At 64.1% G+C, this 41,245-nt stretch carries 39 protein-coding genes and 2 pseudogenes (1 of these 41 cut by a window edge); 33 read left to right on the plus strand and 8 right to left on the minus strand.

Annotated features, from left to right (window positions below; all coding sequences use genetic code 11):
• The 21 genes from AXW67_RS37535 to AXW67_RS37635 form a co-directional block, all read left to right on the plus strand.
• On the plus strand, positions 1-790 hold the 3' portion of the coding sequence (locus tag AXW67_RS37535) for a flagellin N-terminal helical domain-containing protein (protein ID WP_063681943.1). 146 nt of this gene lie to the left of the window's left edge; only the last 790 of its 936 coding nucleotides appear in the window; its start codon lies off the left edge, out of view; it ends in the stop codon at positions 788-790.
• 292 nt (positions 791-1,082) lie between these two features.
• Positions 1,083-2,021: a flagellin N-terminal helical domain-containing protein gene (locus AXW67_RS37540; protein WP_063681944.1), complete on the plus strand. Its 939-nt coding sequence runs from the start codon at positions 1,083-1,085 to the stop codon at positions 2,019-2,021.
• A gap of 317 nt (positions 2,022-2,338) precedes the next feature.
• Entirely contained in the window at positions 2,339-3,967 is a 1,629-nt protein-coding gene (gene fliF, locus AXW67_RS37545; RefSeq protein ID WP_063681945.1) for a flagellar basal-body MS-ring/collar protein FliF, read from the plus strand.
• On the plus strand, positions 3,964-4,635 hold the full coding sequence (locus AXW67_RS37550) for a hypothetical protein (protein WP_063681946.1): 672 nt from the start codon (positions 3,964-3,966) through the stop codon (positions 4,633-4,635). Before fliF ends, AXW67_RS37550 begins: the two co-directional genes overlap by 4 nt.
• 5 nt (positions 4,636-4,640) lie before the next feature.
• Positions 4,641-5,981 carry a MotB family protein gene (locus AXW67_RS37555; RefSeq protein ID WP_063681947.1) on the plus strand — a complete coding sequence of 447 codons (1,341 nt, stop codon included), beginning with the start codon at positions 4,641-4,643 and terminating at the stop codon, positions 5,979-5,981.
• Positions 5,978-7,165, plus strand: a complete 1,188-nt coding sequence (locus tag AXW67_RS37560) for a chemotaxis protein (RefSeq protein WP_063681948.1) — start codon at positions 5,978-5,980, stop codon at positions 7,163-7,165. Before AXW67_RS37555 ends, AXW67_RS37560 begins: the two co-directional genes overlap by 4 nt.
• The gene (gene fliK / locus AXW67_RS37565) at positions 7,162-8,505 is read left to right on the plus strand and encodes a flagellar hook-length control protein FliK (RefSeq protein WP_063681949.1); all 1,344 of its coding nucleotides are present in this window, start codon (positions 7,162-7,164) and stop codon (positions 8,503-8,505) included. Before AXW67_RS37560 ends, fliK begins: the two co-directional genes overlap by 4 nt.
• Positions 8,456-9,037, plus strand: a complete 582-nt coding sequence (locus tag AXW67_RS37570) for a lytic transglycosylase domain-containing protein (protein WP_027556649.1) — start codon at positions 8,456-8,458, stop codon at positions 9,035-9,037. The genes fliK and AXW67_RS37570 overlap by 50 nt, the downstream gene beginning before the upstream one ends.
• A 108-nt stretch (positions 9,038-9,145) precedes the next feature.
• The gene (locus AXW67_RS37575) at positions 9,146-10,387 is read left to right on the plus strand and encodes a flagellar hook protein FlgE (protein WP_027556650.1); all 1,242 of its coding nucleotides are present in this window, start codon (positions 9,146-9,148) and stop codon (positions 10,385-10,387) included.
• Positions 10,388-10,433: 46 nt separating this feature from the next.
• The gene (gene flgK, locus AXW67_RS37580; RefSeq protein WP_063681950.1) at positions 10,434-11,921 is read left to right on the plus strand and encodes a flagellar hook-associated protein FlgK; all 1,488 of its coding nucleotides are present in this window, start codon (positions 10,434-10,436) and stop codon (positions 11,919-11,921) included.
• Positions 11,921-12,976, plus strand: coding sequence for a flagellar hook-associated family protein (locus AXW67_RS37585; protein WP_063681951.1), 1,056 nt, complete (start codon positions 11,921-11,923; stop codon positions 12,974-12,976). The genes flgK and AXW67_RS37585 overlap by 1 nt, the downstream gene beginning before the upstream one ends.
• Positions 12,977-13,032: 56 nt before the next feature.
• Positions 13,033-13,377, plus strand: coding sequence for a flagellar biosynthesis regulator FlaF (flaF, locus tag AXW67_RS37590; protein ID WP_063681952.1), 345 nt, complete (start codon positions 13,033-13,035; stop codon positions 13,375-13,377).
• Positions 13,377-13,787, plus strand: coding sequence for a flagellar biosynthesis repressor FlbT (flbT, locus tag AXW67_RS37595; RefSeq protein ID WP_063681953.1), 411 nt, complete (start codon positions 13,377-13,379; stop codon positions 13,785-13,787). Before flaF ends, flbT begins: the two co-directional genes overlap by 1 nt.
• A 14-nt stretch (positions 13,788-13,801) precedes the next feature.
• Positions 13,802-14,218 carry a flagellar hook assembly protein FlgD gene (gene flgD / locus AXW67_RS37600; RefSeq protein WP_063681954.1) on the plus strand — a complete coding sequence of 139 codons (417 nt, stop codon included), beginning with the start codon at positions 13,802-13,804 and terminating at the stop codon, positions 14,216-14,218.
• Positions 14,219-14,220: 2 nt separating this feature from the next.
• A complete protein-coding gene (fliQ, locus tag AXW67_RS37605) occupies positions 14,221-14,487 on the plus strand; it encodes a flagellar biosynthesis protein FliQ (RefSeq protein ID WP_027556656.1) in 267 nt (88 codons plus the stop codon).
• A 78-nt stretch (positions 14,488-14,565) separates the two neighbouring features.
• Positions 14,566-16,647: a flagellar biosynthesis protein FlhA gene (gene flhA, locus AXW67_RS37610; RefSeq protein WP_063681955.1), complete on the plus strand. Its 2,082-nt coding sequence runs from the start codon at positions 14,566-14,568 to the stop codon at positions 16,645-16,647.
• Positions 16,644-17,396, plus strand: coding sequence for a flagellar biosynthesis protein FliR (gene fliR / locus AXW67_RS37615; protein ID WP_063681956.1), 753 nt, complete (start codon positions 16,644-16,646; stop codon positions 17,394-17,396). The genes flhA and fliR overlap by 4 nt, the downstream gene beginning before the upstream one ends.
• A gap of 6 nt (positions 17,397-17,402) precedes the next feature.
• Positions 17,403-17,822, plus strand: coding sequence for a hypothetical protein (locus tag AXW67_RS37620; protein WP_027556659.1), 420 nt, complete (start codon positions 17,403-17,405; stop codon positions 17,820-17,822).
• On the plus strand, positions 17,819-18,283 hold the full coding sequence (locus AXW67_RS37625; RefSeq protein ID WP_063681957.1) for a rod-binding protein: 465 nt from the start codon (positions 17,819-17,821) through the stop codon (positions 18,281-18,283). The genes AXW67_RS37620 and AXW67_RS37625 overlap by 4 nt, the downstream gene beginning before the upstream one ends.
• Positions 18,284-18,324: 41 nt before the next feature.
• Entirely contained in the window at positions 18,325-18,834 is a 510-nt protein-coding gene (locus AXW67_RS37630; protein ID WP_063681958.1) for a hypothetical protein, read from the plus strand.
• The gene (locus AXW67_RS37635) at positions 18,831-19,289 is read left to right on the plus strand and encodes a hypothetical protein (protein WP_027556662.1); all 459 of its coding nucleotides are present in this window, start codon (positions 18,831-18,833) and stop codon (positions 19,287-19,289) included. Before AXW67_RS37630 ends, AXW67_RS37635 begins: the two co-directional genes overlap by 4 nt.
• Positions 19,290-19,409: 120 nt before the next feature.
• Here AXW67_RS37635 and AXW67_RS37640 read toward each other — a convergent pair whose 3' ends face one another.
• Positions 19,410-20,180 carry a response regulator transcription factor gene (locus AXW67_RS37640; protein ID WP_027556663.1) on the minus strand — a complete coding sequence of 257 codons (771 nt, stop codon included), beginning with the start codon at positions 20,178-20,180 and terminating at the stop codon, positions 19,410-19,412.
• 818 nt (positions 20,181-20,998) lie between these two features.
• Here AXW67_RS37640 and AXW67_RS37645 point away from each other — a divergent pair.
• Positions 20,999-21,952, plus strand: coding sequence for a hypothetical protein (locus AXW67_RS37645; RefSeq protein WP_063681959.1), 954 nt, complete (start codon positions 20,999-21,001; stop codon positions 21,950-21,952).
• A 13-nt stretch (positions 21,953-21,965) separates the two neighbouring features.
• Here the strand turns inward: AXW67_RS37645 and AXW67_RS37650 are convergent, their stop codons facing one another.
• Positions 21,966-22,544 (minus strand): MarR family winged helix-turn-helix transcriptional regulator, encoded by a 579-nt coding sequence (locus AXW67_RS37650; RefSeq protein WP_063681960.1) that lies wholly within the window; start codon positions 22,542-22,544, stop codon positions 21,966-21,968.
• Positions 22,545-23,042: 498 nt separating this feature from the next.
• Between AXW67_RS37650 and AXW67_RS37655 the strand changes: the two genes are divergently transcribed.
• Positions 23,043-24,317 carry an MFS transporter gene (locus AXW67_RS37655; RefSeq protein ID WP_145928140.1) on the plus strand — a complete coding sequence of 425 codons (1,275 nt, stop codon included), beginning with the start codon at positions 23,043-23,045 and terminating at the stop codon, positions 24,315-24,317.
• Between the two features lie 142 nt (positions 24,318-24,459).
• On the opposite strand, the gene AXW67_RS37660 is transcribed toward AXW67_RS37655, so the two are convergent.
• The 3 genes and pseudogenes from AXW67_RS37660 to AXW67_RS44600 form a co-directional block, all read right to left on the minus strand.
• Positions 24,460-25,548, minus strand: coding sequence for a serine hydrolase domain-containing protein (locus AXW67_RS37660; RefSeq protein WP_063681962.1), 1,089 nt, complete (start codon positions 25,546-25,548; stop codon positions 24,460-24,462).
• A 125-nt stretch (positions 25,549-25,673) separates the two neighbouring features.
• A pseudogene (locus AXW67_RS44595) lies at positions 25,674-26,026 on the minus strand (NAD(P)-dependent oxidoreductase); the annotation flags it as partial.
• 1 nt (position 26,027) lies between these two features.
• Positions 26,028-26,504 (minus strand): annotated as a pseudogene (locus tag AXW67_RS44600) (Rossmann-fold NAD(P)-binding domain-containing protein); the annotation flags it as partial.
• Positions 26,505-26,687: 183 nt separating this feature from the next.
• On the opposite strand from AXW67_RS44600, the gene AXW67_RS37670 reads away from it, so the two are divergent.
• Positions 26,688-27,395, plus strand: coding sequence for an HAD family hydrolase (locus AXW67_RS37670; RefSeq protein WP_063681983.1), 708 nt, complete (start codon positions 26,688-26,690; stop codon positions 27,393-27,395).
• A gap of 19 nt (positions 27,396-27,414) precedes the next feature.
• Here the strand turns inward: AXW67_RS37670 and AXW67_RS37675 are convergent, their stop codons facing one another.
• Positions 27,415-27,828 (minus strand): nuclear transport factor 2 family protein, encoded by a 414-nt coding sequence (locus AXW67_RS37675; RefSeq protein ID WP_063681964.1) that lies wholly within the window; start codon positions 27,826-27,828, stop codon positions 27,415-27,417.
• Positions 27,829-27,925: 97 nt separating this feature from the next.
• The gene (locus AXW67_RS37680; protein ID WP_063681984.1) at positions 27,926-29,395 is read right to left on the minus strand and encodes a mannitol dehydrogenase family protein; all 1,470 of its coding nucleotides are present in this window, start codon (positions 29,393-29,395) and stop codon (positions 27,926-27,928) included.
• A gap of 168 nt (positions 29,396-29,563) precedes the next feature.
• Between AXW67_RS37680 and AXW67_RS37685 the strand changes: the two genes are divergently transcribed.
• The 8 genes from AXW67_RS37685 to AXW67_RS37720 all read left to right on the plus strand — a co-directional run bounded on the left by AXW67_RS37685 (position 29,564) and on the right by AXW67_RS37720 (position 39,346).
• Positions 29,564-30,418, plus strand: a complete 855-nt coding sequence (locus AXW67_RS37685; RefSeq protein ID WP_063681965.1) for a FadR/GntR family transcriptional regulator — start codon at positions 29,564-29,566, stop codon at positions 30,416-30,418.
• A gap of 30 nt (positions 30,419-30,448) precedes the next feature.
• Positions 30,449-31,414, plus strand: a complete 966-nt coding sequence (locus tag AXW67_RS37690) for a sialic acid TRAP transporter substrate-binding protein SiaP (RefSeq protein WP_371260922.1) — start codon at positions 30,449-30,451, stop codon at positions 31,412-31,414.
• A 104-nt stretch (positions 31,415-31,518) separates the two neighbouring features.
• Positions 31,519-32,097 (plus strand): TRAP transporter small permease, encoded by a 579-nt coding sequence (locus tag AXW67_RS37695; RefSeq protein WP_063681966.1) that lies wholly within the window; start codon positions 31,519-31,521, stop codon positions 32,095-32,097.
• 4 nt (positions 32,098-32,101) lie between these two features.
• Positions 32,102-33,508 carry a TRAP transporter large permease gene (locus AXW67_RS37700; RefSeq protein ID WP_027556674.1) on the plus strand — a complete coding sequence of 469 codons (1,407 nt, stop codon included), beginning with the start codon at positions 32,102-32,104 and terminating at the stop codon, positions 33,506-33,508.
• Entirely contained in the window at positions 33,505-34,554 is a 1,050-nt protein-coding gene (locus AXW67_RS37705; RefSeq protein ID WP_027556675.1) for an L-idonate 5-dehydrogenase, read from the plus strand. The genes AXW67_RS37700 and AXW67_RS37705 overlap by 4 nt, the downstream gene beginning before the upstream one ends.
• A 16-nt stretch (positions 34,555-34,570) precedes the next feature.
• Positions 34,571-35,761, plus strand: coding sequence for a mannonate dehydratase (uxuA, locus tag AXW67_RS37710; RefSeq protein WP_082908180.1), 1,191 nt, complete (start codon positions 34,571-34,573; stop codon positions 35,759-35,761).
• A 161-nt stretch (positions 35,762-35,922) separates the two neighbouring features.
• Positions 35,923-36,831 (plus strand): lipase family protein, encoded by a 909-nt coding sequence (locus tag AXW67_RS37715; protein WP_063681986.1) that lies wholly within the window; start codon positions 35,923-35,925, stop codon positions 36,829-36,831.
• Positions 36,832-37,150: 319 nt separating this feature from the next.
• Positions 37,151-39,346 (plus strand): TonB-dependent receptor, encoded by a 2,196-nt coding sequence (locus AXW67_RS37720; RefSeq protein ID WP_201723761.1) that lies wholly within the window; start codon positions 37,151-37,153, stop codon positions 39,344-39,346.
• A gap of 81 nt (positions 39,347-39,427) precedes the next feature.
• Here AXW67_RS37720 and AXW67_RS37725 read toward each other — a convergent pair whose 3' ends face one another.
• Complete coding sequence (locus AXW67_RS37725) at positions 39,428-39,727, minus strand: hypothetical protein (RefSeq protein WP_063681968.1); 300 nt, start codon at positions 39,725-39,727, stop codon at positions 39,428-39,430.
• Between the two features lie 218 nt (positions 39,728-39,945).
• On the opposite strand from AXW67_RS37725, the gene AXW67_RS37730 reads away from it, so the two are divergent.
• Positions 39,946-41,214: an IS256 family transposase gene (locus tag AXW67_RS37730; protein WP_063678926.1), complete on the plus strand. Its 1,269-nt coding sequence runs from the start codon at positions 39,946-39,948 to the stop codon at positions 41,212-41,214.
• The last annotated feature ends 31 nt before the right edge of the window (positions 41,215-41,245 follow it).

The raw sequence follows: 41,245 nt of genomic DNA on the forward strand, positions 1-41,245 counted from the left end.
GATCGCGACGTCGATGCGCTCCGACAACGCCGCGCTCTCCGCCGTCTCCGACTCGCTCGGTCTATCGGCCGCGACCGTCGACACCGAATATACCGCTCTGACCTCGGTGATCGGCGACAAGAACTCCGGCCTGACCAAGCTCCAGGCGCTGCTGGTCGAAGCCAAGACCGCCGGTATCGACCGCACCAAGATCCAGGCGGACATCACCCAGATCCAGCAGGATATGAACCTGAAGGCCAACTCGGCGACCTTCAACGGAATCAACTGGCTGAGCATCAACACCTCGGCCACGACCCTGGCCACACCGGCGACCTTCAACCTCGTGTCGTCGTACTCTCGTGTCGGTGGCACGCCCACTATCGGTTCCATCACCGTGACGACCGCCAACTTCGCGCTCTACACCACCGGCGGCGCATCTAACACCGGCATTCTGGACACGCAGGCCGCCGGTGTGTCGGTCGCCAACATGACCATCGGCACGCTGACCGACGCGGCGACTGACCAGACCACGCTCGATGGCTACATCGCGCAAGTCACCACCGCGATCAACTCGGTGGCGTCGGCCGCTGCCAATCTCGGTGCCGTCAAGAACCGCATCGCGACCAACACGGAATTCGTCAAGACCCTGATGGACTCCGTGGACCGCGGTGTCGGCCAGCTCGTCGACGCCGATATGAACGCGGAATCGACCCGCCTCCAAGCCCTCCAGACCCAGCAGCAGCTCGGCGTTCAGGCGCTCTCGATCGCCAACCAGAACAGCCAGAGCATCCTGTCGCTGTTCCGCGGCTAAGCCTCAAAAACCATCTGAGGAGGGCCGCGCTTCTCACGAAGCGCGGCCCTTTTCATTTTGGCGTGCGCTGGTCGTGCGCCATGGTCTTGGCACGTCGGCCATGTCGATTTGGCTTACCTTGCCGCGGTCCGGTCACGGAACCACAAGCCTCGCACAAACTTCGCGTGCTATCGCCGCCGTTACGTCAGGTTGAGCGCGCTTTCCGCAGCTCAAAGGCATGATGCCGCCCTGACGTACCGGTGCAAGCCCGGTATGTCCCAAAAATCAATTCGTTTCAAAAGGGGCGTCGAGAATGAGTTCTAGTCTGCTTACCAACTCCGCTGCAATGACCGCGCTCCAGACTCTCCGGTCTGTCAGCGACAGCCTGAAGACGACCGAAAACCGGATCTCGACCGGCCAGCGCGTCTCGACCGCCTCCGACAACGCCGCCTACTGGTCGATCGCGACGTCGATGCGCTCCGACAACGCCGCGCTCTCCGCCATCTCCGACTCGCTCGGTCTGTCGGCCGCGACCGTCGACACCGAATATACCGCTCTGGGCTCGGTGATCGGTGACAAGAACTCCGGCCTGACCAAGCTCCAGGCGTTGCTGGTCGAAGCCAAGACCGCGGGTATCGACCGCACCAAGATCCAGGCGGACATCACCCAGATCCAGCAGGATATGAACCTGAAGGCCAACTCGGCGACCTTCAACGGAATCAACTGGCTGAGCATCAACACCTCGGCCACGACCCTGGCCACACCGGCGACCTTCAACCTGGTGTCGTCGTACTCTCGTGTCGGTGGCACGCCCACCATCGGCTCCATCACCGTGACGACCGCCAACTTCGCGCTCTACACCACCGGCGGCGCATCCACCACCGGCATTCTGGACACGCAGACCGCCGGTGTGTCGGTCGCCAACATGACCATCGGCACGCTGACCGACTCGGCGACCGACCAGACCACGCTCGATGGCTATATCGCGCAGGTCACCGCCGCGATCAACTCGGTGGCCTCGGCTGCTGCGAACCTCGGTGCCGTCAAGAACCGCATCGCAACCAACACCGAATTCGTCAAGACCCTGATGGACTCCGTGGACCGCGGTGTCGGCCAGCTCGTCGACGCGGACATGAATGCGGAATCGACCCGCCTCCAGGCCCTCCAGACCCAGCAGCAGCTCGGCGTTCAGGCGCTCTCGATCGCCAACCAGAACAGCCAGAGCATCCTGTCGCTGTTCCGCAACGGTTAAGCGGCGCTTTCGAAAACGACCGTGCCCCTTTCGGGGGCACGGTCCTCGTCGTAAGCGACGACTGAGGCGACCTTTCATATGTCGCCGGATTCATTTCGAACGTTTCCGTGTCGAGCCCCGGCGCGTCGTGACGAGCCGACATTTGCCGATCGTGCATCGCTTGGGCGATTGCGCCGCGTCCGGTCCGTTCCTCAGCCTGCGATCTCCTTGCAAAATTGCCACGCCGTGCGCGCGACATGACGCGTTCACGTCCTCGCGCAACCTTCAGACAAGGTTCGCAGCGGAGTGTCCTTGCATTCGCATTGGTACGAGGTCATATGCTGTTCAGTCGCGCGCAGGTACAGCAACTGCTCAACAATCTGCTGGAGCTTGGGCCGCGACGCCTGATGGCCTTGGGGCTGATCGGCTTTGCCGTTCTCGTCACCGTCGTCGGCGGCACCTACTATCTGAGCCGGCCCGAATTCGAGACCCTTTATACCGGCCTCAGCCGTGAAGACGTGACGCGCATCGGCGCTGCGCTGCGCGAGCAGAACATCGCGTTTGACGTCAACGCGGCCGGCGATGCCATCTCGGTGCGCCCGAGCCAGACCATGCAGGCGCGCATGCTGCTCGCCGAGAAGGGGTTGCCGACCAGTGCAAACTCCGGCTACGAGCTGTTCGACAAGATCGGCTCGCTCGGTCTGACTTCGTTCATGCAGGAGGTCACGAAGCTTCGCGCTCTCGAAGGCGAGATTGCGCGCACCGTTCAGCTGATGAAAGGCGTCAAGGCCGCGCGGGTTCACATCGTGCTGCCGGTGCGCGGCTCGTTCCGTGCGACCCAGCAGCCGCCGTCGGCCTCGGTCGTGCTGCGTACCGACGGAGCGCTCGAGGCGCGCACGGCCCAGTCGATCCGTCATCTCGTGGCGGCGGCCGTTCCGGGCATGAGCCGCGACAAGGTGACGGTGCTCGACGCCGACGGCTCCATGCTGCTTGCCGAGGAGGATGACGCCACCGCCGCGCCGACCAAGATGGCCAGCCTGCAGAAGATGGTTGGCGGGATGGTGCAGGAGAACATCCGTAAGGCGCTGACGCCGTATCTTGGTCTCGACAATTTCGAGGTCAGCGTCGCGCCTCAGCTCTCCACCGACAAGCGCCAGATCAACGAAACCGTCTACGATCCGGAAACGCGGGCCGAGCGCTCGGTCCGAAACGTCCGGGAGAAGGAATCCTCGCAGAACGCGGACCGCTCGACGCCGACGACGGTGCAGCAGAACCTGCCGGACCAGCAGGTGAACGCCGGCGGCGGCAAGAACTCCAACGAGGAGAAGAACCGCCGTGAAGACGTCACCAATTACGAGGTTTCGTCCAAGACGACGACCACGGTGAGCGACGGCTACGCGATCAAGAAACTCTTCATCGCCGTCCTGATCAACCGCGCGCGCCTCGTCGCCGATCTCGGCGATAAGACAAACCAGGCCATCATCGACAGCAAGATCGCCGAAATCAGCCAGCTCGCGGCCACCGCCGGCGGATTGGACAAGCAGCGCGGCGACCAGATTCAGGTGTCGGCGGTGGACTTCATCGAGGGCTCGCGCGAGATGGCGCCGGTGCCGCCGATCGGCTTCGTCGAGATGCTGAACCGGCAGATGGGAAGCTTCATCAACGCGGCGACGATTCTGGCCGTCGCCACGATGCTGGTCTGGTTCGGGCTCAGGCCCGCGGTCAACGGCATTCTCACCCATCGCGCGCAGCAGGAGCAGACCGAAGCCGCAGAGATTGCCCAGCTTGAGGCTGCCGCCGCGCTGGCGCTCCCCGAGAGTGAGGAGGCCGAGCTCAACCTCGTCGAAGATCTCGAGGGCAAGATGCAGCGCACGCCGCAGAAGCGGCTCGAACAGATCGTGCGTCTTGATCAGGCGCAGGCAGCAGCAATCCTGAAAGACTGGATGCGGCGGGAGGAGGCGGCATGAACGCGGCAATCGGAAAACTCCTCACGCAGTTCGACGCGAACGGCCGGGCCAGGCCGCCCGAGATGCCGCGCGTTCAGGAGCCGTTGGCGAGGCCAAAGGAGGTCCGGCGCGAGCCGCAGCCCCAGGCCCAACCGCAGCTTCAGTCTCCTGCTGCGCCGAAGGCCGAGACCCCGCCAACCAATCTCCTCGATGACGCCTATCGGCGTGGCTATGCCGCTGGCCTCGCAGAAGGCGATGCCAAGCTCGCCGAAGAGCGCGTCCGCAGCGCGATCAGGCTCGGAGAGGAGCGGGCGAAATGGTCCGACCAGCAGACGCTCGCGATCGTGAACGGCTTTGCTTCAGCGTGCCGGGAGATCGAAACCAACATCGCCAGCTCTGTTGCGCGCATTCTGCTGCCGTTTCTGGCCGATGCGGTTCGCGACAAGGCGATCGCCGCACTGGTCGAGCAGATCTCGGCGCTGACCTCCAACTCGTCCGTGCCGGTGTTCAAGATCACGGGGCCGGCCGAGCTGCTCGATCTGGTCAGGGCGCAGCTCGAAGCGGCGCGCCGAACCGGCATCGAATATCAGTCCGCGGACACCGTCGAAATCCGCGTCGTCGCTGACCAGACCGTGATCGAGACGCAGATCTCGACCTGGGCCGAGCGTCTGAAGGAAGCCCGCCGGTAACTCAGATGGAAGAGGTCAAACAAGAGCTCGTGATCATCCGGCGGCGCAGCGCCTTCGACGGCGAGGCGCATCACGGCGGCGTATGGAAGATCGCTTATGCGGACTTCATGACCGCGATGATGGCGTTCTTCCTGGTCATGTGGCTGCTCAACGCGCTCAACCAGGATCAGAAGCAGGTCGTGGCGAGCTACTTCAACCCGATCAAGCTTGCCGAGAACGCGCCTGCGCCCAAGGGCCTCAAGGATCTCTCCAAGAAGGAGCCGACGACATTCGACGGCCAGGATGGCAAGCGCCAGCCGGCCGGACCGAACGAAGAACGCCGGGGCGACTCGCCGACGGCCGAGAAGCCGCCGTACTACGAAGAGAAGGTTCTGTTTCGCGATCCCTACGCCACGCTGGCGGAGATCGCGGCCAGTGCGAACCAGGCCTCGGGCCAGCGGCGTGCAGGCGCCTTGAACTCGGCTGAAGAGGACGGCCTCAAGGGCGGCGATGCCTATCGCGATCCGTTCGATCCCGGCTATTGGAAGCTCGCCCCGCAAGCGTCCAAGGATGCGGACCGGATCATCGAGAGCGAGCCCAAGCCGAACGAGTCCGCGCGCGACAATCCATCCGGCACAAATCAGCGTGAGCCGCAGCCTCCCCGGCGCGCCAAATCCGATGAGGCCGGCGGAAGCATCGCGTCCAATGCGCAAGCGTCGTCCGCCAGCATGTCGCCGCTGCTGCCACCGGGACCGGCGCCGACGTCGCCCGCGCGCGAAGGCAGTGCACAAGCAAGCTCGCAGCCAAACTCTCAGCCCGCTGCTCAGGCGAATGCCCCGGCGCAGTCGCGTCCGGCCGATACGGCAAAGGACGTCGACCCGCGCAATCCCGCCCAGACCCAGCAGCCGACCGCCAAGCAGCTCCAGGCCGCGATCGCGGACGCGCTCTCGGACATCAAGGCCGGCGCCGGACCCGTCGCGGAGGTGCGCCAGGTCGAGGAAGGTCTCCTCGTGAGCCTGACGGACGATGCGAGCTTCGGCATGTTCGCGGTCGGCTCGGCCGAGCCGCGTCCCGAGCTCATCCGCGTGATCGACAAGATCGGACCGCTGCTGACCAAGCGCCCAGGCACGATTATCGTCCGCGGACACACCGACAACCGTCCCTACAAGTCGGACACCTACGATAATTGGCGGCTGTCGACGGCGCGGGCGCAGATGGCCTATTACATGCTGGTGCGCTCCGGCGTCGATGCGCAGCGGATAGAGCATGTCGAAGGCTATGCGGACCGGCGACCAAAGCTCCCGAACGATCCGGCGGCCGCGCAGAACCGACGGATCGAGATCCTGATCCGGGAGAAGCGCTCTTGATCAGGTCGCGATTCCTGGCCGCGCTCGTCTTGCTGCAAACGTTCGTCGCAGTGGGCGCACTCGCCGATCCGGCGCCGCTGCCGGCGAGCGAGCCGTACGAGCTCGTCCGATCGTTGCAGGCTGTGCAGGACGGCATCGCCAATGGTGATACTGCCGCGCATGGCAAGCACCTCGCGCTAATCCGGGAGATCGGCGAAAAATTCCTCGCCGCCGATCCAAGCGTGTGGAGCAACCCGCAGAACGGCCAGGCGATCGTCATCTATCTGCTCAGCGGCGGCGCGCCGCAGATCGTCCGCAAGCTGCCGCGCGACAAGCTCAACGTCGATGAGCGCCTGTTCAACGGCGCGCTCGCCTATGTCGAAGGACGGCAGGACGAGGCGCGCGAGCTGCTCAAGGATTTCAAGCCGCGCACGATTCCATCAAGCATGGCCGGGCAGATTGCGCTGGTGCAGGGCGCGCTGCTCGCGCATTCCGATGCGTCGGTGGCGATCGAGCGTCTCGACGACGCGCGGCTGCTGCTGCCTGGCACTCTGGTGGAGGAGGCGGCGCTGCGGCGCGAGATTCTCCTGGTCGGACAGGCGGAGGATTTCGACAAGTTCGAGTTCTTGACGCTTGCCTATATCCGCCACTATCGCAACTCGATCTATGCCGGCGATTTCTGGCAACGCTTTTCCTCGGGCCTGACGCAGTCGAGCCTCGCGCTGGACGAGCGCCGCTTTGCGCGGATCGTCGCCCTGCTGGAGCAGATCGATCGCGCAAGCCGCCTCAAGCTCTATCTGGTGATCGCGCGCGCCGGACTGGTTCGGGGCCGGCTCGCCGTGACCCGGCTTGCCGGCGAGCGTGCGCTGGCGCTCAGTGCGGATTTCGGTGCGGATCGCGAGCGTGCCCATTTCTTCCGCGGCGCGGCGCGTGTGCTCACCGACGAATATGACGGCGGTCTCGCCGAGCTGAAGGCGCTCGACAGAACGAAGCTGCCGGAGCGCGATGGCTTGCTCCTGAACGCGACGCTTCAGCTCGCACTCGATGTTCGCAAGCCGACAGTGGGGCCGTCCGCCGCTGCCTCAGCCGACAAGCCTCCGCCCACGCCGGCGCGCCTGGACCTCGCATCGTCGACCGCCACCCTCGCGCGCGCCAAAAATCAGCTCGGCGAACTGGAGCTCCTCACCAAGGATCGCCGCCCATGACCAAGCTCAACGGAACCTCCGGGCAGCTGTTTGCAGGCCTTGCCGAAAGCCTCAACTCGCGTGGGATGTCTCGCTCGGCAAAGACTTCGGGAGCGAAATCGGCCGAGGATTCCTCTTTTCACGATCTGCTCCACACCGTCTCGAACCTGGCGAAGCGGGCACTGAACGACCAGGGTAGCGACGCGACCGTGAAGGCGGGCACGCTGCGGACCAGCCTGGCGAAGCTGACTGAACGCGATGGGCCAAGCGACGAGACCGTTCACGAACACAGTAGGACGGCCAGGGAGCCGAAATCACAGGACAAGCAAACGCGGCTCGACGATGCCGCGAAGGCGGACCTGCCGACGAGGGTGAGCCTCCCCACGATCGTCGGACAGGAACTTGCGGCGGCGCCGGCCGCGATGCCGCAGGTGCAGCCGGACAACGACAAAAGAGATACGCCCGCGCGCGACGAGCGATCCTCAGCGAAACGCGAGGTTCAAGGCACGAGCGCGGCGAAGGCTGCAGCGTCGGATGCCGGTCCGTCCGAGCCGCGCGCGCAGGCTTCTGCCCCGCGTATTGCGGACGTTGCTTCATCCGAGCCGCGCACACATGCTTCGGCTCTGCAAGCGACGCAGGCCTCGCCGGCGACGGCTCCGCAAAGCGGCTCGGCTGCCCCGAACGCCGCATCCGGCTTCGAAGCCGTCACCGCCAACGTCGAGCGTGCCGCGAAGGCGTCAGCGCGCGAGGCGCTGCCGGAAGTGACCAAGGTCACCGTCGTTCAGCAGGAGACCCATCTGCCGCCGGTCCCGCAGTTCAGCGCAACCCAGCAAGTTGCGAACGCGGTCGTGTCGGAGCTGAAGGGCTCACCGGCGCCGGCTGCATCCGCCGCGCCGGATCTGGCGTCGCCTCAGGGCAATCCAGATCAACCGCTCAAGATCCTGACCATCAATCTCGAGCCGCCGGCGCTCGGCAATGTCACCGTACGGCTTCGTCTCGTCGGCACGGAGGTCTCCGTCCACCTTGCCGCCGAACGCAAGGATACGAGCCAGATGCTGGATCAGCAGCGCGACTCGATCCGCGAGCTCATGCAGTCGGCGGGTTACGTCGCCGACGTCGCGCCGGTCCAGCACGGCTCGCTCGATGGATTCCAGGCAGGCTCCGGCCAGTCGCAGAGCTCGCTCTCAGGGCAACAACAGCAGTCATCGCAATCGCAGGGCGCCTTCAACGGCTCCAGCACGTCGTCGGGCCAGTCCGAGGGCGGCGCGAGGCAGGACCGGCAGGACCGCCAGCCCAATCAGGAGACGCGTCATGACCAGGACGTGGCGCCGCATATTCGTCGCGGCCCTGTTTATCTCTAGCGCGGGCGCAGCCGAGGCAGCGACCGATAACGCGCGCCCGTGCGAGCGCGAGATGGCGCGCGCCGCCCAGCAGCACGGGATTCCGCTCGGCATTCTCTATGCCGTCGGCCTGACCGAGACTGGGCGCCGCGGCGCCCTCTACCCTTACGCGCTCGGCGCCGAGGGACAGACGGTGTTCGCCAAGGACATGGACGACGCGATCGCGAATTTCGAGGCGATGCGGCACAAGGGCATCAAGCTGATCGATCTCGGCTGCATGCAGATCAACCACTATTATCACGGCGACAAGTTCGCCTCGGTTCAGGCGATGTTCGATCCCGCCAAGAACGTCGATTACGCCGCGCGCTTTCTGAAAGAGTTGAAGCAGCGCGAGGGAAGCTGGACCATGGCGGTCGCACGCTACAATGCGGGGCCCAACAATCAGCCGGCGCAGAAGCGCTATGTCTGCCACATCGTCGCGCATCTCGTCTCAAGCGGCTTCGGCGCGTGGACCGACAAGGCGCGCGACTTCTGTCAGCTCAAGACGACGTGAAGCAATGGCATGAAGTGACAACAGGAAGTTGTGGATCGCCGCTGACCATCAGCCCCGCGCAAGCAAGAACCCTCATTGTAGTTCCAACCTACCAAAGGAGCCCAATCCATGAGCCTCTACGGCATTATGCGCACCGGCGTTTCCGGAATGTCTGCGCAATCCAACAAGCTGTCGACGGTCTCGGACAACATCGCCAACGTCAACACCACCGGCTACAAGCGGGCTTCAACCGAATTCTCCTCGCTGATCCTGAAAAGCGGTTCGGGCAACTACGACTCCGGTGCGGTCGAGACGACGGTCCGCTACGCCATCAGCGACGCCGGACATACGCAGTTCACGACATCGACGACGGACCTCGCCGTCCAGGGCAACGGCTTCTTCGTGGTGTCGGATGCCAACAACACGCAGCAATACCTGACGCGAGCCGGCTCGTTCGTGCCGGACAGCCAGGGCAATCTGGTCAACGCGGCCGGCTTCTATCTTCTGGGCAAGCAGGGTCTTGTAACCAATTTCTCGCAGAACAATCTGACGGGACTTCAGATCGTGAACATCTCTCAGGTATCGCAGGTGCCTGTGGCATCGACGCTGGCGACTGTGACCGGCAATCTGGATCCAAGCGCGGCCATCGTCCCGCCGGCAGCTCTGCCTCCCAGTCCGACGTCATATTCGTCGAAGAGTTCGATCGTGGCCTACGACAACATCGGCAACGCCAAGAAGCTCGACGTCTATATGGCTAAGACCGGATCGGTTGCCGGTACGGACACTTGGCAGATCCAGGTCTACGATTCGGCGGCGGGTACCCCGCTTGCGGGTGGTCTTGGTACGTTTACCTTCGACACGACAGCGGCCGGAAAGGGCGCGCTGGCCGCTGCATCCCCAACGTCGCTCACCGTGACTGTTCCCGGTGGCTCACTCTTCACGATCAACATGTCGGCTGTGACGCAGGTTGCCTCCAGCTTCGACTTCAAGGCGACGGTTAACGGCAGCGTTCCATCTGCCATCGAGAAGGTCGACGTTAACTCCCAGGGCGTGCTGACCGCCATCCTCAAGAATGGGCAGCAAACGCCGCTCTACACGATCATGCTCGCCGACGTTCCGAGCCCCGACAAACTCACCCCCGAGGCGGGCAACGTCTATTCCATCAGCATGGATTCGGGAAACGCACAGGTCGGGAATGCCGCCGCTGGCGGGCGCGGCACGGTTCAATCGGGTGCGCTGGAGGATTCCAACGTCGATCTCGCGAACGAGCTGACCGCGATGATCGAAGCGCAGCGCGGCTTCACCGCCAACTCGAAGTCGTTCCAGACCGGTGCGGACCTGCTCGACGTCGTCGTCAACCTGAAGCGCTGAATCCTTCAGCGCGGAAACTGGCCAAGAGAACGTTCAAGAGAACGCCATGTCCCTTACTGCCGCTCTCGACTCCGCCCGCGCCTCGCTCATGGCCTCGGGCATCCAGTCCTCGGTCGTCTCGCGCAACATCGCCGGCGCCAGCACCGCCGGCTATTCGCGCAAGATCACCGTGCTGGACAATCTGCCCGGCGCGGGCGTCTATGTCGCGGCGATCCAGCGCGCCGCGAGCGGCGGCCTGTTCACAAACGTGCTGACCGCGACCTCGGCATCCGCCAAGCAGAGCGCGATCTATGATGGCCTCCAGAAGATCGCGGCCGCCACGGTGGACGATCCCGAACTCGATCAGTCGCCGACGGCCCAGCTCAACAAGCTGAAGCAGGCGTTGCAGCAATACGCCAACGCTCCCGACAACACCACGCTGGCGCAGGCGGCCGTCTCGTCCGCCAAGGACATGGCGACCTCGCTCAACCAGGCGACCCAGACCGTTCAGTCGGTCCGCGAAGGCGCCGACGCCGACATGGCGACCTCGGTCGCCAACATCAACAAGCTCCTCACCCAGTTTGATACCGTCAACACCGCGATCGTAAAGGGCACGATCGCCGGCGACGACGTCACCGACTATCTCGACCAGCGCGACAGCATCGTCTCGAAGCTGTCGCAGGAGGTCGGTGTCACCATGTCGATCCGCGCCAACGGCGATGCGGCGCTCTACACCGACAGCGGCGTCGTCCTGTTCGACAAGACGGCGCGGACGGTGAGCTTTGCGGCGACCAATGCCTATACGCCCGGCACGACGGGCAACGCGGTCTATATCGACGGCGTGCCGGTGACCGGCGCAAATTCCGTGATGCCGCTCAAGACCGGCAAGCTCGCCGGTCTCGCCCAACTGCGCGACAATGCCACGGTCACATATCAGAGCCAGCTCGACGAAATCGCGCGCGGCCTGATCACCGCCTTCAAGGAGAGTGATCAGTCGCCGGTTCCGACACTGGCTGACAGGCCCGGGCTGTTCACGTATCCCGGCGCGCCGACCGTGCCTGCGAGCGCGACCGTGTTGGTCGGACTTGCCGGCACGATCACGGTCGCAGCTTCCGTCGATCCGTCCGCCACCCCTGCAGGAAATCCCAATCTGCTGCGCGACGGCGCGATCAGTGGCCTTCCGGCCTACAACTACAACACCACCGGCATGGCCGGCTTCTCGACCCGGCTTCATCAGCTCGTCAGCAACATGGATGCGGCGCAGCCATTCGACACGACGACACAGGGCAAGCCGAACGGAAGCGTGATCGATTTTGCTTCGTCATCGACGAGCTGGATCGAGAACCAGCGCAAGACCGCCAACGACAACGTCCAGTACCAGAACACGCTGCTCGACCGCAGCAACTCGGCGCTATCCAACGTCAATGGCGTCAACATGGACGACGAGATGTCGTTGATGCTCCAGGTCGAGCGCACCTATTCGGCGTCGTCGAAGCTGATCTCGACCGTCGACGACATGTTGAAGAGCCTGCTGGCCGCCGTGGGAACATCCTAATGATGAGCGCAAACTACATCTCGACCTTGATGCTGTCCTCGTCGTTGAGGTACTCGATCACGAACAACCAGAGCGCGCTGAGCAAGGCGAGCAAGGAGGCGACCACCGGACGCTTCGCCGATGTCGGCCTCGAGCTCGGCACTTTGACGGGGAGCGACGCCGGCCTGCGCGCCGACATGAACTTCGCCGACCAGCTCGTCGACACCAACGAGCTCGTTGCTGGCCGTCTCGACGTGACCCAGAACCGGATCACCCAGCTTACCACCACCGCGCAGGACTTTCTCAAGAGCCTGATCGCGTCGCGTAACGTCAACAACGGCGCGCGGATCATTCTGCCGAGCGCGTCCGCCAACCTCCAGGACCTGATCGGAGCACTCAACCAGTCCTACAACGGCTCATACCTGTTCGGCGGTCTCAATACGCAAAACGCGCCGATCACGAACTACGTGTCCGGTTCTGCCAACAAGAACCAGGTCGACGCTGACTTCTTGGCAGCACCGCCGGCGGGCTTCGGCTTCTCGCAATCCTCGCCAAGTGTGAGCAGCATCACGCCGGCCCAGATGCAGACCTTCCTCAACACCACCTTCGATGCGGAGTTCACCGGCACGAACTGGACGAACTGGTCGTCGGCGACCAATCAACCGCTGCAGAGCCGCATCTCCACCACCGAGATCGTCGACAGCTCCGTGAGCGCCAACCAGCCCGGCTTTCAAAAGCTCGCCGAGGCCTACACCATGATGAGCGATCTCGGGAACACGAACCTGAGCCAGGCCACGTTCCAAGTGGTCGTCGACAAGGCCATCAGCCTCGTCGGCGGCGCTATCGACGATCTCGCCGTGCTCGGCGGCACCGTCGGCTCGGTCCAGCAGCGGATCACCGCCGCGACAGACAAGCTGAAGATCCAGCACGACATTCTCAACAATCAGATCGTCAAGCTGGAGCAGGTCGATCCGACCGAGGCCTCGGTCCGCGTCAACGCCTTGCAGACCCAGATCCAGACGGCGCTCGCGCTCACCTCGCAGCTCCAGAAGATCAGCCTCATCAATTATCTCTGAGCCGGGGCTTTGCAAGCCTTGTCTCGTTGTCCGGTCTCCTGCGCAGAGTGGTTCTGATGACTTTTGAAGCCTATGAAGCGGTCGTCGAAGACAGCGGCCATGAAGCGCGGGGACGCGAGCGCCGGGCTCTCAGTCTCGGCATTGACCAGCTCGAGCGGCTCCAGGGCGGGCGCTTCAGCGTCGAGGATCTGGTCCAGAGCCTGCTCTATGTCCGGCGGCTGTGGACGATCTTCATCGAGGATCTCGCTCATCCTGAGAACGGTCTCCCCGAGCAGCTGCGCGCCGACATCATCTCGATCGGCGTGTGGGTCGTCAAGGAATCCGACCGGCTTCGCGAAGAGAAGTCGAACGACGTGATGCAGCTCATCGAAATCAACCGCCTGATCCGAGACGCGCTTTAATGAAGGTATCCTTGCGGGCGGGCGAGCGGATCTACGTCAACGGCGCGGTGCTGCGCGTGGACCGCAAGGTCTCCGTCGAGCTCGTCAACGACGTGATGTTCCTGCTCGAAGGGCAGGTCATGCAGGCCTCCGATGCCACCACGGCGATGCGTCAGCTCTATTTCATCGTGCAGCTCATGCTGATGAATCCGACGGATGTTCGGGACGCTACCGCGCTCTATGGGCAGCATCACGCGGCCTTGTGTGCCGTGTGCGAGAGCAAGGAGATGCTGGAGGGGCTCGCCGCGATCGACGAACTGGTCGGAGCGACGCGCTACTTCGAGGCGCTCAAGCGGATCCGGGGGCTGTTCCCGGTGGAACAGGCGATCCTGGCCGGCACGACGACCGAATTCCCATTCCAAGCTGCCTGACAGCGGAGAGGCACATGAACGTCACCAGCGCGACCGATACCACCAGCAAGACGTCGAGCCCGACCGGCTCGACCGCGGCCACATCGAGCAACGGCGTCGATTACAACACGTTTCTTCAGCTTCTCGTCGCGGAGATGAAGAACCAGGATCCGACCAATCCGATGGACACCTCGCAGTATATGAGCCAGTTCGCCCAGCTCTCGACGGTCGAGCAGGCCATGCAGACCAATACGAAGCTGGATGCGCTGCTGTCCTCGCAGTCGCTGTCGCAGGCCGACGGGCTGATCGGAAAGACCGTCAGCTTCAAGGACTCGACGGGTGCGACCTTCAGCGGAAAGGTCGCTTCGATCTCCATCAACAGCGACGGCTCGATCGCGACCCTCGAGAACGGCACGAAGGTCGCCGTCGGCCCCGGTCTCACGATCAGCTAGCCATGAACGAACGGGACGCCCTCGACATCGTCCAGGCGGCGATCTGGACGATCATCGTCGCCTCCGGCCCTGCCGTCGGCGCGGCGATGCTGGTCGGCACCATCATCGCGCTGATCCAGGCGCTCACCCAGATCCAGGAGGTGACGCTGACCTTCGTTCCGAAGATCATCGTTATCCTCCTGGTCGTCGCCGTCTCCGGCTCCTTCATCGGCGCGCATCTCTCCACCTTCACCGAGATGGTCTATTCGCGGATCGAACACGGCTTCTGATCCGCAAAGCGTCCGGCCACCACCCTCGCGTAAGCTTTGCGCGGCAGATTGCAGACCGGAATCTGCTGCCGGTGACCCATGGCCGATACGTTAGCTGCTAGTCTGCCCAGCCCGCGACGCCTTGGGGCAGACGCCTTCTTCGCGGGCGGTATCGTGACCATGCTCACGATCCTGTTCCTGCCGATTCCGCCGATCCTGATCGACCTCGGCCTTGCCTTTTCGATCGCACTGTCGGCGTTGATCCTGATGGTCGCGCTGTGGATCCAGCGGCCGCTCGACTTCTCCGCCTTCCCGACCGTGCTGCTGATCGCGACGATCCTGCGGCTCGCGCTCAACATCGCCACCACCCGCCTGATCCTGTCGCGCGGCGGAGAGGGCGAGCAGGCCGCCGGCTACGTCGTCGCCGGCTTCTCCAAATTCGTCATGGGCGGCGACTTCGTCATCGGCCTGATTATCTTCGCGATCCTGGTCACGGTGAATTTCGTCGTGATCACCAAGGGCGCGACGCGCATCGCGGAAGTCGGCGCCCGCTTCACCCTAGATGCCATCCCCGGCAAGCAGATGGCGATCGATGCCGACCTGTCCGCCGGTCTGATCGACGACAAGGAGGCCCAGCGCCGGCGCCGCGAGCTCGAAGAGGAGAGCGCATTCTTCGGCGCGATGGACGGTGCCTCGAAATTCGTGCGCGGTGACGCCATCGCCGGTCTGATCATCACCGCGATCAATATTTTCGGCGGCATCGTCATCGGCATCACCCACCACGGGCTGACGCTGGCGCGCGCCGCCGACGTCTACACAAAGCTCTCGGTCGGCGACGGCCTGGTCTCGCAGATGCCGGCGCTGATCGTCTCGCTTTCGGCGGGGCTGCTGGTCTCCAAGGGCGGCACCAGGGGCTCGGCGGAGCAGGCCGTGCTACGGCAGCTCGGCGGTTATCCGCGCGCCGTGTCGGCGGCGGCGCTGATGATGTTCGTGCTCGCCATGATGCCTGGTTTGCCGATGGCGCCGTTCGTGCTGCTCGGTGGTGTCATGGCCTTTGTCGGCTATACGCTGCCGAAGCGGCAGGCGGCCGCGAAGCAGAAGGAGGACGCGCGCAAGGCCGGCGAGCGGGCGCAGGCCGAGGCCAAGGAGTCCGTCAAGGAATCGCTCAGGACTGCGGAGATCGAGCTGCAGCTCGGCAGCCATCTCTCCGTCCACCTCCTGGGTTCGCGCAACGAGCTCGCCCATCGCGTCAGCAAAATCCGCAAGAAGTTCGCCAAGCAGTACGGCTTCGTGATCCCCGAGATCAAGCTGTCCGACAACCTCTCGATCGATCCTAAGGGCTACCAGATCCGGATCCACGACACCCGCGTTGCCCATGGCGAGCTCAGGCTCGGCGAGGTTATGGTGCTGGTGGACAAGGACGGCAAGCCCGACGTTCCAGGCGACGAAGTGATCGAGCCGGCGTTCGGCATGAAGGCGCTGTGGGTGACCGAAGCCTTCACCGAGGAGGTCAAACGTCAGGGTTGCAAGCCGGTCGACAATCTCTCGGTGCTGCTCACGCATCTCAGCGAGGTACTCCGGGCAAACCTCGCCCAGCTCTTGTCCTACAAGGACATGCGCGCGCTGCTCGACCGCCTCGATCCGGAATACAAGCGCCTGGTCGACGATCTCTGTCCGTCGCAGATTTCCTATTCCGGCCTGCTCGCGATCCTGAAGATCCTGCTCGCCGAGCGGGTGTCGATCCGCAATCTTCATCTGATCCTCGAGGCGATCGCCGAGATCGCGCCCCATGTGCGGCGCTCGGAGCAGGTCGCCGAGCACGTACGGATGCGTATTGCCCAGCAGATCTGCGGCGACCTCTCCGACAACGGAGTGCTCAACGTCGTCCGTCTCGGCAACCGCTGGGACCTCGCCTTCCACCAGAGCCTGAAGCGCGATGCCAAGGGCGATGTCGTCGAGTTCGACGCCGATCCGCGTCTGATCGAGCAGTTCGCGACCGAGGCCAGCGCCGCGATCCGGAAGTTCACCGAGAATGGCACCAGCGTCGTGCTCGCGGTGACTCCCGAGGCGCGGCCCTATGTCCGCATGATCCTGGAAAGAGTGTTTCCGACCCTGCCGATCCTGTCGCATGTCGAAGTCGCGCGCAGCGCCGAGATCAGAGCGCTTGGAGCGGTGTCGTGATCAGCGGCCTCGCCGACAGCGTGCTCGTGACCTTCATCGTGTTCTGCCGCATCGGAGCCTGCCTGATGCTGGTGCCGGGCTATTCCAGCGTCAACGTTCCGGCACAGGTTCGTCTGTTCATCGCGCTCGTCACCACGTTCGCGCTGACGCCGATTCTGATCGCGGTGCTGAAGCCGCTACTCGAAAACGCGCCGCCGCTGACGCTTGCGCTCCTGATCTGGTCCGAGCTCCTGATCGGCAGTGTCATCGGGCTCGGCGGGCGCGTGTTCTTCCTCGCCCTCCAGACAATGGCGACCGTGATGGCGAGCGCGATCGGGCTCAGCAACATCCCGGGAACGCCGGTCGCCGACACCGATCCGGCGCCGGCCCTGGTGCCGCTGATCATGGCGGCCGTCACCACGCTGTTCTTCCTGACCGACCAGCACTGGCAGGTGCTGCGCGGGCTGATGAACTCCTACGACGTCTGGCATCCCGGCGACCGGCTCAGCGGGAGCATGGCGCTGGATCAGCTCGCCAGCCGCCTGTCCGAAGCGTTCGTGCTGACACTCAGGATCACAAGCCCCTTCATCGTCTATTCGGTCATCGTCAACTTTGCCGTCGGCTTGATCAACAAGCTCACGCCGGCGATTCCCGTCTATTTCGTCTCGGTACCCTTCGTGCTGTTCGGCGGCTTTCTGCTGCTCTACCTCACCAGCGACGAGCTGCTGACGCAGTTCATGCTCGGCGTGCACGCCTGGCTGGCGGAGTGATCGGCCATGACGTCGCGCGCGGAAAAGCTCGGTCGCATGGTCTCGCTGGTGAAGCTTCAGCTCCGGCTTGCCGAATGGCAGCTGGCGCAGCTGCGGCAGCAGGAGAGAAGCTTGCAGGACGAGCAAGCCTGGCTGGTCGGGGCGCTGAACGGAGGAGAGCTGCCTGTGGGATCGTCGAGCGAATCGATCGCGCGGCGCCTGACGACGACGAGCGTTGGCGCACAAGCCGTCCAGGCGCAGGCCTCGCGCCAGCTCGACCAGGTTCGCTCCGAGAGCCGCCGCGTCAAGCAGCTCGAGCAGGTCGCGAAGGCGGCGCTGGCGGAAAAGCGTCGCGACGCCGAGAAGCGATCGCTCGAAGACATCGGGGGCACGCGCTCCGCAGCGCCTGATTGGACGTTGATGACAGCCAGCCGGATTCGAACATGATCGTGACAGCGACACCCGACCTCGTTCTCGACGTTCTTGAGGCCGTCGATCCTGTGACGCAGCGCGTGGCGACGGCGAAGCTGGACGCACTGAAATCTTCGGATGCCGATTTTGCCGCCACGATGCAGGCCGAGGTCGGCAAGGCCGCGGCTGGCGAGCAGGCTGCGAAGACGGCGGAGGCGCAGGCGCCGAACGCCGCGCCGGTGCAGGTGATCAAGGCGCCGGCTTCGGGCGACGTCTATCGCAAGTTCGAGGCTTTCATCCTCCAGACCTTCGTCGAGACGATGTTGCCGAAGGAGTCGGAGCAGGTGTTCGGCAAGGGAACCGCCGGCAGCGTCTGGAAGTCGATGTTGGCGGAGCAGCTCGGCAACCAACTTGCGAAAGGCAACGGCATCGGCATTGCCAAGCAGCTCGCCGGTGCGCACCCGGCGCTTCGTGACGATGTGGGCAAGGCCGGATGATGGATTTGGAACGGGTGACGACAGTTGAGGGTGGACCTCTCATGCAGGCAGACGACAGCGCGATGAATCTGGTGATGGAATCGCGGGAAGCGCAGACCGAGCAGGTGGCGGAAGCCGTGCCGGGCAACGCCTTGCTGCCCGTGCACGTGCCGGATGCCGGCGGTGAGCTGACGGTCAGAACGGCCGATGCGGTGAGGTCGGACGGGGTCAGCGGCCTCCTGGCGGCGATCCGGCGGCTCGAGGGCATCGTGGAGGAGGAGACGGTCGCGCTCGCCACCGGCAAGAAGATCGACTTCGACGACTTCAGCGCGCGCAAGAGCCGGAGCATGCTGGAGTTCGTCCGCCTGATGCGGGCGCGGATTCATCTCGGCGGCGAGGCCGAGATCACCTGGGAAATCCAGCGGCTGCGCGACAAGCTCGAGCGGAACCGCGCGATGCTCGAGATGCATTACGACGCGGTACGGGAAGTCGCGGCCGTCATCATCAAAGCGATCAAGGATGCCGAGTCGGACGGTACCTATAGCGGCCGCGCAGCGCAGGACCGCAAATGATCAGACTGGTGCTGGCCGGACTCTGGGTATGCATCCTCACCGCGGGCACGAGCTATGCGGTGGCCTACTGGAAGGAAAACGGCAGCCTGTTGCCTGCCAAGGACGAATATCTCGACGGGCTGCAATACCAGAAGACGCGAGCGCTGAGTGTGCCCATGGTCGAGAACGGAGGCGTGCAGGGCTACATCGTCGCGCGTTTCGTCTACACCGTGGAGGCGCGGACCATGCACCAGCTCACCGTCCCGCCCGAGCCGTTCGTCGTGGATGAGGCCTTTCGCAGGATCTATGCGGACGACCGCCTGGATTTCAGGAAGCTCGCCCGTTACGACCTGTCCATCCTCACGGCCGCGATCAAGCAGCGCGTCAACGAGCGGATGCAGGCCGACATCGTCCAGGACGTCCTGGTCGAGGACTTCAACTTCGTCTCGAAGGACGAATTCCAGCAGAAGCCGTGATCCGGTGCGCCGGCCAAGCCGTGCCCGCCCTTCGTCGAACCCGCTGCTGAAAAGGCATCGGCCTCTGCGGTTATCCTGCCGCAGAGGCCGATGTGGCTGTCGTATTGACGACTTGCGGCGTCAGTTTCCTGCCGGGTAGGCTGCCGGCGCGGCGTGCACCCGGTTGAGGAGGATGCCGACTTCGTCGAGCTCCTGCATCGGCTCATCCAGGACCTCGGCGGCCGGGATGTTGAGCCGATATCCGACGTAGCGGCGTGCCACGATCGCATCGAAGCCAAGGCGGTCACGGAGCTTCTTGCGCAGCTTGCTGACATGGCTCTCGATCACGCTCTCGTCGAACGTGGATTCGAAGATGCCGTAGACGGCGTTGAAGATCTGCGTCTTGGTGATCCACTTTCCGTGATTGCCGACCATGTATTCGAGGATCCGCAACTCGCGGCGCGGAAGGGTGAGGGCACGGCCTTCAATCTCCGGATCGCGTCCATTGAAGAAGACCTGGATCCTGTTCTCGCACGGCCTCGGCAGGTCGCCCACCCGGCGGCGCGCGATCGCGGCCGTCCGAGCGAGAATCTCGCGTAGATGAATCGGCACGTGGACGACGTCGTCCACACCCGATTCGAACAGCTCCAGCGTGTTCTTGAGCATCTTCTGGCCGCTCACGGCGATGATGGGAGCTGCGGATCGCTTCCGCACCGCCCGCGGCAGGCTTCCGCGGGCATCGGTGTCCCCCAGAAGAAACGCGTCGACCGCGGCAAGATCCGCTTCGCTTGCGGATTGCAGCCAGTCCCAGAATTCTCCGGAGGAGAAGCCGATCGACGATACGCCTTCACGAACGAGCCCGCCTACGTAGCTGTTCGTGACGCTCTCGCGATCATCAACGATAATATACATCAGTCTTTCGCCCCTGTTTCGCACTTGCTGCGGCCGGGTAGTGGTCTGTGATGCCCCGGCTCGGCAGCCATGCTGTTTGACGACATTCCTTCCCGCGAACTGTTGTTCTGATTAGGATATTCGCGGGCAGCCTTACGCATTCAGTGCCTGCGGATGCAGGCCTGCTACTTCGACTCGATACTGAACGCTACGACGTGGGGCTCGGCGGGTGTCGTACGGATCACCTCGCGGAGCGGATTGAGAAAACGACCTAGTACAGTTGCGCCAAGTTGCTCATCGCGTCCGAACACTACTGAACTGTGTCGATCTCCTCGCCAGGCTGGCGAGAATCACTTGAGTAGGACCGTAACAATTGCCGATTTCCGATCAAGCGCGCGGAACAAAGCTGTTGATTCGAGGCCTTGATGCTATTGGTTTGTTTCGAGTTGTTTCTTGGTATATCTGATCGTATCAGTTGATTTAGATTCCAAACTATATTTTTCCCGGGGCGGTTCCAAATTTCTGTAGGCCCGTAGAATTGCAGCTATTTTTCGTCGCACTGCGGGGTAAACACTTTGGGATATTTTCAACTCCGGATTGACTCGCGTTGACGTGCGATCACATGCGACAATTCGACTCACGTATGGCGACGCGACTCCAGCTTGGCGAAATCTTGGCGAGTGTGTGGCTTTCGAGTCGCACTCTTGCCTCATGCATGACGCATTAGACTCAGGTCGACGTCGTATCTTGCGTGACGAGATTTTTTCCGTGCGCACGTTTCAGGCAAGCTTCGGCAACTAGCTTCGTTCGAACTGTCGAACCGAACGGAGCATTTTCATATGTTGTCCGATGGCAAAGCTCGTCCCAACGAGACCGCGGATATGTCCGCCGCCGCGAAGCCGGCGCCGGCGACGCGCGATGCAAAGGACAATGCGGCGCGAGCGGCTAAGCCCGCCGCCGGCACGAGGCCCGCGTCCGCAACAGCAAGCGATGAAGCCCTGGCGAAAGAGGCGCTCGAAGGTCTCAAGCGCATTCGCGCCAAGGCGCGGCTCGATAAGATGGCGATACCGAAGCCCGCGCCGGCCGTCGTTCGTCCGGCCGTGATCGTAGCGAAGCCGCCGCCGCCGCGTCCCACATGGGTCGCGCCGCTTGCAACGTTGGCTGCCGCGGTCGGGTTGGTGGTCTGCGCCTGCACCGGTGTGATCGCCTATCTCGCCACGCAGCCGGTCCAGACCAATGCCGCGGCCAATGCCGAGATCAGGAATCTGCGCGAGACGGTCGCGCAGCTGCGCAAGCAGGTGTCAGGCGTGTCCGAAAATCTCGACGGCTTGCGCACCGCCGTCGATCAGTCGAGCAAGGCCACCAATGATCGCTTTGGCCGGTTCGCGGAGAATCTGGATCGCATCGAGCGGGTAAGCTCGTCCTCGACAGCCAAGCTCGACAAGCTCGCCCTGGCGCAAACCCAGGCTCCGGCGCCAGCGATGGCGCAGTCGCAGCAGCCGGCGTCTCAGCCGATGCCGATGATGGCCTCGCTCGCTGCGCCAGAAGTCACGGGTTCGGTGTCGCCATCCGAACGCACGTTGGCATCGCGCAAGCCGGTCAAGGGCTGGTCGGTTCGCCAAGCGTATGAGGGAATTGCCATCCTGCAAGGACCGAACGGGGTCGTCGAGGCCGTGCTGGGCCAGCAGGTGCCCGGCCTTGGCCGCATCGAGGAGATCAGGAACGAGAATGGACGCCTGGTCGTGGAAGCGAGCGGGGGCGTCGTTTACTCCTCGCGCAAGGGAACGCCGTGATCGCGGCGGTCTGCTATTGGCGGTGATGCTCGAAGCTGGTGCATAGCAGGTCGATCTCGGTTTCCGCGATCGCTGCGCGAAACAGGCGGCAGGTGAACTCGACCGTCGTCTTGCTGGCGCTCGCCGTGCGGTCTTCCCGGAGGAAGATGCAGCGCTTGCAGACGTCGGTGTGGTGCCGCTGCTCGGCCGCATCCGACTGATCGAGCACGTGCCGTAGCGCGTCGCGAAAGCGAATCTTGCCGTCGTCGTCGAGCACGGTGATCGCGTCGACGAGAACGTTGACGGGATCGCGCGCCAGGAACTTCTTGCCCTGCTGGGTAACGCTCAGCATCACCGAGCGCTTGTCCTTGGCGGAGCGCTTCCGCTCCAGATATCCGAGACGCTCGAGCTCGCCGATGATGAACGAAGCAGTACCGCGCGTGGTGCCGACGTAGCTCGCCAGCGCCGAGGGCGTCCTGGAAAAGCGGTTGGCGCGGGAGAGGAAGCGCAGCGCCATCCACTCGCGATCGCGCAAGCCATGCTTGGTGCCTTCGAACCACATGATCCGCGCGACCTGCTCCAATAATTCGATCGACTCGCGTGCTAGATTCATTTCCAATCCAAGTCGGATAAAGCTTTATTCAATTGAGCCATTGGTAGCGCAATCTGGGCGGGGCAGAATGAAGCTCTCGAGCGATACGTCGGCTCGGAGCAAGAAGACTTGCCGCGCGTGACGCCTCTCCGTTCTGGAGATGGAACTTTCGCGAGTGGAACTAGAGCGTCACGACGAAAGTTCGAGTAAATTGCGCGGCTCAAGTATTCTGAAAATTTCAGTCAAATGAAGGGCGCTGCTCGCGAAATTCACGGCATACGCGGACTCGTTTGCAGCGGCTCAGGCCACATGATGTGGCTTTGCCGCCACTGCGGGTCCCATTTGCTGCCGTGGAAGCTCTCGAATAGCGCGAGAGCTTTGAACATCTGCAACGGGCCCAGATGTGGTCGGCGGCAATAGAACCGTTCTTTTCGGTTAATGGATGTTGCGATGCAACGCGGAGAGACGATTAAATCGCGGCAGCGAGCAGGCCCAGAGAATCAGAGATTGTCGTCCGTGATGAAGCAAGCAAAGCCGTTCAACGTCAAACACGCGGCATTGGCCGCCACCATCGGCAACATGCTCGAGTTCTACGATTTCATCACCTACAGCTTCTTCGCGATCCAGATCGGCCACGCGTTCTTCCCGGTCCAGAGCGAGTACGGCAGCCTGATGCTGTCGCTGGCGACTTTCGGCGCGGGCTTCGTCACCCGGCCGATCGGCGGCATCGTGCTCGGCATTTATTCCGACCGGATCGGCCGACGGCCTGCGATGCTGCTGAGCTTTGCCTTGATGGGCGGGGCGATCCTGACCATTTCGCTGACCCCGTCCTACAACACGATCGGCCTTGCGGCGCCGGTCATCGTGATCGCGGCGCGCATGGTGCAAGGGTTCGCCCTCGGCGGCGAGGTTGGTCCCACCACGGCCTATCTCATCGAGATCGCGCCGCCGGAGCATCGGGCGCTGGTGGTGGCGTGGCAGCCGGCGAGCCAGGAGATCGCCGCGACCGCCGGCGCGCTGGTCGGCGTCGTCCTGAGCAACACGATGGCACCGGAGATGCTGGATTCCTATGGCTGGCGGGTGGCGTTCCTGATCGGTGCGATCTGCCTGCCGTTCGGCATCTGGATGCGCCGGACACTGCCGGAAACGATCCCGCACACTGAAGCCAAAGAACGCTCGAACCATCTGTCGCTCGCGCGCCGCCACATCGGCGTCATCGCGCTTGCATTGATGATCCTGGCGAGCGGCACTATCTCGACCTATGTCACGCAGTACATGACGACCTACGCGCAGAATACGCTGCATGTGACGCCGACACTGGCCTTCACCGTATCGCTCGTCAGCAACGGCCTTCAGATCGTCGGCGCGCTGTTCGGTGGCTGGCTCGCCGACCGCCTGGGGCGCAAGCCGGTCATGGTCTGGCCGCAGTTCGTCACGCTCGCGCTGACCTATCCGACCTTCCTGTGGATCGTTCACGCGCCCGGCGCGTTTTCGCTTCTGGTCGGCTTCGGCGTGCTGTCGATCATCGGCTCGCTGCCGTTCACCGCGTTCTACGCCACCTTCACCGAGGCGCTGCCCCAGAACATCCGGGGCGGCGTGTTCGCGACCGTCTATGCGGTTGCGATTGCGAGCTTCGGGGGCACTGCGCAGCTCGTGGTGACTTGGCTCCTCCACGTCACCGGCAATCCGCTGGCGCCGGCGTGGTACCTCTTGCTCGCAGCAATCGTCGGACTCGTCGCGATGGGCCTGATGCCGGAGACTGCGCCGGTGAAACAACGGCAAGCCAAGGCCTGATTGCCCGCACGCTCGCAGGCTGGTGATTTGCGTTTCGCCGGCAACTATTGGCGAATGCGGTGCCAGAAGATGGCGTGCTGAGCTGACGCCGGATTTCAAGCGGGCGGCCGGGTCGGCCGCCCGCGCGACTTTGAGAGCGCGCTCACTTCGCCATCGCGCCGTAGACGATATCCTGCACCTGCTCGCGGTAGTATTTCCGCAGCTCGCCGGGCGCGGCCGTGCCCACCACCACGACGAGCCGCTCCTTGGGATCGCAGAAGAACTGCGTGCCATAGGCGCCGTTCCAGGTGAACTCGCCGGGATTGCCTGGCACCGACGACAGGCCCTCGCCGGTGCGGACTGCAACCGCAAGGCCAAAGCCGAAGCCGGCGCGATGCGGCTCGACATTGGCGACGTTGTTCTTGATCTCGGGACCGAGGTGGTTGCTCGTCATGTGATGCACGGTCTTGGGCCAGAGAATGCGCTGGCCATCGAGCTCGAAGGTCGCGTCCTTCATGCCGAGCGGCTGCCAGACATTGGCGGCGAGATATTCGCCGAGCTTCTGCTCGCTGACCTTCTCGATCACAGCGCCGAGCACGTCGATCGAGAAGCCGTACTCGAACTCCGTCGAGGGTTGGTGCGCCAGCGGCAGCTTGGTGATGCGATCGACGAAGGCCTGCGTGTCGCCTTCCAGCGCCGGCGCGACGCCGTCAGGATATTGCCGCGCCACCGGGCTCGAGCTGTCCGGGCGGCCGCCATACATCAGGCCGGAGGTGTGCCGGTAGAGATCGTGGATGTAGACCGGCGAGGCCTGCGGCTCGAGCTTGAGCGAGCCGTCTCCCTGGGGCACGCCGACCTTCATGTCGGCAAAGCCCGGATAGTAGTCGGAAAGCTTGGCCTGGAGCGGCAGCCGGCCTTGCTCCATCAGCGTCAGGCCTGCCACAGCTGCCATCGGCTTGGTCATCGATGCCAGCGCGAATATCGCGTCGACCGGCATCGGCGTGGCCTTGGCCGGATCGAGCATGCCGTAAGCCTTGTAGTGAACGAGCTTGCCGTCGCGTGCGATGGCGACCACCGCGCCGGGCACGCGCCTGGCGGCGATCTCGCGCGCGAAGAAGTCATCGAGCCGCGCGAGGCCCTGTTCCGAGAATCCGACGTCGTCGGGAGCAGCTTCAGGCAGTGGCGCGGCCCCGGCCGCGTTGAGGGTGATGACGGCAGCCGCCGCCGCGATCATGGCGATCGTCTTCTTCATTCTGTCCTCCCAGAGCGGGCTCGTTATATGAATGGCCCGCTAAATCCATAAGATCGCGTCCGCGCCGGATTGAAGTCAACTGCAGGGAAAGCGGAGCAGGGGCTTGTCCGGATGCGGCGGACTTCTTATCGGCCTTCGCCTGCGCCCCACAGCGCCACGAGACCTTGCCGATAGGTCGGGAAGGCCAGCGTAACGCCGAGCTCGCGCTTCAACCGCGCGTTGGAGACGCGGGCGTTGCCGGCATAGAAGCTACGTGCCATCGCCGACATCTCGGCGGTCTCGAACGCTTCCGCGGCCGGCGCCGGAACGCCCATCAGCTTCGCGGCATAGGCGATCACGTCCTGTGGCGGGGCGGGCTCGTCGTCGCAGACATTCCACGTGCCGCCGCCCTGGTGACGAACCGCGGCCATGACCGCGCTGGCGATATCGTCGACGTGAATCCGATTGAATATCTGTCCCGGCTTGACGATGCGGCGGGNCGTCGCCAGAGCGTTGCGACCCGGGCCGTAGATTCCGGCGAGCCGCAGGATGGCCGCTTCGCCGCGCGTCGCACCCACCCAGGCCTGTTCGGCCGCTAGCCGCATCCGCGTGCGGTCGAGGCCAGCCCGCGCAGGCGTGCTCTCGTCGACCCATGCGCCGCCATGATCGCCATACACGCCCACGGTGGAGAGGTAGATCGCCTTCCGGCCGCGATCCGCCGCGAGCGCGTCCGTGAAGGCCGCGAGCACGGGATCGCCGGTGCGATCGGGTGGTATAGACAGCAGAAGAACATCGGCATAGCGAAACCGCTCGACCAGATCGTGATCGTTCCCCGGGAACCGATGGAGCTCGACGCCGGCCAGGTTGTTCTGCTTCGCAGGATCGCGCACCGTGGCGGCGATATGCGAGAACGCGCCGCCAAATCTACCGACGAAGTGCCGGGCGCTGTAGCCGAGGCCAAAGATGAAGAGCCGCATGGATCTCCTTGCTGATCGCCGTCGGACCCGTCCAGACCGCGGTGCGCAAGCCGCTCATAAGGGATTTTTGGGTCCAGCAAAAGATATTGCGATTTTACTCGTCCGCCAGTGCGCGCCATGCTCGGTCGGAGCCCGATCGACCGGGAGCGTTTGTTGGAGAGGGCATTGCCGCAGACGTCGATCATCCGGGAGGAAGCGCCGGCCGCGGATCTGATCCCGCGCGCCGCCGCGCTGATCTTCGATGTCGACGGCACGCTGGCGGAGACGGAGGAATTGCACCGGCAGGCCTTCAACGAAGCCTTTGTCCGCTGCGGGCTCGAATGGCATTGGGACCGTGCCGTCTACAAGAATCTGTTGCGGGTGACGGGCGGCAAGGAACGCATCCGTGCTTACCACGCCATGCAGCGAAACGTCGCGCCATTGTCGGACGACGACATCGCAAATCTCCATCGCATCAAGACCGAGCATTACGCCGAACTGGTCGAAACAGGCTGCTGCCCGTTGCGGCCGGGCGTGACGGAGCTGCTTGCCGCGGCGAAGGCGCGCCGCCAGCGGCTCGCGATCGCAACAACGACCTCGCGCGGCAATATCGATGCGCTGCTGTCGCGTGCGCTGGGGAAGCGCTGGGCCACGGATTTCGATGCGATCGTCGCCGGCGACGATGTCCGCCACAAGAAGCCCGCCCCGGACGTGTACCTGGATATCCTGGCGAAACTGGGCCTGATGGCGTCTGACTGTCTCGCGATCGAGGATTCCGCCAACGGCCTGATCGCGGCCTCGCGCGCGGGCGTCCCCGTCCTGATCACGCGCAGCATGTACTTCAGTGACGATGACTTCACCGGCGCGCGCCTCGTGCTGGACGATTTGTCGGAGCTGGAACGCCTCGGCTGAAGCAGCATCCTATTGCGCTTCAGTGAAACCGCCGGCTCGGGCCAGGCGGGTCCTCGTGGGTCTGCTCGACGATCTGCGCGATCGGGCTCGACTGGTGGTGAACGAGACGCCAGCCGTCGGCAACGCGCCTGAAATGGTTGGTGGCGGCAAGCGCCGTGCCGTCGACGATCTCGATGCAGAGCACGCGCGCGCTGTCGCCGTCGACGATCGCCTGCGGCTCGGCGCACACGATCTGCGGCCGCTCCGGGTTCTGCAGGATGTCGCGCCAGCTTCCGATCACAGTGGCCCGCCCGACAATCGCCGGCCAGCCGGGATGGATACAGGAAATGGTGTCGTCGTCCGCCCACATCCGCTCCATGCCCGCGACGTCACCGGTCGCGAAGGCAGCGTAGAAGGCGGCGTTGGCGGCAATGACCTTGCTGTCCTTCGTCATGCCTCTGGCGTGAGCCAACGACGCGGAAAAATCAAGCGCGACTTCTGCTCAATTTTGACCGCAGTGCAACAACGACATGGCCGCGGCGCGGACGCCGTCACGTAGCGATGTGAGTCGCCACCGCGCGCCGCGCTCCTTCCGCATAGAGCCGGCCGAGCGCGGCGCTCACGGCTTCGCGCAGGCGCGGGTCGTCTCCGAGGGGGCCGAACACTTTTCCGACGCCGAGCAGCGCCGGCGCGAGCCGTTCTGCGACCGGACCTGCCTCGCGCGCGAGCGCCGCAAGCTCGCCAGCCAGGGGATCGCGCACGTCGATCGCGCGGCCCTGCTCGTCGCTCGCCGTGACGTAGCGCATCCAGCCGGCGACGGCGAGCGCATGCGTGTCGATCGGCAGGTTCTTCTGCAAGCGATCCTGCATCGCGCCGAGCAGGCGCTGCGGAAGCTTCTGCGAGCCGTCCATGGCGATCTGCCAGGTGCGGTGATGCAGCGCCGGGTTGGCGAAGCGCCGCAGCAGCGATGCGCGGTAGGCGGCAAGGTCTGTGCCGGCCGGCATCGTCAGCGTCACCGCGGCCTCTTCCATCACCCGCGCGGCGAGGCGCGCGAAATGCGGATCGGTCATGGTGTCGGCGATCGTCTCATAGCCGGCGAGATAGCCGAGATAGGCGAGCGCCGAATGGCTGGCATTGAGCAGCCGCAGCTTCATCAGCTCGAACGGCTTGACATCGGTGACGAGCTCGACGCCCGCGGCGGCGAGATCCGGCCGGCCCGCGGAGAAGCGATCCTCGATCACCCATTGCGTGAACGGCTCGGTCATCACCGGCCACGCGTCGCGCATGCCGAGCGCGGCGGAGACCGCCTCGCGATCGCCCTCCAGCGTCTCCGGCACGATGCGGTCGACCATGGTCGAGGGGAAGGCGACGGTATCGGCGATCCATTTGCCGAGATCCTTCGAGCGCAGCGCTGCGAACTGCGTCACGATCCGCTGCACGGTATGCCCATTGGCGGCAAGGTTGTCGCAGCACAGCACGGTGAAGGGGAGAAGGCCTTGTGCCCGCCGCCGCGCCAGCGCCGCCGCGATGAAGCCGGGCGCCGAGCGCGGCGCCTCGGGATTGTTCAGGTCGTGCACGACATCCGGATGCCGCTCGTCGAGATCGCCGGTCTGCGGCGTGTGGCAATAGCCCTTCTCAGTCACCGTGAGCGAGACGATGCGGACGGCGGGATCCGCCATCCTGTCGACCAGCCGCGCAGGGTTCTCGCGGGCGACGACGCTGTCGAGCAGCGCGCCGATGACGCGATGCTCGGTGCCCTCGGCGGCGCGAACGGCGACGGTATAGAGATGATCCTGCGGGGCGAGGGCGTCGCGTGTATCCGGGCTGCGCAGGCTTGCGCCAACGATGCCCCAGGCGGCTTGGCCGGCGGCAAGACAATCGTCGATGACGACGGCCTGATGGGCGCGATGAAACGCGCCGAGGCCGAGATGCACGATACCGGGTGCGAGGCGCGAGCGGTCATAGGCCGGACGGCGGATGGCCGGCGGCAGCCGGCCGAGATTGGCGCGGCCAAGGCGCATGGCAAGGCGCATGGCAAGGCGCATGGTCGTCTCCCCCTTTGCTTTGCTGCTGCTTGACATGGCGCCCGTCCTCGGTCAATGCTCCGGTCAATTGGTAAGACCAATTTTCCAAAATTGGCGGGCCGCCGGGCAAGAACCACCCGGTGAGACCCTTTCGGGGAGGCCAGCGTGCCGCTGGAAGCTGTGGAGGCGAGACGGCTCTATCGCCAGGTCGCCGATCAATTGCGAAGTCTGATCGACAGCGGTGAATACGCGGTCGGCAGCCGCTTGCCGACCGAGCGCGAGCTCGCCGAGCAGCTCAAGGTGTCGCGGCCGACGGTGCGCGAAGCCCTGATCGCGCTCGAGGTCGAAGGTCGCGTCCGCATCCGCGTCGGTTCAGGAATCTATGTCATCGAACCTGCGGGGGCTGCCGCGCTTGTACAGGCGGCCGCGGTCGTCGAGGGCCCGTTCGAGCTGCTGCGCGCCCGCGAATTCCTCGAAGGTGCGATCGCCGAGCAGGCCGCGCGGATGGCGACCAAGGACGATCTCGCACGCATCGACGCCTCGCTCCTTGCCATGGAAAATGTCGAGCACCCCGGCGAAGCCTCGATGATCCATGACCGTGCCTTCCATGTCGCGATAGCCGGCAGTCTCGGCAATGCGGTTCTGGTGCGCGTCGTCGGCGAGCTGTTCGACCAGCGCCTCAATCCCTATTTCGCGCAGCTTGCGCATTATTTCGAGAATCCGCGCACCTGGCGCACCGCGCTCGACGAGCACCGCGCGGTGCGCGACGCCATTGCGGCGCGTGATCCGAATGCTGCCCGCGACGCAATGCGCGATCATCTTGCGCGCTCGCAGGAGCGGTTCGCGCAGAATTTCGGTATCGAGGTCGCAGCGATGGCCTCCGGCCAGAGCCGGGCGGGGCGATCTGCGGCGAAGCCGTCAAAACCAAAACGAGCGCCGAAGAAGCAGGCCGCGCGCAGCGGCGATGAGATTGGGCGGTCCGCACCCGTCTCGGGGCGGGCGAACAAGAAGCAGACTTGAGCGATGGAGGAAAAATCAATGTTCAGGAAAATGACGACGGTGCTGGCGGTCTCAATCGCCGCAATGCTTGCCACCACGGCTGCCGGCATGGCGCAGACCAAGCTGAAATGGGCCCATGTCTACGAAACCTCGGAGCCATTCCACTCTGCTTCGGTCTGGGCCGCGCAGGAGATCGGCAAGCGCACCAACGGGCGCTATCAGGTCGACGTCTATCCGGCGTCCCAGCTCGGCAAGGAGGCCGACATCAACCAGGGCCTCTCGCTCGGCTCGGTCGACATCATCATCTCCGGCTCGAGCTTCGCGGCGAAGAGTTTTCCGCCGATCGGCGTGACCTACTACCCCTACACTTTCCGCGACGCCGACCATCTGCTCGCGTACACCAAGAGCGACATCTTCAAGGAGCTCGCCAAGGGCTACGAGGACAAGAGCGGCCATCACATCATCGCGGTGACCTATTACGGTGTGCGCCAGACCTCGTCGAACAAGCCGATCAAGACCTGCGCCGACCTCAAGGGCCTCAAGATGCGCGTGCCTGACGTGCCGGCCTATCTCGCAATGCCGCGCGCCTGCGGCGCCAACACCGCGCCGATCGCCTTCGCGGAAGTCTATCTGGCGCTCCAGAACGGCACCGTCGAGGCGCAGGAAAACCCGCTGACCACGATCGAGGCCAAGAAGTTCTACGAGGTGCAGAAGCACATCGTGCTGACCGGCCACATCGTCGATCACCTCAACACGGTGGTGGCGGGTGCGCTGTGGAAGAAGCTCAGCGACGAGGACAAGAAGATCTTCACCGACGTCGCCCAGGAAGCCGCCGCCAAGGCGACCGAGGAGATCAAGCAGAACGAAGCCAAGCTCGTCGCGTTCTTCAAGGAGAAGGGCCTGACCGTGACCGAGGTCGACAAGAACGAGTTCCGCGACATCGTGCTGAAGAACGTCCCGTTCGAGACCTTCGGCTATCGCAAGGCGGATTGGGAGCGCATCCAGGCGGTGAAGTGACCGCAGGTCATTCCGGTTCGCGCGAAGCGAGAAATCTCGAGATTCCGGGTTCGGCGCTCACGCGTCGCCCCGGAATGACGTCCAGTCCATTTGGGGAGTAACACATGTCGACGGCCGAAATACACCGGCAGATCACCGGGGATGAGATCGCCCATACCTTCGAAGAGGAGGCGACGCCGAAGGTCGATCTCGGCATCTATGCCTTCGAGGACTGGGTGGCGCTCGTGATCTTCTGGGCGATGGCGCTCGCCGTCTTCCTCCAGTTCTTCACCCGCTACGTGCTCAACGACAGCTACGCCTGGACCGAGGAGATCGCGACCTACTGCCTGATCGGCGTGGTCTTCATCGGCTCGTCGATGTGCGTGCGGCTGTCGCGGCACATCCAGGTCGATCTCGTCTACCGCTATCTGCCCCATTTGGTCGCGCGCGTGCTGTCGACGGTGATCGACCTGATCCGGATCGCCTTCTTCGGCTACGCCATCAAGCTGGTCTGGGTCTACATCCAGATCATCGGCGACGAGTCGATGACCACGATCAATTTTCCCAAGAACTACGTCTATTACGCCGTGCTGCTCGGCTTCGTGCTGATGACCGTGCGCTCCGTGCAGGTGGCGCTGGAGAACTGGCGGCAGGGCTACTCGATCCTGGAACGCCCGGGCGCCTACGACGGATCGGAGGGGTAACGTCATGCTGCTGCTGCTTGGTGGTTTTCTCATCCTGATGCTGCTCGGCGTTCCCGTGGCGATCGCCATGGCCGCGTCGTCGCTGCTCTACATCCTGGTGAGCGGTGTGACGCCCGACGTCACGCTGGCGCAGCGCATGATCGCCGGCGTCGAGAGCTTTCCGCTGCTCGCCGTGCCCTTCTTCATCCTCGCCGGTAATCTCATGAATATCGCCGGCGTCACGGGCCGCATCTACAAATTCGCCGTCGCGCTGGTCGGCTGGATGCGCGGCGGCCTCGGCCACGTCAACATCATCGGCTCGGTGATCTTCTCCGGCATGTCCGGCACCGCGATCGCGGACGCCGCCGGTCTCGGCACCATCGAGATCAAGGCGATGAAGGATCACGGCTACTCCACCGAATTCTCGGTCGGCGTCACCGCGGCCTCCGCGACGCTCGGGCCGATCATCCCGCCGTCGCTGCCCTTCGTGATCTACGGCATGATGGCGAACGTCTCGATCGGCGCGCTGTTCCTGGGCGGCGTCATTCCGGGTGTCGTCATGACGCTGCTCATGATGGCGACCGTCACCTACTTTGCGCACAAGAACAAGTGGGGCAGCGATACGCCGTTCTCCTGGCCGCAGCTTGGCTCGGCCGGACTCGAGATCGCGATCGTGCTCAGTTTCCCGCTCGCGATCTGGCTGATGACGCTGGCCGGTATGTCGACCAACATGGCGGTCGTGATCGGTCTCGGCACGCTGCTCGCGATCGACTGGTACTTCGACTTCTCCGCGGTGATGGCGCTGATGGCGCCGGTGATTCTGATCGGCGGCATGACGCTCGGCTGGTTCACGCCGACGGAGGCCGCAGTCGCCGCCGTGATCTGGTCGCTGTTCCTCGGCCTCGTGCGCTACCGCACCATGACGCTGAAGACGGTGGCGAAAGCGACTTTCGACACCATCGAGACAACGGCCTCCGTGCTCTTCATCGTCACCGCCGCTTCGATCTTCGCCTGGCTACTGACGGTGTCGCAGGCCGCGCAGACGCTGTCGGATTTCATGCTGAGCGTCACCCACAATAAATGGGTGTTCCTGCTGCTTGCCAACATCCTGATCCTGTTCGTCGGCTGCTTCATCGACACCACGGCGGCGATCACCATCCTGGTACCGATCCTGCTGCCGATCGTGCTCAAGCTCGGTATCGATCCGATCCACTTCGGCTTGATCATGACGCTGAACCTGATGATCGGCTTGTTGCATCCGCCGCTCGGCATGGTGCTATTCGTGCTGGCGCGGGTTGCAAAGCTCTCGGTCGAACGCACGACGGTGGCGATCCTGCCCTGGCTGGTGCCGCTGCTGCTCGCCCTGATCGCGATCACCTACATCCCTGAACTGACCCTCTGGCTGCCAAAATACATGGGACTCTCCAAATGACCTCCACAGCTCTCGCCGCAACCCTGTTCGGTCCCGAAGACCTGCGCATGATCGAGCATCCGCTCGATAAGCTCAGCGACGGCATGGTGCGCATCCGCTTCGGCGCCGGCGGCATCTGCGGCTCGGACATGCATTACTTCCGCCATGCCCGCACCGGCGATTTCGTGGTGAAGTCGCCCCTGGTTCTCGGGCACGAGATCTCCGGCGAGGTGGTTGAGATCGCCGGATCCGCAGCCAACCTGAAGGTCGGTGACCGCGTCGCCGTCAATCCGTCGCGCTGGTGCAGCCATTGCGTCGCCTGCCGCGAGAGCCGGCCGAACCTCTGCGAGAACATCTACTTCATGGGCTCGGCGTCGAAGACGCCGCACATGCAGGGCGGCTTCGCCAACTATTTCGACGCAATCCCGGCGCAGTGCGTGAAGATCCCCGATCACGTCTCCTATCAGGCCGCAGCGCTCGCCGAGCCGCTCGCGGTCTGCCTGCACGCGGTCGCGCGCGCCGGCAACATCGAGGGCAAGCGCGGCATCATCTTCGGCGCCGGCCCGATCGGGCTTTTGACCATGCTCGCCGCACGCCGTGCCGGCATCGCCGACATCACGGTCGCAGACATCGCGCCGGCGCCGCTCGCGTTTGCCAGCCGGCTAGGGGCCGACCATGTCGAGAACGTCGGGACCGGCGAGGACGGCCTTAAAGCCCAGGCGGCCGCGCGCCCTTACGACGTCGCTTTCGAAGTCTCCGGCACGGCTGCGGGCCTCGCCAGTGCGATTCAGATCGTCCGGCGCGGCGGCACGGTGGTGCAGATCGGCAATCTGCCGGGCGGCCAGATTCCGGTGCCGGCGAACGCGGTGATGGCCAAGGAGATCGACCTGCGCGGCTCGTTCCGCTTCGGCTTCGAGTTCATGACCGCGGTGGAACTGATCGCCGCCGGCAGCGTCGATGTGCTGTCGCTGGTCACGGCCGAGCGGCCGTTGTCGACGGCGCCCGATGCGCTCCGCCTCGCGCTCGACCGCTCGCAGAGCGTCAAGGTCGTGCTGACAGCGAACTGATCCTGGGAGAACGCGCATGATGCTGGAGGGATGGCGCTGGTACGGGCCCGATGATCCCGTGTCGCTCGACGATGTCAGGCAGGCTGGCGCGACGGACATCGTCTCGGCGCTGCATCAGGTGCCGATCGGCGAAGCGTGGACGCGCAAGGCCGTCGAAGAGCGCAAGAACTTCATCGAACACGGCCAGCCCGGCCGCTCGCGACTGACCTGGTCTGTGGTCGAATCGATTCCGATTCCCGACGACGTCAAGCGGTTAGGCGGTAAGGCGACGCGATCGATCGAGGCGTGGATCGCGAGCCTCGAGGCGGTGGCAAGCGCCGGCATCAAGATCATCTGCTACAACTTCATGCCGGTGGTCGATTGGTGCCGCACTGATCTCGAATGGGAGCTGCCGAACGGCGCCCGCGCCATGCGCTTCGACCAGGACCGTTTTGCGGCGTTCGAGCTGCATATCCTGAAGCGGCCCGCGGCGCTCCAGGAATACTCACCGGAACAGCAAGCGCGCGCGAAAAAGCTGTTCGAGCAGATGACGCAGGCCGATATCGATTATCTCGTGATGGTCATCGCCAGCGCGCTGCCCGGCTCGACCACCGAGCCGATGACCATCCCGCAATTCCGCGACCGGCTCGAACAATATCGCGATATCACGCCCAAGATCCTGCGCCAGCATCTCGCCGAGTTCCTCGCGCGCGTCGCGCCGCTCGCCGATGAGCTGGGCGTGTCGCTGACGCTGCACCCCGACGATCCGCCGCGCCCGCTGTTCGGCCTGCCGCGCGTCGCTTCGACCGCGGACGATTATCAGGCGCTATTCGATGCTGTCCCGTCGAAGGCCAACGGCATTTGCCTGTGCACGGGCTCGCTCGGCGTCCGCGCCGAGAACAACCTGCCTGCGATGGCCGAGCGCTTCGGTCCGCGCATCGCTTTTGCGCATCTGCGCGCCACCAGGCGCGAGGCCGACGGTCTCTCGTTCTACGAGTCCGATCATCTCGACGGCGACGTCGACATGATCGCGGTGTTGAAGGCGCTGCTGAAGGAGAACGCGCGGCGTTCGCCGGATCGGCAGATCGTCTTCCGCCCCGATCACGGTCACCGCATGCTGGATGATCTCGCCGCCACCAAGCGTACCAATCCCGGCTACACCGCGATCGGGCGCCTGCGCGGCCTCGCCGAGCTGCGCGGCGCAATCCGCGCGATCGAGCATCAGTAGCTGGTTCGGCTGGCCGTCTCCTGATACCGCGTCTCCCGATACTTTGGCGAGGCGGCGGGTTCTCGCGCTCGCTGAGTTTGTCTTTGGCCCCATGATGTGCCAGAGTGGCTGCATTGCTTTCGATCGATGCATGCAGCCACACAGCCGTTTGGGAGCTGAATGTGAGCATTTTGGTCGAACTTCCTCCCGATCGACACGATCCGAACGCGTTTGCGGATTTCGACGCAGATTCCGACAATTTCAATCTCGGCGCTGCGCGGGCGATGATGTGGATGTCGCAGCTCGCCTACGAGACCCATGTGCCGGATACGATCACCGAGGTCGCGCGCATCTGGCAGCTATCCGACGTCAAGCGGTTGATCCAGCCGGTCAAGCTCACGCCTGAGCTGACGGATACGAGGGGGATCACCGCCCGGAGGGGCAGGGCGACGATCGTCGCCTTCGCCGGCACCGATCCACTTCACTTGCTGAATTGGCTCAACGACTTCTCTCTTGGCCTTCCAGTGTCACCCGTCCACGAGGGCTTCCGCGCGGCGGCAGCGGCGGTCTGGGATGACGTCAAGGTGGCTATCACGGCAGCGCTTGCCGACAATTCCCCCATCTTCATCACCGGGCACAGCCTGGGAGCTGCAATCGCGGTGATCACCGCCGATTTCGCGCGCGACGAACTTAAGCTGGGCAACGCGCAGATCTATCTCTACGGCTGTCCGCGCGCCGGTCGCGACGTTTTTGTTACGCCTTACGATGATGCGTTCGGCAAGACGACCTATCGCCTCGTGCACGGCTCCGACATCGTCGCGACCGTTCCGCCGCCGCAGCTCCGCTTTCTGCATGTCGGCCGCTTTCTCGCATGCGAGCGTGGAGCGAAGTTCGACGCCGATGAGCTGACGGGAGATTTCGGCTCCAACGAGCCGCGGGCAGACGCTGGACTGGTCGAGCAGATCATCAATCTTTTCGGCGGGCGGTCGCAGCCCGCGCGCCTCATCGACAATCTATCCATACCCCTGCCGCCGGGGATCGGTGATCATTTGCCGGATCGCTACCATGCGGCGCTTTCGTCCGTTCAGTAGCAGGCAGCCATTGCTCCAAGCTTCGGATTAAAACTCTTCCAAATCTGAGGATCGCTGCGTGCGATCGTCGCATCATTCACGACTCTAGACGTGTTCTACTGGCCGCGGCGTCGCGGTTTGCTTAATGCCCCTCACGGGAGTTCGCGATCGTTCGTCTCGCATTGATCGAGACGGCGTCGCGTGCAGTTGCGTCCTTTGGGGGAATATGTTTAGCGACCTGAACTTGCCGCGCGGGGCGGCGCTATCCATTGCATGTGTCTCGGTTCTGCTCGCCGCGAATTCGGCTCAAGCGCAACAGCCAAGTCAATCGGAAACATCTGTGCGCCCGGCTGCCGCAGCCGGCCAAAGCCTTCCACCGGTGGTCGTGGAGTCACCGTCGCCTCGTCGTGCGACCGCATCGAGCCAGCGCAGGCCGTCGCAGGCATCGCGTGCCGGTTCGCCGCGGCAAACGGCGAGCCGCGACAACGTCGCGGCGCCTCCCGCCCCATCGCTCGGCGCACAGCGAGCGGCGCTGCCGCAAGCCTTCGCCGGCGGCCAGGTCGCGCGCGGAGCCCAGCTCGGTCTCCTCGGCAATAAGGACTACATGGCAACGCCGTTCAGCGTCACCAGCTATACTGAGCAGACAATCCGGGATCAGCAGGCGACCAGTGTCGCCGAAGTGCTGACCAACAGCGATCCGTCGGTCCGCGCCGCCATCGGCAGCAGCAACCGGTATGACGCGATGACCATTCGCGGCTTCCGCGTGGAGAACAGCGAAATCGCGCTGAACGGACTCTACGGCCTCGTCCCGAACTATCGCGTCAATCCTGCGCCGATCGAGCGCATCGAACTCTTCAAGGGGCCCGCGGCGTTCCTCTACGGCATGGCGCCGCAAGGCAGTATCGGCGGCAGCGTCAACGTCGTGACCAAGCGTGCCGGGGACGATCCGCTGACGCGATTGACCGCCGGTTACATGTCCAATGCCCGTTTCGGCACCGAGCTCGATGTGGCGCGCCGCTACGGCGAGCAGAAGGAATGGGGCGTCCGCTTCAACGGTGCCATGGACGGCGGCAACACGACCATCGATCGGCAGTCGGTGCGCGATGGTGCCGGTTCGCTCGGCGTCGACTATCGTGGCGAACGTTTCAGATGGTCGGCCGATATCATCTATCAGGACGACTGGATGCGGGCGGCTGCGCGCGGCTACACGCCGGTTGCCGGCATCGCTGTCCCGGCCGCGCCAGATCCCCGGATCAACCTCGCGCAACCGTTCGACTATGCGCGCGCCAACAGCATCACGGGCCTGACCCGCGCCGAATATGACCTGACCTCGGACATCACCGTGTTCGGCGCGATCGGCGGCAATCGCTTCGGCTTCGACAAGCGGGAGGCGCCGGGCGCGACCATTCTCAATACCGCGGGAGACGCATCGTCGACCTCGCGATTCCAGACGGGAAGGTCGGAAGCGGTGTCCGGTGAAGCAGGCGTGCGGTCCCGCTTCGACACGGGACCGGTAGCCCACGAAGTCGTCGTCAGCGGCAGCTCATTGCAGCGGACGGACTGGCTCGGGCAAACGAATTACGCGAACTACCTCACCAACATCTACACGCCGACTTTGCTGGCGATTCCGGGAACGCCGATATCGTCCTTTCCGGAAGGAAAATCGGGCTCGCTCGACCTGCAGAGTGTCGGTGTTGCCGACACCCTCTCGGTGATGAACGGCCAGCTGCAGCTGATCGTCGGTGCGCGTCAGCAGAAGGTGGTGTCGAGCAGCTTCGACACCGTGAGTGGCCTCGAGACCGCCCACTATGGCCAGAGCGCGACGTCGCCGTCGGTCGCTTTGCTGGTCAGGCCGATCCAGCAGCTCTCCCTTTACGCCAGCTATATCGAAGGTCTCACGCCCGGACCGACGCCGCCGACCGGGGCCGCGAATCCGAACCAGGTGTTCGCGCCGTTCAAGACGCGGCAATATGAAGTCGGCACGAAGCTCGATCTCGGCGGGTTCGGTGCGAGCCTTGCCGCATTTCAGATCAGCCTGCCCGCAGGCGTCACCGATCCAGTGACGAAAATCTTCAGTCTCGATGGCGGGCAGCGGCACCGCGGCATCGAGCTGAATACGTTCGGGGTGGTCGCCCCTGGTGTTCGCGTGCTTGGTGGCGTGACGTTCCTGGACGCGCGATTGACCAGCACGGCGGGGCACGTCAATGATGGCCACCACGCCGTCGGTGCGCCAGATCTCCAGGGCAATCTTGGAGTCGAATGGGACATGCCGTTCCTGCCGGGGCTTACGGCGACCGCGCGCACGATCTACACCAACAGGGCCTATGTCAGCGCCGACAACGTCCAGTCGGTGCCGAGCTGGATGACTTTCGATATCGGGGCGCGCTACGCGACGAGGATCGCGGAACGGCCGACCACCTTCCGTGCCAGCATCACCAACCTCTTCGACAAGCGCTACTGGATCGCCAATCCGACCGGCTATGTCATCAGCGGCATGCCGCGCACGGCGTGGCTCTCGATGACGGTGGATTTTTGACGTTGCGACTGAACTCGCCCGGCCGCCGGCTCATGTCCGGCGGCCTTCGCGCTTGGCATGGTGCGCGGAGCGGCAGCCCGACTAGAGATCGATGCTGACGGCGATGTTACGGCCCTGCAGTTCGGAAATCTTCATTCCCTCGGCCAGCACCTGCGCGAACTCAGGGTCCTTTGCCACGGCCTCCTGCACTTTGCCGTAGACTTCCCAGTTGGCGTAGCGCGTCGTGACCAACAGCTCTCCAGCCCAGTGGCCAGTGTGGAAGCGCGAGAGCCGAAGAAATTCGGCGCCGTGTTTCTCGAAGATCTTCTTCGCCTGGCTGACAATCTTCGCCATTTCCTCGGGCTTGTCGGTCTTGAAGCGAGTAAATTGAACGATCGGCATGGGGCTACCTCCATCATTGTGTGAAATGTCCAAGAGGCATGTATCGAGCGACGTGAGGAGGCGAACCTCCAGTTCGATCTCGACGAAGATTCGTCTTCAGCGACTTGATCTTGGTTCAGGGAGTTATGCGGGAAGCTGGGTGATGACGGCCTGAGATAGGCGGCGTATCGAGGCGGGTGTCGAAGCCTGCCAGAACCTCTCAAGGAGAGCGATACGCCATGAACGAGACTAGCAACATTGTCCCGCTTCGTCAGCCCGACGCGATCGATGATCCACTGACCAATATCCTGCGCGCTGGTGCGCGGCAGCTTCTGGCGCAGGCTGTCGAGGTCGAAGTCGAGACCTTTCTTGCCACGGTGAAGGACTTGAAGCTTGCCGACGGACGCGCCCGTGTCGTGCGGCATGGCTACGGCCCGGCGCGGACGATCCAGACCGGCATCGGCCCGGTCGAGGTCGCGCGGGCGAAGATTCGCGACCGCGGGGCGGCCAGCGATGGCGAGCGGATCCGGTTCAGCTCGGCGATCCTGCCGTTGTGGGCACGGCGGACCAGAAGTCTGGATGCGCTGTTGCCGGTGCTCTATCTACGCGGCATCTCGACCGGCGATTTCCAGGAGGCGCTGACGGCCTTGCTGGGCAAGGAGGCGCCGAACCTGTCGCCCGCGGTGATTTCCCGGCTGACGGCCGAGTGGCAAGGCGAGTACGAGCGCTGGCAGAAGCGCGATCTGTCGGCGCGGCGATATGTGTACGTGTGGGCCGATGGCGTCTTCCTGCAGGCCCGCATGGAAGACCACGGCGAGTGCATGCTGGTGCTGATCGGCGCAACGCCAGAAGGCAGGAAGGAACTGATCGGCTTTCAGGTCGGCGTGCGGGAGAGCGCGCAGAGCTGGCGCGAGCTCCTGATCGACGTCAAGCAGCGCGGATTGCAGATCGCGCCCGAAATTGCCGTCGGCGACGGCGCACTCGGCTTCTGGAAGGCGCTTGACGAGGTCTTTCCCGGCACCCGGCACCAGCGCTGCTGGGTGCACAAGACCGTGAATGTCCTGGACAAGGTCCCTCTCTCGGTGCAGGCCACCATGAAGAAAGATTTGCGCGAGGTCTATTGGGCGCCGAGCCGGGCGTCCGCCGAAGCGGCGATCGACGTCTTCGCCGAGAAATACCGCGCCAAGTACGGCCGGGCGGTCGAATGTCTGATCAAGGATCGCGACGCGCTGCTGGCCTTCTACGACTTTCCTGCCGAACATTGGGATCACTTGCGCACGACCAATCCCATCGAGAGCGTGTTCGCCACCGTGCGGCACAGGACGGTGCGCACCAAGGGCTCGTTGTCGCCGACCACCGCCAAGCTGATGGTATTCAAACTGGTGATCGCCGCATCAAAGACCTGGCGGCGGCTCAAAGGCACAAATCAGTTGCCGAAGGTCATCGCAGGTGTCAGATTCAACGACGGCATCGAGGTCATCCAAATGCCGGCAACCCACGCCGCCTGATCACCTCGTCACCCAAAATCCCGCATAGCTC

Source organism: Bradyrhizobium neotropicale, assembly GCF_001641695.1.
In the GTDB taxonomy this organism is placed as follows: domain Bacteria; phylum Pseudomonadota; class Alphaproteobacteria; order Rhizobiales; family Xanthobacteraceae; genus Bradyrhizobium; species Bradyrhizobium neotropicale.

What these genes read in the sequence shown, in the direction of transcription:
- AXW67_RS37700 (WP_027556674.1), top strand. Translation starts at nt 32,102, where the DNA reads ATGCTGCTGCTGCTTGGTGGTTTTCTCATCCTGATGCTGCTCGGCGTT.
- fliF (WP_063681945.1), top strand. Translation starts at nt 2,339, where the DNA reads ATGCTGTTCAGTCGCGCGCAGGTACAGCAACTGCTCAACAATCTGCTG.
- uxuA (WP_082908180.1), top strand. Translation starts at nt 34,571, where the DNA reads ATGATGCTGGAGGGATGGCGCTGGTACGGGCCCGATGATCCCGTGTCG.
- AXW67_RS37655 (WP_145928140.1), top strand. Translation starts at nt 23,043, where the DNA reads ATGAAGCAAGCAAAGCCGTTCAACGTCAAACACGCGGCATTGGCCGCC.
- AXW67_RS37570 (WP_027556649.1), top strand. Translation starts at nt 8,456, where the DNA reads ATGACCAGGACGTGGCGCCGCATATTCGTCGCGGCCCTGTTTATCTCT.
- AXW67_RS37640 (WP_027556663.1), bottom strand. Translation starts at nt 20,180, where the DNA reads ATGTATATTATCGTTGATGATCGCGAGAGCGTCACGAACAGCTACGTA.
- fliQ (WP_027556656.1), top strand. Translation starts at nt 14,221, where the DNA reads ATGAACGAACGGGACGCCCTCGACATCGTCCAGGCGGCGATCTGGACG.
- flhA (WP_063681955.1), top strand. Translation starts at nt 14,566, where the DNA reads ATGGCCGATACGTTAGCTGCTAGTCTGCCCAGCCCGCGACGCCTTGGG.
- AXW67_RS37675 (WP_063681964.1), bottom strand. Translation starts at nt 27,828, where the DNA reads ATGACGAAGGACAGCAAGGTCATTGCCGCCAACGCCGCCTTCTACGCT.
- AXW67_RS37555 (WP_063681947.1), top strand. Translation starts at nt 4,641, where the DNA reads ATGGAAGAGGTCAAACAAGAGCTCGTGATCATCCGGCGGCGCAGCGCC.
- AXW67_RS37540 (WP_063681944.1), top strand. Translation starts at nt 1,083, where the DNA reads ATGAGTTCTAGTCTGCTTACCAACTCCGCTGCAATGACCGCGCTCCAG.
- AXW67_RS37625 (WP_063681957.1), top strand. Translation starts at nt 17,819, where the DNA reads ATGATCGTGACAGCGACACCCGACCTCGTTCTCGACGTTCTTGAGGCC.
- flaF (WP_063681952.1), top strand. Translation starts at nt 13,033, where the DNA reads ATGACTTTTGAAGCCTATGAAGCGGTCGTCGAAGACAGCGGCCATGAA.
- AXW67_RS37680 (WP_063681984.1), bottom strand. Translation starts at nt 29,395, where the DNA reads ATGCGCCTTGGCCGCGCCAATCTCGGCCGGCTGCCGCCGGCCATCCGC.
- AXW67_RS37650 (WP_063681960.1), bottom strand. Translation starts at nt 22,544, where the DNA reads ATGAATCTAGCACGCGAGTCGATCGAATTATTGGAGCAGGTCGCGCGG.
- AXW67_RS37585 (WP_063681951.1), top strand. Translation starts at nt 11,921, where the DNA reads ATGATGAGCGCAAACTACATCTCGACCTTGATGCTGTCCTCGTCGTTG.
- AXW67_RS37635 (WP_027556662.1), top strand. Translation starts at nt 18,831, where the DNA reads ATGATCAGACTGGTGCTGGCCGGACTCTGGGTATGCATCCTCACCGCG.
- AXW67_RS37705 (WP_027556675.1), top strand. Translation starts at nt 33,505, where the DNA reads ATGACCTCCACAGCTCTCGCCGCAACCCTGTTCGGTCCCGAAGACCTG.
- fliK (WP_063681949.1), top strand. Translation starts at nt 7,162, where the DNA reads ATGACCAAGCTCAACGGAACCTCCGGGCAGCTGTTTGCAGGCCTTGCC.
- flgD (WP_063681954.1), top strand. Translation starts at nt 13,802, where the DNA reads ATGAACGTCACCAGCGCGACCGATACCACCAGCAAGACGTCGAGCCCG.
- AXW67_RS37730 (WP_063678926.1), top strand. Translation starts at nt 39,946, where the DNA reads ATGAACGAGACTAGCAACATTGTCCCGCTTCGTCAGCCCGACGCGATC.
- AXW67_RS37695 (WP_063681966.1), top strand. Translation starts at nt 31,519, where the DNA reads ATGTCGACGGCCGAAATACACCGGCAGATCACCGGGGATGAGATCGCC.
- flgK (WP_063681950.1), top strand. Translation starts at nt 10,434, where the DNA reads ATGTCCCTTACTGCCGCTCTCGACTCCGCCCGCGCCTCGCTCATGGCC.
- AXW67_RS37550 (WP_063681946.1), top strand. Translation starts at nt 3,964, where the DNA reads ATGAACGCGGCAATCGGAAAACTCCTCACGCAGTTCGACGCGAACGGC.
- AXW67_RS37725 (WP_063681968.1), bottom strand. Translation starts at nt 39,727, where the DNA reads ATGCCGATCGTTCAATTTACTCGCTTCAAGACCGACAAGCCCGAGGAA.
- AXW67_RS37645 (WP_063681959.1), top strand. Translation starts at nt 20,999, where the DNA reads ATGTTGTCCGATGGCAAAGCTCGTCCCAACGAGACCGCGGATATGTCC.
- flbT (WP_063681953.1), top strand. Translation starts at nt 13,377, where the DNA reads ATGAAGGTATCCTTGCGGGCGGGCGAGCGGATCTACGTCAACGGCGCG.
- AXW67_RS37630 (WP_063681958.1), top strand. Translation starts at nt 18,325, where the DNA reads ATGCAGGCAGACGACAGCGCGATGAATCTGGTGATGGAATCGCGGGAA.
- AXW67_RS37690 (WP_371260922.1), top strand. Translation starts at nt 30,449, where the DNA reads ATGACGACGGTGCTGGCGGTCTCAATCGCCGCAATGCTTGCCACCACG.
- AXW67_RS37575 (WP_027556650.1), top strand. Translation starts at nt 9,146, where the DNA reads ATGAGCCTCTACGGCATTATGCGCACCGGCGTTTCCGGAATGTCTGCG.
- AXW67_RS37620 (WP_027556659.1), top strand. Translation starts at nt 17,403, where the DNA reads ATGACGTCGCGCGCGGAAAAGCTCGGTCGCATGGTCTCGCTGGTGAAG.
- AXW67_RS37660 (WP_063681962.1), bottom strand. Translation starts at nt 25,548, where the DNA reads ATGAAGAAGACGATCGCCATGATCGCGGCGGCGGCTGCCGTCATCACC.